Source organism: Arcobacter sp. LA11 (genome assembly GCF_001895145.1).
GTDB lineage: Bacteria > Campylobacterota > Campylobacteria > Campylobacterales > Arcobacteraceae > Halarcobacter.
In genome coordinates, this window is sequence record NZ_BDIR01000011.1 from 1 (window position 1) to 57,671 (window position 57,671).

60 protein-coding genes and 1 pseudogene (1 of these 61 running past the window's edge) are annotated in these 57,671 nt (G+C 29.0%); 50 read left to right on the plus strand and 11 right to left on the minus strand.

Annotated elements, in window-relative coordinates:
* The 4 genes and pseudogenes from BT997_RS15450 to BT997_RS11735 form a co-directional block, all read right to left on the minus strand.
* Positions 1–111, minus strand: a pseudogene (locus BT997_RS15450) (isocitrate/isopropylmalate family dehydrogenase); the annotation flags it as partial.
* Positions 112–133: 22 nt separating this feature from the next.
* Positions 134–928 carry an SDR family NAD(P)-dependent oxidoreductase gene (locus tag BT997_RS11725; protein WP_072682094.1) on the minus strand — a complete coding sequence of 265 codons (795 nt, stop codon included), beginning with the start codon at positions 926–928 and terminating at the stop codon, positions 134–136.
* Between the two features lie 114 nt (positions 929–1,042).
* Positions 1,043–1,801 (minus strand): response regulator, encoded by a 759-nt coding sequence (locus BT997_RS11730; RefSeq protein WP_072682095.1) that lies wholly within the window; start codon positions 1,799–1,801, stop codon positions 1,043–1,045.
* The gene (locus BT997_RS11735; RefSeq protein WP_072682096.1) at positions 1,794–3,095 is read right to left on the minus strand and encodes a sensor histidine kinase; all 1,302 of its coding nucleotides are present in this window, start codon (positions 3,093–3,095) and stop codon (positions 1,794–1,796) included. Before BT997_RS11735 ends, BT997_RS11730 begins: the two co-directional genes overlap by 8 nt.
* 168 nt (positions 3,096–3,263) lie before the next feature.
* Here BT997_RS11735 and BT997_RS11740 point away from each other — a divergent pair, with 168 nt between their 5' ends.
* The 17 genes from BT997_RS11740 to BT997_RS11820 all read left to right on the plus strand — a co-directional run bounded on the left by BT997_RS11740 (position 3,264) and on the right by BT997_RS11820 (position 16,606).
* Entirely contained in the window at positions 3,264–3,530 is a 267-nt protein-coding gene (locus tag BT997_RS11740; protein WP_072682097.1) for a phenol hydroxylase subunit, read from the plus strand.
* Positions 3,530–4,525, plus strand: a complete 996-nt coding sequence (locus tag BT997_RS11745) for a hypothetical protein (protein ID WP_072682098.1) — start codon at positions 3,530–3,532, stop codon at positions 4,523–4,525. Before BT997_RS11740 ends, BT997_RS11745 begins: the two co-directional genes overlap by 1 nt.
* Positions 4,526–4,533: 8 nt before the next feature.
* Complete coding sequence (locus BT997_RS11750; protein WP_072682099.1) at positions 4,534–4,809, plus strand: MmoB/DmpM family protein; 276 nt, start codon at positions 4,534–4,536, stop codon at positions 4,807–4,809.
* 9 nt (positions 4,810–4,818) lie between these two features.
* Positions 4,819–6,339: an aromatic/alkene/methane monooxygenase hydroxylase/oxygenase subunit alpha gene (locus BT997_RS11755; RefSeq protein ID WP_258239482.1), complete on the plus strand. Its 1,521-nt coding sequence runs from the start codon at positions 4,819–4,821 to the stop codon at positions 6,337–6,339.
* A 9-nt stretch (positions 6,340–6,348) separates the two neighbouring features.
* Positions 6,349–6,711 (plus strand): phenol hydroxylase subunit P4, encoded by a 363-nt coding sequence (locus BT997_RS11760; protein WP_072682100.1) that lies wholly within the window; start codon positions 6,349–6,351, stop codon positions 6,709–6,711.
* 1 nt (position 6,712) lies between these two features.
* Entirely contained in the window at positions 6,713–7,771 is a 1,059-nt protein-coding gene (locus BT997_RS11765; protein ID WP_072682101.1) for an NADH:ubiquinone reductase (Na(+)-transporting) subunit F, read from the plus strand.
* An 8-nt stretch (positions 7,772–7,779) separates the two neighbouring features.
* A complete protein-coding gene (locus BT997_RS11770) occupies positions 7,780–8,112 on the plus strand; it encodes a 2Fe-2S iron-sulfur cluster-binding protein (protein WP_072682102.1) in 333 nt (110 codons plus the stop codon).
* 11 nt (positions 8,113–8,123) lie between these two features.
* Complete coding sequence (locus BT997_RS11775) at positions 8,124–9,068, plus strand: catechol 2,3-dioxygenase (RefSeq protein ID WP_072682103.1); 945 nt, start codon at positions 8,124–8,126, stop codon at positions 9,066–9,068.
* A gap of 8 nt (positions 9,069–9,076) precedes the next feature.
* Positions 9,077–9,493, plus strand: coding sequence for a heme-binding protein (locus tag BT997_RS11780; protein ID WP_072682104.1), 417 nt, complete (start codon positions 9,077–9,079; stop codon positions 9,491–9,493).
* Between the two features lie 19 nt (positions 9,494–9,512).
* Positions 9,513–10,970, plus strand: coding sequence for a 2-hydroxymuconic semialdehyde dehydrogenase (locus BT997_RS11785; RefSeq protein WP_072682105.1), 1,458 nt, complete (start codon positions 9,513–9,515; stop codon positions 10,968–10,970).
* Positions 10,971–10,980: 10 nt separating this feature from the next.
* Entirely contained in the window at positions 10,981–11,769 is a 789-nt protein-coding gene (gene dmpE / locus BT997_RS11790) for a 2-oxopent-4-enoate hydratase (protein ID WP_072682106.1), read from the plus strand.
* Between the two features lie 130 nt (positions 11,770–11,899).
* A complete protein-coding gene (locus tag BT997_RS11795; protein WP_072682107.1) occupies positions 11,900–12,784 on the plus strand; it encodes an acetaldehyde dehydrogenase (acetylating) in 885 nt (294 codons plus the stop codon).
* A 2-nt stretch (positions 12,785–12,786) separates the two neighbouring features.
* The gene (dmpG, locus tag BT997_RS11800) at positions 12,787–13,815 is read left to right on the plus strand and encodes a 4-hydroxy-2-oxovalerate aldolase (protein WP_072682108.1); all 1,029 of its coding nucleotides are present in this window, start codon (positions 12,787–12,789) and stop codon (positions 13,813–13,815) included.
* Entirely contained in the window at positions 13,815–14,603 is a 789-nt protein-coding gene (gene dmpH, locus BT997_RS11805; RefSeq protein ID WP_072682109.1) for a 2-oxo-3-hexenedioate decarboxylase, read from the plus strand. The genes dmpG and dmpH overlap by 1 nt, the downstream gene beginning before the upstream one ends.
* Before the next feature lie 9 nt (positions 14,604–14,612).
* Positions 14,613–14,804: a 2-hydroxymuconate tautomerase gene (locus BT997_RS11810; protein WP_072682110.1), complete on the plus strand. Its 192-nt coding sequence runs from the start codon at positions 14,613–14,615 to the stop codon at positions 14,802–14,804.
* Between the two features lie 40 nt (positions 14,805–14,844).
* The gene (locus BT997_RS11815; RefSeq protein WP_072682111.1) at positions 14,845–15,663 is read left to right on the plus strand and encodes an alpha/beta fold hydrolase; all 819 of its coding nucleotides are present in this window, start codon (positions 14,845–14,847) and stop codon (positions 15,661–15,663) included.
* Positions 15,664–15,667: 4 nt separating this feature from the next.
* Complete coding sequence (locus BT997_RS11820) at positions 15,668–16,606, plus strand: ketopantoate reductase family protein (RefSeq protein ID WP_072682112.1); 939 nt, start codon at positions 15,668–15,670, stop codon at positions 16,604–16,606.
* A gap of 35 nt (positions 16,607–16,641) precedes the next feature.
* Here BT997_RS11820 and BT997_RS11825 read toward each other — a convergent pair whose 3' ends face one another.
* Complete coding sequence (locus tag BT997_RS11825; RefSeq protein ID WP_072682113.1) at positions 16,642–17,829, minus strand: hypothetical protein; 1,188 nt, start codon at positions 17,827–17,829, stop codon at positions 16,642–16,644.
* 270 nt (positions 17,830–18,099) lie between these two features.
* On the opposite strand from BT997_RS11825, the gene BT997_RS11830 reads away from it, so the two are divergent.
* The 11 genes from BT997_RS11830 (at position 18,100) to BT997_RS11880 (ending at position 26,280) form a co-directional block, all read left to right on the plus strand.
* The gene (locus BT997_RS11830) at positions 18,100–18,813 is read left to right on the plus strand and encodes a DUF4198 domain-containing protein (protein ID WP_072682114.1); all 714 of its coding nucleotides are present in this window, start codon (positions 18,100–18,102) and stop codon (positions 18,811–18,813) included.
* A gap of 4 nt (positions 18,814–18,817) precedes the next feature.
* Positions 18,818–19,420 carry a cobalt transporter CbiM gene (gene cbiM / locus BT997_RS11835; RefSeq protein ID WP_072682115.1) on the plus strand — a complete coding sequence of 201 codons (603 nt, stop codon included), beginning with the start codon at positions 18,818–18,820 and terminating at the stop codon, positions 19,418–19,420.
* Positions 19,417–19,824: a carboxypeptidase-like regulatory domain-containing protein gene (locus BT997_RS11840; protein WP_072682116.1), complete on the plus strand. Its 408-nt coding sequence runs from the start codon at positions 19,417–19,419 to the stop codon at positions 19,822–19,824. Before cbiM ends, BT997_RS11840 begins: the two co-directional genes overlap by 4 nt.
* Positions 19,821–20,468, plus strand: coding sequence for an energy-coupling factor transporter transmembrane component T (locus tag BT997_RS11845; RefSeq protein WP_072682117.1), 648 nt, complete (start codon positions 19,821–19,823; stop codon positions 20,466–20,468). Before BT997_RS11840 ends, BT997_RS11845 begins: the two co-directional genes overlap by 4 nt.
* Positions 20,465–21,115, plus strand: coding sequence for an energy-coupling factor ABC transporter ATP-binding protein (locus BT997_RS11850; protein WP_072682118.1), 651 nt, complete (start codon positions 20,465–20,467; stop codon positions 21,113–21,115). The genes BT997_RS11845 and BT997_RS11850 overlap by 4 nt, the downstream gene beginning before the upstream one ends.
* Positions 21,116–21,460: 345 nt before the next feature.
* Entirely contained in the window at positions 21,461–21,904 is a 444-nt protein-coding gene (locus tag BT997_RS11855; RefSeq protein WP_072682119.1) for a cache domain-containing protein, read from the plus strand.
* 111 nt (positions 21,905–22,015) lie between these two features.
* Entirely contained in the window at positions 22,016–23,890 is a 1,875-nt protein-coding gene (locus tag BT997_RS11860) for a methyl-accepting chemotaxis protein (protein ID WP_072682120.1), read from the plus strand.
* Between the two features lie 84 nt (positions 23,891–23,974).
* On the plus strand, positions 23,975–24,541 hold the full coding sequence (locus BT997_RS11865) for a GNAT family acetyltransferase (RefSeq protein ID WP_143145196.1): 567 nt from the start codon (positions 23,975–23,977) through the stop codon (positions 24,539–24,541).
* Positions 24,538–25,233, plus strand: coding sequence for an aspartate/glutamate racemase family protein (locus BT997_RS11870; protein WP_072682121.1), 696 nt, complete (start codon positions 24,538–24,540; stop codon positions 25,231–25,233). The genes BT997_RS11865 and BT997_RS11870 overlap by 4 nt, the downstream gene beginning before the upstream one ends.
* 1 nt (position 25,234) lies before the next feature.
* Complete coding sequence (locus BT997_RS11875) at positions 25,235–25,756, plus strand: GDSL-type esterase/lipase family protein (protein WP_072682122.1); 522 nt, start codon at positions 25,235–25,237, stop codon at positions 25,754–25,756.
* Positions 25,757–25,791: 35 nt separating this feature from the next.
* Entirely contained in the window at positions 25,792–26,280 is a 489-nt protein-coding gene (locus tag BT997_RS11880; RefSeq protein WP_072682123.1) for a hypothetical protein, read from the plus strand.
* 2 nt (positions 26,281–26,282) lie between these two features.
* Here the strand turns inward: BT997_RS11880 and nosD are convergent, their stop codons facing one another.
* Entirely contained in the window at positions 26,283–27,494 is a 1,212-nt protein-coding gene (gene nosD / locus BT997_RS11885; RefSeq protein ID WP_072682124.1) for a nitrous oxide reductase family maturation protein NosD, read from the minus strand.
* A 112-nt stretch (positions 27,495–27,606) separates the two neighbouring features.
* Between nosD and BT997_RS11890 the strand changes: the two genes are divergently transcribed.
* On the plus strand, positions 27,607–27,807 hold the full coding sequence (locus tag BT997_RS11890) for a YwbE family protein (RefSeq protein WP_375537753.1): 201 nt from the start codon (positions 27,607–27,609) through the stop codon (positions 27,805–27,807).
* Complete coding sequence (locus BT997_RS11895; RefSeq protein ID WP_072682125.1) at positions 27,808–28,263, plus strand: YaiI/YqxD family protein; 456 nt, start codon at positions 27,808–27,810, stop codon at positions 28,261–28,263.
* A gap of 1 nt (position 28,264) precedes the next feature.
* Here BT997_RS11895 and BT997_RS11900 read toward each other — a convergent pair whose 3' ends face one another.
* The 3 genes from BT997_RS11900 to BT997_RS11910 form a co-directional block, all read right to left on the minus strand.
* Positions 28,265–29,269: an endonuclease/exonuclease/phosphatase family protein gene (locus tag BT997_RS11900; protein ID WP_072682126.1), complete on the minus strand. Its 1,005-nt coding sequence runs from the start codon at positions 29,267–29,269 to the stop codon at positions 28,265–28,267.
* A gap of 270 nt (positions 29,270–29,539) precedes the next feature.
* A complete protein-coding gene (locus tag BT997_RS11905; protein ID WP_072682127.1) occupies positions 29,540–30,844 on the minus strand; it encodes a hypothetical protein in 1,305 nt (434 codons plus the stop codon).
* Between the two features lie 192 nt (positions 30,845–31,036).
* Positions 31,037–32,398, minus strand: coding sequence for a chloride channel protein (locus BT997_RS11910; protein ID WP_072682128.1), 1,362 nt, complete (start codon positions 32,396–32,398; stop codon positions 31,037–31,039).
* Between the two features lie 69 nt (positions 32,399–32,467).
* Here BT997_RS11910 and BT997_RS11915 point away from each other — a divergent pair, with 69 nt between their 5' ends.
* The 4 genes from BT997_RS11915 (at position 32,468) to BT997_RS11930 (ending at position 37,131) form a co-directional block, all read left to right on the plus strand.
* Complete coding sequence (locus tag BT997_RS11915) at positions 32,468–33,388, plus strand: DUF234 domain-containing protein (RefSeq protein WP_258239483.1); 921 nt, start codon at positions 32,468–32,470, stop codon at positions 33,386–33,388.
* A 206-nt stretch (positions 33,389–33,594) separates the two neighbouring features.
* A complete protein-coding gene (locus BT997_RS11920) occupies positions 33,595–34,248 on the plus strand; it encodes a methyltransferase (protein WP_072682129.1) in 654 nt (217 codons plus the stop codon).
* A gap of 49 nt (positions 34,249–34,297) precedes the next feature.
* Complete coding sequence (locus tag BT997_RS11925; protein ID WP_072682130.1) at positions 34,298–35,374, plus strand: FkbM family methyltransferase; 1,077 nt, start codon at positions 34,298–34,300, stop codon at positions 35,372–35,374.
* A gap of 92 nt (positions 35,375–35,466) precedes the next feature.
* Positions 35,467–37,131 carry a S41 family peptidase gene (locus BT997_RS11930; RefSeq protein WP_072682131.1) on the plus strand — a complete coding sequence of 555 codons (1,665 nt, stop codon included), beginning with the start codon at positions 35,467–35,469 and terminating at the stop codon, positions 37,129–37,131.
* Positions 37,132–37,169: 38 nt separating this feature from the next.
* Here BT997_RS11930 and BT997_RS11935 read toward each other — a convergent pair whose 3' ends face one another.
* Positions 37,170–37,475 (minus strand): NIPSNAP family protein, encoded by a 306-nt coding sequence (locus BT997_RS11935; RefSeq protein ID WP_072682132.1) that lies wholly within the window; start codon positions 37,473–37,475, stop codon positions 37,170–37,172.
* Between the two features lie 281 nt (positions 37,476–37,756).
* Between BT997_RS11935 and rpsL the strand changes: the two genes are divergently transcribed.
* The 6 genes from rpsL to BT997_RS11965 all read left to right on the plus strand — a co-directional run bounded on the left by rpsL (position 37,757) and on the right by BT997_RS11965 (position 45,338).
* On the plus strand, positions 37,757–38,131 hold the full coding sequence (gene rpsL, locus BT997_RS11940; protein ID WP_072682133.1) for a 30S ribosomal protein S12: 375 nt from the start codon (positions 37,757–37,759) through the stop codon (positions 38,129–38,131).
* 16 nt (positions 38,132–38,147) lie between these two features.
* Complete coding sequence (gene rpsG, locus BT997_RS11945; protein ID WP_072682134.1) at positions 38,148–38,615, plus strand: 30S ribosomal protein S7; 468 nt, start codon at positions 38,148–38,150, stop codon at positions 38,613–38,615.
* A gap of 15 nt (positions 38,616–38,630) precedes the next feature.
* Positions 38,631–40,739, plus strand: coding sequence for an elongation factor G (gene fusA / locus BT997_RS11950; RefSeq protein WP_072682135.1), 2,109 nt, complete (start codon positions 38,631–38,633; stop codon positions 40,737–40,739).
* Between the two features lie 263 nt (positions 40,740–41,002).
* Positions 41,003–42,907 (plus strand): hypothetical protein, encoded by a 1,905-nt coding sequence (locus BT997_RS11955; protein ID WP_072682136.1) that lies wholly within the window; start codon positions 41,003–41,005, stop codon positions 42,905–42,907.
* A 17-nt stretch (positions 42,908–42,924) separates the two neighbouring features.
* Complete coding sequence (locus tag BT997_RS11960) at positions 42,925–43,791, plus strand: NAD(+)/NADH kinase (RefSeq protein WP_072682137.1); 867 nt, start codon at positions 42,925–42,927, stop codon at positions 43,789–43,791.
* Between the two features lie 5 nt (positions 43,792–43,796).
* The gene (locus BT997_RS11965; RefSeq protein WP_072682138.1) at positions 43,797–45,338 is read left to right on the plus strand and encodes an AAA family ATPase; all 1,542 of its coding nucleotides are present in this window, start codon (positions 43,797–43,799) and stop codon (positions 45,336–45,338) included.
* Here the strand turns inward: BT997_RS11965 and BT997_RS11970 are convergent.
* Positions 45,335–47,266, minus strand: a complete 1,932-nt coding sequence (locus tag BT997_RS11970; protein WP_072682139.1) for an ankyrin repeat domain-containing protein — start codon at positions 47,264–47,266, stop codon at positions 45,335–45,337. The genes BT997_RS11965 and BT997_RS11970 overlap by 4 nt on opposite strands.
* A 139-nt stretch (positions 47,267–47,405) precedes the next feature.
* On the opposite strand from BT997_RS11970, the gene BT997_RS11975 reads away from it, so the two are divergent.
* From BT997_RS11975 to BT997_RS12020, 10 genes are all read left to right on the plus strand, one after another.
* Complete coding sequence (locus BT997_RS11975; protein ID WP_072682140.1) at positions 47,406–50,384, plus strand: cache domain-containing protein; 2,979 nt, start codon at positions 47,406–47,408, stop codon at positions 50,382–50,384.
* A gap of 135 nt (positions 50,385–50,519) precedes the next feature.
* Entirely contained in the window at positions 50,520–51,833 is a 1,314-nt protein-coding gene (locus BT997_RS11980; protein ID WP_072682141.1) for a peptidase U32 family protein, read from the plus strand.
* Positions 51,834–53,138, plus strand: a complete 1,305-nt coding sequence (locus BT997_RS11985) for a hypothetical protein (protein ID WP_072682142.1) — start codon at positions 51,834–51,836, stop codon at positions 53,136–53,138.
* Between the two features lie 38 nt (positions 53,139–53,176).
* Positions 53,177–53,671, plus strand: coding sequence for a 5-(carboxyamino)imidazole ribonucleotide mutase (gene purE, locus BT997_RS11990; RefSeq protein WP_072682143.1), 495 nt, complete (start codon positions 53,177–53,179; stop codon positions 53,669–53,671).
* Positions 53,671–53,904 (plus strand): glutaredoxin domain-containing protein, encoded by a 234-nt coding sequence (locus tag BT997_RS11995; protein ID WP_072682144.1) that lies wholly within the window; start codon positions 53,671–53,673, stop codon positions 53,902–53,904. The genes purE and BT997_RS11995 overlap by 1 nt, the downstream gene beginning before the upstream one ends.
* Positions 53,905–54,789 carry a glycine--tRNA ligase subunit alpha gene (gene glyQ, locus BT997_RS12000; protein ID WP_072682145.1) on the plus strand — a complete coding sequence of 295 codons (885 nt, stop codon included), beginning with the start codon at positions 53,905–53,907 and terminating at the stop codon, positions 54,787–54,789.
* A 4-nt stretch (positions 54,790–54,793) separates the two neighbouring features.
* Complete coding sequence (locus BT997_RS12005; RefSeq protein WP_072682146.1) at positions 54,794–55,549, plus strand: Nif3-like dinuclear metal center hexameric protein; 756 nt, start codon at positions 54,794–54,796, stop codon at positions 55,547–55,549.
* On the plus strand, positions 55,542–56,261 hold the full coding sequence (locus BT997_RS12010; RefSeq protein ID WP_072682148.1) for a zinc ribbon domain-containing protein: 720 nt from the start codon (positions 55,542–55,544) through the stop codon (positions 56,259–56,261). Before BT997_RS12005 ends, BT997_RS12010 begins: the two co-directional genes overlap by 8 nt.
* 2 nt (positions 56,262–56,263) lie before the next feature.
* Complete coding sequence (gene waaA, locus BT997_RS12015; protein WP_072682149.1) at positions 56,264–57,409, plus strand: lipid IV(A) 3-deoxy-D-manno-octulosonic acid transferase; 1,146 nt, start codon at positions 56,264–56,266, stop codon at positions 57,407–57,409.
* Positions 57,396–57,671 carry the beginning of an RNA pseudouridine synthase gene (locus tag BT997_RS12020; RefSeq protein ID WP_072682150.1) on the plus strand. The gene runs 474 nt beyond the window's last position, so the window shows 276 of its 750 coding nt (coding positions 1–276); it begins with the start codon at positions 57,396–57,398; the stop codon falls past the right edge of the window. Before waaA ends, BT997_RS12020 begins: the two co-directional genes overlap by 14 nt.

Sequence of the window (57,671 nt, forward strand, 5' to 3'; positions counted from 1 at the left end):
TAAAGAGAATCCACAAGAATAAGAAACTGCATCTAATACTTTGATTGCTTCATCTACTATCTCTGGTCCTATTCCATCACCTTTGATTATTGATATATTGTATTTTTTCATCTTTTACTTTTCTCCTTAATTTTTAAACTGCGGATTGTATAACACCTGCATCAGCTCTTAATGCAGCACCATTTGTAGCAGATGATAAAGAACTTGCAGTATATACAATCATATTTGATACTTCTTCTACATTTGTAAATCTTTGAAGTAAAGATGTTGGTCTTATTTCCTCAAAAAATTCTTTTTCAATCTCTTTAAAGGATTTATTTTGAGAGTTAGCAAGTTCTTCCATAAATTCAGAAACGCCTTCTGAGTTAGATGGTCCAACAATAATTGAATTAGAAGTAACATTTGTACCTTTTGTAAGTTCTGCAATTCCTCTTGCAACGGAAATTTGAGCAGTTTTAGTCATACCATAATGTATCATTTCTTTTGGAATTTGTAAGGCAGATTCACTAGAAATAAATATAATTCTTCCCCAGTTCTGATTTACCATTTTTGATAAATAATGTTGTGAGAGTCTTACTCCACTCATAACATTTATATTGAACATATCAATCCACTCTTTTTCCGTGATGTCTTTAAATTCTTTTGGTTCAAATACTCCTAGATTATTTATTAGAATATCAATATGAGGAATTTTTGATATAAGATGATTACAACCTTCTAAGCTTTTTAAATCTGCAACAATACCTTCTATTTTAGCCTCTGGAAATTTCTTTTTAATTTTTAAAATAGCTTTTTTTAATTTTTCTTTATTTTTACCATTAATAACTACCTTTGCACCTTCTTCACAAAGTTTCATTGCCGTTGCTAGTCCAATTCCCTGCGTGGAACCTGTAATTAATGCAATTTTATTTTTTATTTTTAAATCCATATATTCTCCTTTAAAAAAATATAATAGTAAAAAAGAATCGTGATTAAATCGCATTTTATTTTATAAAATTAATTAAAGGATAAAAGATTTCTTTTTAGTATATACTAGATTGAACTATAAAAGTTCAATCTTATAACCTGTATTATTTTGATTTACAATTAAATCTTTATGTATTTTTCCTCTTAGTCTAAATAACAGTGATCTAAAAGCAGCATATCCAGCAGGCTCGTCTTGCCATATTGCGTATTCTAATTGTTCTTGTGAAATGTTATGTCCAGGTGAGCTACATAATAGTTTTATAATTTTAATCTCTTTGGATGTTAGTTTTACAGGTTCATCTCCATAATAGAGAACTTCTTTCTCTTTATCAAATAGGTACCCAAATTTCAATCTTACTGTTCTTGATTTTTCTTCTGTATTTATAGATAGTTTATGTTCTAAAGTTTTATTGATATTTTGTACAGCGTCTAGTTTTTGAGTTTTTGATTTATCCTCTTCGGCTTTTTTTAAAGCTACTTCAATTGCAGCTTGTAATATATTTTTTTTGTAAGGTTTTAATATGTATCCGTATGGAAAAGTTTCTGATGCCTCTTTAATTGTTGAGAGTTCAGAATTTGCAGTTAGAAATATTATAGGAGTATTAGGAATAATTGTTTTTAACTCTTTTGCTAAAACTATACCTGTTGTAGGACCTTTTAAATAAATATCCATTAAAATCAAATCAGGAACTACTCCTTTTTCTAAAATTTTTAATGTTTTACATTTATTAGGAGCTATGCCACAGGGTTCGTAACCTAGCTCAATTAGTGTTTCTTTTAAATTTAAAGCAATTATTGATTCATCTTCTACAATCAAAATTTTTATTTTATTCATAGCTATTCTCCTTTTGAGGAAATTTAATATTACACTCTAGTCCTTTATTATTACAAAATTCAATTTCTCCATCAAGTTGATCTTCTACAATGGAATGTATTAATTGCATTCCAATTGATTCACTCTTATATAAAGAATTTATCTTTTTCATACCATCTCCATTATCTCTTATTTTTAATAATATAAAATCATCAATTATATTCATATGAATACATAAAAGATTATCTCTATTTTCACTAAAGGCATACTTAAAAGCATTTACACAAAGTTCGTGCAATACCATTCCTAATTGAATACATCTATTAGTTGAAAAAATAAGTTTGTCAATATGTAAATCAACGGTTAGTTTTGTATTTTGAGATATGTATAAATCTTTTATATCTTCAACTAGTTTGGTAATATAATCAGGTAAGTTAATATATGCTAAGTTTTCCCCTAAATATAAAAATTCATGAACTAGTGCCATTGTATGGATTCTACTTCTACTTTGTTTCATTGCATCTTTTAACTCATTATCGTTACTTCTTCTTTCTTGCATATTTAATAAAGAAGAGATTATTTCCATATTATTTTTAACTCTATGATGAATTTCTTTTAAAAGAATCTCTTTTTCATCAATAGACTTTTGAAGTTCTCTATTCATTGTTGTTATACTATTTCTATATTCTAGTCTTTGTGTCATATCTCTTCCAAATGCACATATATAATCTTTCCCTCCATATATAAATCCGTGCCCTGATACTTCAATTGGAATAATAGTTCCATCTTTTTTTCTTTGTGTTGTTTCAAGTCTCCAGTTTTTTGTATTTTTAATTTCTAACATACATACTTGTGCGGAGTTCCTATCAAAATTTGGATCCATATCTTCTAAGTCCATATCTAACATCTCTTCTTTTGTATATCCTAGTATGTTACAAGCTGCTTGATTTACATAAACAAATTTTGCATCAAGAGTGAACCAATATATTTGGTCAACTGAATTATCTAAAGCAAATTCATAAGGGGCTAATCTATCTTTATCTTTTTGTTTTAGTTCATTGTATGATTTTTCTATTTTAGTGATTACTTTTTGCATATGATTAATCATTATATATAAAATTATCCCAGTAGATATCATAAATAGTATTACAAATGTAATGGGACCTTGATTTGTTATGTCATTATTTTCAAAAAATATTTTAATTAATTTATCTAAAAGAAGAACGCCTAAAATACCAGTAAAAATAAAAGTCAGAGAGAATCTTCTTGCAATTTTTTTATTATTAAAAAAACGAGTTTTAAATTTATATTTCAAACCAAGACCTTTTTTATCATTATTTCTAAAATTATATCATAAAGAAAAAAATGAAATTTATACTGCGATTAATTCGCGAATATTTTTTATTAAACTGATTTTGAAAGTTTGAAATACTCAAAATACTAAAACATATTTTATGTTTTAGGTTTCTTAGAAAGGGCTAGTATGAGTAATGAGTTGATTACAGATTTTGATAAGTATGTTCATATTACAAATCAAACTAAAGCTGGATTAATAGAGTTTGATTTTTCTGTTGGAGATCCAACAATGTATCTTGAACTTGCTTTACCAGTAAGACAATTTGAAAATTTTTGTAATAAAAATGGTGTTAAGTATTTAACTAAACAACAAGAGATTGATGTGGAAAATGACAGACATAAGTGGAAGTATGGCGAAGTTGGAACATTAAAATATGAAAAGGAGCAAGAGTAATGACATTAGATATAAAAAGTATTGATATACAGCCTAAAAGGGAGACCTTTGGTCATGTTGCAAGGCGTATTGGAGAAGGTAAGGCTGCAACTAGATATGAAGAAGCTACATATGACTTACAAGCAACGCATAACTTTCATTATAGACCAACATATAACCCTAAGTATGAGTTATATGATACTGATAAAACAGCTATTAAGATGGAAGATTGGTATAAGTTTTTAGATCCAAGACAATATTACTATTCAAACTATGTAATGACAAGAGCAAAACAGCAAGAAGTAGCAGAGCAAAACTTTACTTTTATAGAAAAAAGAGATCTTTTATCTGTAATGCCTCAAGATGTAAAAAATGAGATTTTAAATCATGTTTTACCTTTAAGACACTATGAATGGGGAGCTAATATGAACAATCTTCAATTAGTTTCTGAAAGTTATGGGGCGGCTTTTGCTAGTGCTTCTATGTTCCATGCTGAAGATAGATTAGGTAATGCTCAATATATTACTAGAATTGGTTTAATGATCTCTGAAAATGAGACAGATGTTTTAGATAATTCAAAAGAAGCATGGTTAAATGATGCTTCATGGCAACCATTAAGAAAAGCACTTGAAGATTCATTTGTTTTAGAAGATTGGTTTGAGTTACATATGGTTCAAAATATAATTATGGATGGATTTATTCAACCACTATTTTTTAATGTGTATGAACAAGAATTAAATGCAAGAGGTGGAAGTGCACAAGGAATGATGAGTGAATTTATTACAACTTGGTATGAAGAATCATCTAAGTGGACTGATAAAACTATTGAGGTTGCATCATCTGAGTCAGAAGAAAATGCTCAGTTATTATCTTCTTGGGCAATAAAATATATTGAAATCATGGAAGAAGCAACTTTAGCCTTAGCAAAAAATATTGTTGAAAATCCTACTTCTACAGTTGCAACAATTAAAGAAAATTTAATTAACCGTTTAAATAAAAACGGTCTAAAAGTATAGGAGATACTATGTCACAAAATAATGTAATGTTAGTTCTTCAAGCAAATGAAGAAGCACGTCCTATGGTTGAAGCAATACAAAAAGACAACCAAGATGCAATTGTTGAAAATCAGCCTGCAATGATAAAAATAACATCTCCTGGAAAGTTAGTCATAAAAGCTGAAACTATGGAAGAAATTATTGGACGAGAATGGGATCCTCAAGAACTTCAACTTGTTTTGATTTCACTTGCAGGTAATGTTGATGAAGATTATGATCATTTTACAATCTATTGGGATAACTAGGAGCAAACAATGACTATGAACACTAAAAATAGAAAAAAACGTTTAAATATGAAAGAAAAATATAAACATATGACAAGACTTGGTTGGGAAACTAGCTACCAAGATATGGATAAAGTTTTTCCTTATGATAATTATGAAGGTATTAAAATTCATGATTGGGAAGCTTGGGAAGACCCATTTAGAATGACAATGGATTCTTACTGGAAATATCAAGGTGAAAAAGATAAAAAGTTATATGCAATTATTGATGCTTTTGCTCAAAATAATGCTCAAAAAAATATTACGGATGCAAGATATGTATCTGCATTAAAATTGTTTTTAACTGGTGTTTCACCATTAGAATATCAAGCTCATAGAGGTTTTGCACATGTTGCAAGAAATTTTAGAGGTGATGGTCCAAGAGTAGCGTGTCAAATGCAAGCAATTGATGAACTAAGACATGTTCAAACTCAAATTCATACTTTAAGCCATTATAACAAACACTTTAACGGATTTTCTGAGTTTGCACATTGGCATGATAGAGTTTGGTATCTTTCTGTTCCTAAATCATTCTTTGATGATGCAAGAACTGCTGGACCATTTGAATTTATGATTGCAATTGGATTTTCATTTGAGTATGTATTAACAAACCTTTTATTTGTACCATTTATGAGTGGAGCTGCTTATAATGGAGATATGGCAACTGTTACATTTGGATTCTCTGCACAATCTGATGAAGCTAGACATATGACATTAGGTCTTCAAGCTATTAAATTTATGTTAGAGCAAGATCCAGCAAATGTTCCAATCGTACAAGGTTGGATTGATAAGTGGACATGGAGAGGTTATAAAGTTTTAGGGCTTGTATCAATGATGATGGATTATATGTTACCTGAATCTCCACAGTCATGGAAAGAAGCATGGGAATTATATTTTGAAGAAAATACTGTTGCACTATTTAAAGATTTAGAAAGATATGGAATCAAAGTTCCTGATTGTGCAGGAACAGTTGCAGCTGAAAAAGATCATTTATCTCATCAAATTTGGATGACATTTTATACTCATGGAGCAGCAGCACCTTTCCATACTTGGTTACCTGATGAAAAGAAAATGGATTGGTTAAGTGAAAAATATCCAGATACATTTGATAAATATTATAGACCAGTATATGAACATTGGGCAAAATTAGAGAAAGAGGGTAAGAGATATTATTCAGAAATGTTACCCCAACTTTGTCAGACTTGTCAGATACCAATGCTTTATACAGAGATTGAAAAAGGTGAACCAACACAAATTGCCCATAGACATACTATCTTCAATGGTGAGAGATTTCATTTTTGTTCTGATCATTGTAAAGACATTTTTGAGAATGAACCTGAAAAATATACCCATGCGTGGATGCCTGTACAACAAATATTCCAAGGAAATTGTGGTGGGGCAACACTTCCAGAAGTTTTAGATTGGTATAAAGTTAAGTTTGGTACAGACAATTTAGATTATGTAGGGTCTGAAGATGAAGCTACATGGAAACAGTGGCATGGGCAAGAATAAGGAGATATTATGGCAGTTAAATCAATAGGAAAATATGAAGCGAAAATGATGGATGCAGTTGAAAACTTTCATGGGAATCAACTTGTTTATATAGGATGGGATAAACATAGGCTGATTAATTCAGCTATGGCTTTCCCTTTACCTCCACAAATGCCATTTGGGGCACTGTTAAGTGATGTAATGCCGATGTGTTATAAAGATCATCCAGATTTTGAACAGGTTGTTTGGGATGATTCTATTATTTGGAATTTAAATGGAGAATTATTTGTTCCAGATGTTGAAAAATCTTTACAAGATAATGGAATAGATCATAAATCAATTTTGAGATTTGAAACACCAAATCTTACAGGACTTAATGGCGTAGGAATGTAATATGAGTTATCAAGTAGAGATAGAGCCAACTGGTGATGTAATTGAGGTTCAAGATGGACAAACTATTCTTGATGCCGCATTAAGACAAGGTGTCTATATCCCACATGCTTGTTCTCATGGTTTATGTGGAACTTGTAAGGTTGAAGTTCTAGAAGGAGAAGTAGATTATGGTGCTGCTTCACCTTTTGCATTGATGGATATAGAGAAAGATGAAGGGAAATGTCTAGCTTGTACTGCAACGCCAATGGAAGATTGTGCGATTGAAGCTGATATTGACGAAGAACCAGATGCTAGAACAATTCCTGTACAGGATTTTATGGGAACAGTTGTTGAGGTAAAAGATTTAACGCCAAGAATTAAAGGAATTTTTATTGAATTAGATGAAGAGATTGATTTTCAAGCAGGACAGTATATTCAATATTATGTTCCTGGATTTGAAGAACCAAGAGCGTTTTCTTTGTGTAATTCATCAAATAATAAAAAAATTATTGAGTTAAATATTGCATTAGTTCCTGATGGTGAAGCAACACCTTGGATACATAAAAATGTAAAAGTAGGTGCAAGAAGGAAAATTGCTGGACCATATGGAAGATTTTTTGTACGAGAATCTGCAAATAAACCAATGATTTTCTTTGCAGGTGGTTCTGGACTTTCAAGTCCAAAATCAATGATTTTAGAACAACTTGAAAATGGAAGTACTCAACAAATACATCTATTTCATGGAGCAAGAAATCAAGAAGAACTTTATTATTCTGATATGTTTGAAAAATTGGCTGAAGAATATGAAAACTTTACATACGTTCCTGTGTTATCAGATAATGATTTAGAGAATTGGAATGGAAGAACAGGTTTTGTAAATGATGCAGCAAATGAGATATTTGAAAATGATTTTTCTGGTTCAAAGGCATATTTATGTGGCCCTCCACCAATGATTGATGCGTGTATTACAACTTTAATGAGAGGAAGACTTTTTGATAGAGATATATATACTGAAAAGTTTTTTTCTAAAGCGGATTTAAATAGTACAAGTGTTCAAAGTCCTCTTTTTAAATCAATCTAGGTTTTGAAATGGGCGAAAAAATATTCTTAATGACAATGGAAGGTTCTAATAAAGAGATTATTGGAACAAAAGATAAACACATCTTAGATGCTATGTTAGCTGTTGGAATTGATAAAGCTCCAAAAGGTTGCCATGGCGGAGGATGTGGTGTTTGTAAAATTAAGATAATAAAAGGAGAAGTTACTACTTTAACTCAAAGTAGAAAGTTCTTATCAGTAGAAGAAGAGAAAGATGGTCATGTACTTGCATGTAGAGCATTCCCTCTTTCAGACTTAGAGTTTGAATTTATTGGAAAACCTAAATGTAAAGTTAATGAAAAGAAAAAATACGGATTTGTATAAAAGGAAAAACTATGGGAATTATGAGAATAGGACATATAGATATTAATGTAATTGATATTGAAGTATCAAAAGCATATTACACAAAAGTAATGGATATGAGAATCACTCATGAGGCTGCAGATGGAAAAGTCTATTTAAAATGCTGGGATGAGTGGGATAAATATTCTGTTGTTTTAACGCCAAATGATAGTGCAGGAATGAATAATATTGCATACAAAGTTGAAAAAGATTCTGATTTAGATGATTTAAAAACAAAGTTAGAAGCTTATGGCATTTCAGTAAATGATAGACCTGCTAATGAAGTAATTTTTTGTGGAAGAACATTAACTTTTAATCTTCCTTCTGGACATGAAATGATTCTTTATTCACAAAAAGATTTCATTGGTAAAGATGTTGGAACTCAAAATCCAGAACCATGGCCTGATGGAATGACTGGAGTAGGTGCTCATTGGTTAGATCATGCTTTATTAATGTGTGAACTTGATCCTGAAAATGGAGTAAATAAAGTTACTGAAAATACAAAATTAATGGAAGAAGTTTTTGATATGAAACTTGCAGAACAAGTTATGGTTGGTCCAAATGGTGATGTTCAGTTAGCAACTTGGCTAAGTGCTGGAAATACTCCCCATGATATTGCATTTGTTGGAGGTCCTGAAATGGGATTACATCATTTTGCATTTTTCTTAGATGATTGGGCAGATATTTTAAAAGCTGCAGATGTCTTATCTAAAAATGATGTAAAAGTAGATGTTACTCCACAAAGACATGGAATTACAAGAGGAAATACAATTTATTTCTTTGATCCATCAGGAAATAGAAATGAGACATTTGCTGGACTTGGTTATGCAGTTTATCCTGATATGCCAACAATTACTTGGACAGAAGATAAATTATGGAAAGGTATTTTCTATCATACTGCACAACCTGTTGAGTCTTTTACAACAGTATATACATAGGATTTGAAGTGAAAACATTTAATCACAATGATATATCTATGCAAGCAGCTTTTGCTGCTTGTAATGAAGCTGTGAAAAAAGCAGAAGAACTTAAGATAAAAATTAATGTAAGTATTTGTGATAGTGCTGGATTAGAACTAGCTTTTTTAAGAATGAATGGTTCATATATTCACTCAATTAATATTGCAAAAGATAAAGCATATACTAGTGCAAGTTTTGGGTTTAGTACTGCTACTTGGACAGATATTTTTAAGGAAGCTTCACACTTAGAACAAGGATTTTCTAATAGAGATAGACTAATACCTTTTGGTGGAGGTCTACCTATTATGAATGAAAATGAACTTATAGGTGCAATTGGAGTTTCTGGAGGAACAGAGGAAGAAGATATTATTTGTGCGCAAGCAGGAATAAATAAAATAGTATAAATAAAATTTAGGAATACATATGAAAAAAGTACAACATTATATAAATGGACAATTTGTAGATTCACAATGTGGTGAATTTTTTGATAACTATAACCCAGCAACAAATGAGTTGATTTCAAAAGTAGCTTTAGGACGGGAATATGAAGTAAATGCGGCAGTTGAAGCTGCAAGAAAAGCATTAACTGGGGAATGGGGGCAAATGAAGTTAAATGACAGAATTGCTTTAATGTATGAAATTGCAAATGAAATGGATAAAAGATTTGATGATTTCTTAGAAGCTGAAACTCTTGATACAGGTAAACCATACTCTATTGCCAGACATATTGATATTCCAAGAGGAGCTGCAAACTTCAAAGTATTTGCTGATACCATGAAATCAGTTGCAGATGAAGCATATAGAATGGATACACCAGATGGCAAAACTGCAATGAACTATTCAATGAGACAGCCAAAAGGTGTTATTTCTGTTATTTCTCCTTGGAATTTACCACTTCTTTTAATGACTTGGAAAGTTGGCCCCGCTCTAGCTTGTGGTAATACAGTTATTGTAAAACCTTCTCAAGTAACTCCTACAACAACATCACTTTTAGGTGAAGTAATGTCTAAAGTTGGAATTCCTGATGGAGTTTATAATGTAGTACAAGGAAAAGGGTCTATTACTGGGAATTTAATTACTGCTCATAAAGATATTGATGCTATTACTTTTACAGGTGAAACTGTAACAGGTGAAAAAATTATGAAAGAGTGTTCTGTTGGTGTTAGGGATGTTTCTTTGGAACTTGGTGGTAAAAACCCTGCAATTATCTTTGAAGATTGTGATATGGATAAAGCAATTACTGAAACAACAAGATCAGCCTTTGCAAATTCTGGACAAGTGTGTTTAGGTACAGAAAGAGTTTATGTACAAAGACCAATTTTTGATAAATTTGTCAAAAGATTAAAAGAGTCTGCTCAAAATTTAAAACTTGGAGTTCAAAATGATGAATCATCAGATATGGGTCCATTAGTAAGTGCAGCACATAGAGATAAAGTTTTATCATATTATGAAACAGCAGTTGCTGAAGGTGCAAATGTAGTTTTAGGTGGAGGGACTCCTACAATGACAGGTAACTTAAAAGATGGTTATTGGGTTGAACCAACAATTTGGACAGGCTTAAGTGAAGATGCAACGGTTGTAAAAGAGGAAGTATTTGGACCTTGTTGTCATGTTCAACCATTTGATACAGAAGAAGAAGTTATAAAAATGGCAAATAATTCTCCATATGGTTTAGCTTCTACAGTATTTACTGAAAATCTAGATAAAGCTCATAGAGTTGCAGGACAGATTGATTCAGGAATTGTATGGATTAACTCATGGTTTTTAAGAGATTTAAGAACACCATTTGGTGGGATGAAAGGTTCTGGAATTGGACGTGAGGGTGGTCATCACTCTTTAGAATTCTATACAGAGCTAAAAAATGTATGTATAAAGATGTAAGGACAAAATGATGGAAAAAGCAAAAATTGAAAAATATGGTAATGAATTATATGAAGCTTTAAAATCTAACACAATGATTGAACCTATTACTTCAAGAGAATCAGATATTACAATTGAAGATGCCTACGCAATTCAAGACGTGTTTATCAAAAGAAGAATAAAAGATGATGGTGTAAAAGTTATTGGTAAAAAAATTGGTGTTACATCAAAAGTTGTAATGGATATGTTAGGTGTTCATCAGCCAGATTTTGGATATCTTTTATCTGATATGATTTATTCTGATGGTGATGAAATAGATGTTACAAATAAAATGATTCAACCAAAAGCAGAGGGTGAAATTGCCTTTGTTCTAAAAGAAGATTTAATGGGACCAGGGGTTACAACGGCTGATGTTTTAAGAGCAACAAAATTTGTGATGCCTTGTTTTGAAATTGTTGATTCTAGAATTAAAGATTGGAAAATAAAAGTACAAGATACAGTTGCAGATAATGCTTCTTGTGGATATATAGTATTTGGAGGACAAGGTGTTAATCCTAGAGATGTTGATTTGACAACTTGCGGTTTAACATTAGAAGCGAATGGAGAATTATTACATACAGGAGCAGGTGCCGCTGCTCTAGGAAGTCCTGTAAATGCAGTTGCCTGGCTTGCAAATACTTTAGGCTCTTTTGGAGTTGGTCTAAAAGCTGGTGAGGTAATACTTTCAGGAGCTTTATGTGCGATGGTTACGATTAAACCAAATGATAATATGACTATTAATGTAGGTGGAATTGGTTCTGCTTCTTGTAGATTTGTGTAAATAGTGCAAAGGATAACTTGTTATCCTCTTTAGGATTTGTTTATTTAGGTGAAATTTATTTTCACCGTTAAAAGAAATAAAAAGAATAAAAGGTCCCTTCAAAATAGGGACTATTTTTAAGGAATTAAGTATGAAAATTAACTGCGCATTAATTGGATCTGGAAATATAGGAACAGATTTAATGTATAAACTTCAAAGAAGTGAGATTTTAAACCCATTATGGATGGTAGGAATTGATCCAGAATCTGATGGATTATTAAAAGCAAAAGAAGCTGGAATGAAAATTACTTCTGATGGTGTAGATGGATTATTAGAATATATTGAAGATGATGGAGTAATGATTGCTTTTGATGCAACATCAGCTTATGTTCATGGTGAGAATAATAGAAAACTAAAAGAAAAAGGTGTAATGGTTATAGATTTAACACCTGCTGCAATTGGGCCATTTTGTGTTCCTTCTGTAAATATGAAAGAGTTACTTTCTAAAAATGAACAAAATGTAAATATGGTTACTTGTGGAGGGCAAGCTACTATTCCAATGGTAGCGGCTGTATCTGCTGTTCAAGCTGTTGAATATGGCGAGATTGTTGCAACAGTTGCTTCAAAATCAGCAGGTCCAGGAACAAGGGCAAATATTGATGAGTTTACAGAGACTACTAAACTAGGTATAGAAAAAGTTGGTGGTGCAAAACTTGGTAAAGCAATTATAATTTTAAATCCTGCTGAGCCACCTTTAATGATGAGAGATACTGTTCACTGTTTAACAGTTGATGACCCAGATGAAGAAGCTATTACAAAATCTGTAAATGAGATGATAAGTGAAGTTCAAAAGTTTGTACCAGGCTATAAATTAAAAAATGGTCCAGTATTTGATGGAAAAAAAGTATCTATCTTTTTAGAAGTTGAAGGTTTAGGAGATTACTTACCAAAGTATGCGGGTAATCTAGACATTATTACAGCTGCCGCAACAAATATTGCAGAGCAAATGGCTGAACAAATAAAAGCAGGAGCATAATTATGGATTTAAGAGGAAAAAAAGTAACTCTTCATGATATGTCATTAAGAGATGGAATGCACTCTATTAGACATCAGTTTACATTAGAACAAATGACAAAAATGTCAATGGCTATGGATGAAGCGGGTGTTCCTATGATTGAGGTGACTCATGGAGATGGCTTAGGAGGAACTTCACTTAATTATGGTTTTGGTTTACATAGTGATGAAGAGTGGTTAGATGCTGTTGTTCCTAATGTAAAACAAACAAAAGTATCTGCTCTTTTACTTCCTGGTATTGGAATTGTAAAAGATTTAGAACGAGCAGTAGAACATGGAATTTCAACTGTTAGGGTTGCAACACATTGTACTGAAGCTGATTGTTCTCAACAACATATCACAAAAGCTAAAGAGATGGGCTTAGATACAGTTGGTTTTTTAATGATGGCACATATGGTTGACGAAAAAAGAATTGTTGAAGAAGCTAGAAAGATGGTTTCATATGGTGCAAATTGTATTTATGCAACAGATTCTGCTGGATATATGTTACCAGATATGGTTAGTGCAAGAATAGGGGCTTTGAAAAAAGAGTTTGGAGATGAAATTGAAATTGGATTTCACGGTCATAATAATATGTCTATGGGTGTTGCTAATTCTCTGGCTGCAATCGAATCAGGGGCAACTAGAATTGATGCTTCACTAGCAGGATTTGGAGCAGGTTCTGGAAATACAGCAATGGAAGTTTTAGTAGCTGTTTTAAATAGAATGGGTGTTGAAACTGGAATTGATTTAAATAAAATTGAAGATGCAGCTGAAGATATCGCTTTACCAATTATGGGGAAACCTACAAGAATTTCTAGAGATTCTTTAACTCTTGGATATGCAGGTGTTTACTCTTCTTTTTTACTTTTTGCACGTCGTGCTGAAGCAAAATATGGAATAGATACAAGAACTATTTTAGAAGAACTAGGTCGAAGAGGAACTGTTGGTGGTCAAGAAGATATGATTGAAGATTTAGCATTAGATATGGCAAAAGAGCAAGGATTAATATAATGGCATTAGATAAAGCAACAATAGAAAAGCTAGCTAAGCATTGTGAAGATGCTGAGGTTCAGGCTTATGAGATTACAAAGATAACTGATGATTATCCTCAAATGACATATGAGGATGCATATGATATCCAATGGAAAGCAAGAGCTAATAAAGAAGCTAGAGGTACAAAAATAGTTGGTATGAAAATGGGTCTAACTTCTCAAGCTAAGATGAAACAAATGGGAGTTGAAAATCCTTGTTATGGATATTTAGCAGATTATTTTGCTTATGGTGATGGAGCAGAAATTAAGATTGATGAGTTAATTCATCCTAAAGTAGAAGCTGAAATTGCTTTTATTTTAAAAGATGATTTATCAGGCCCTGGGTGTCATATTGGAGATGTTTTAGCTGCAACTGATTTTGTTATGCCTGCAGTTGAAATTATTGATTCTAGATATAAAGATTTTAAATTTGATTTAAAATCAGTTATTGCTGATAACTCTTCGTCTTCTAGATATGTAACTGGTGGAAGAATGAGAGATATAAAAGACTTAGATTTAAAAACTCTAGGTGTTGTTATGGAAATAAATGGTGAAGTAGTTCAGCTTGGAGCTGGAGCTGCTGTTCTTGGTCATCCTGCAACATCAATTGCTATGTTAGCAAATATGATGGGTGAAAGAGGTGAAGTTTTAAAAGCTGGTACTTATATTCTTTCAGGTGCAATTACTGCTGCAGTGGGAGTAAAAAAAGGTGATAATGTAACTGTGAAATTTCAAGATCTTGGTTGTTTAACAATGAAGTTTGTATAAAGGAATCCTATGCCAATTGCAACAATAAATATAATTGAAGGAAGATCTGATGAAAAAAAAGAGGATCTTATTATAAAAGTAACTCAAGCTATTCATGAATCAATTGATGCTCCTATTGAATCAATAAGAGTGATATTAAACGAGATGCCAAAACAACATTTTGGAATAGCTGGTAAAAGTATAAAAAAGTTAGGTAAATAGTATATTAAAACTAAATATATTTGATGAAAAAAGGAATAAGATGGAAAACCCAGAAATAGCACATAGTATAAAAACTGGAAACTTTAAAACAAATTATCATGATATGGGAAGTGGCGAAACAGTAATATTTATTCATGGCTCAGGACCAGGTGTTTCTGCTTTTGCAAACTGGAGATTATGTATGCCAGATTTATCTGAAAACTTTAGAGTACTTGCCCCTGATATGGCTGGTTTTGGTTTTACTGAAAGGCTAGAAAATTCAAGTTATAATATGGATGTTTGGGTTAAACAAATAATCGATTTAATGGATGCCTTAGATATCAAAAAAACAAATCTTGTTGGAAACTCATTTGGTGGTGCTTTAGCATTATCTTTAACGATTAAATATCCTGAAAGGTTTAAAAAAATTGTACTTATGGGATCAATGGGTGTTGAATTTGAATTAACAGCAGGACTTGATCAAGCTTGGGGTTATACTCCAAGTTTAGAAAACATGAAATCTTTACTTGATACTTTTGCATATAGTAGAGTTTTAGTAACAAATGAGTTAGCAAAGTTAAGATATGATGCAAGTATACGTCCAGGTTTTCAAGAGTCATTTTCTTCAATGTTTCCAGCTCCTAGACAAAATTCGGTTAGAGATATGGCAAGTAAAGAAGAAGATATAAAGAAAATTGATAAAGATGTATTGATTATTCATGGAAGAGATGATAAAGTTATTCCTTTTGAAAACTCTATAAGGTTACATAGTTTAATCCAAAAATCTCAATTACATGGATTTGGGGAGTGTGGACATTGGAGTCAAATTGAACACAAAGATAGATTTAATAAAATAGTAAAAGATTTTTTTATGGAGTAAAGATATGAATTACATTATTCTAGGTGCTGGTGGAATTGGGTCTTATTATGGTGCAAAACTATTAGAAACAGGACATAATGTAATTTTTATTGCAAGGGGCAAACATTTAAAGGCATTAAAAGAAAATGGTTTAAATTTGTCCCATCCAACTTTTAAGTTTAATAAAAAAGTTTTGGCTTTTAGTTTGGATGAAATAAAACTAAATAATCTTCCTCAAATAGATGCAATAATTTTAACTACAAAATCAACTACAACTAATAATGTTGCAAAAGATTTATCCAAAATTTTTAATGATAATCAAAAATGTCCCTTTATTGTTTCTTTACAAAATGGTGTTGAAAATGAAGATATTTTATGTAACTATTTTCCAAAAGATAAAATAATAGGAGCACTTAGTAGAAAAATAGGAGCTCATATTGTAAAACCTGGTTATATTGAAGCTACAGGTATTGTAGAGACAATAATTGGTACTTTAGAAAAAACTTCTAGTAATAAAATATTTTTACAGAACTTTTCATCAGAAATTAAAAAATCAGGTATTTTATGTGAAGTTACAGATAATATAAAATTAGAGTTGTGGAAGAAATTGATTATTAACAATGGTGTAAATGCTATATGCGCTTTATTAGAAATAAAAACTGGTGTTTTAATGCATAATAAAAAGTTATCTCAAATTGTATATGGATTGATGGAAGAAACAGCAAGTGCTGCAAAGGCTGTAAATATAGTTATTGAGAAAGAGGATATTAATCTAATGTTTGAATTAATAAGAAATTTTGATTCGATTAAACCTTCAATGTTAATAGATAAAGAATTCAAAAGGCCTCTTGAAATTGATGAGATATGTGGAGTTGTTATAAAATATAATGAAATGCAAGGATTTGATTCTCCATATACAAGAACAGTAGCTAGTATATTAGAATTTACTTATAATCTAAAATAGTGAGAATAAAAGAAGAGCTGAAAAGCTCCTCTTTATTAGAATTTATAACTTAAATAAATTCTTGTTGTATCTGTGTCTTCTTTAAAAACTTTCTCTGTTTCTACGTGTTCATAATTTACTTTTAACAGAAAATTTTTATAAAATGGGTATATTATCATAGCTCCAACAGCATCTACATCTCCTAAAGCATGAGTTTTTGAGGCAGAATGTCCTGCATAGGCAATAACTGTTGAATTTGCAATTGGCGCAATAATACCTCCTACAATAGTATCTGTATCAGCTCTAACAGGTACTCCTCCTCCATGAACTGGCATGGCTGTAAATGGAGTATCAGATGTCCCTGCTCCTGCACCTGTATATACAGGTGCATGTTTATCCGTGCTTGAAGTATATGCAGCTATATATGCAAGTTTTCCAATTCCTAATGGACCCATTGCTTTTAATCCAAATAATTTACCATCTTGTGCATCAGAAGCCTGTGTTTTATCTGTTGAAGTTAAAACTTGCGCTGAGATATTGTGACCAGCAATTACATAATCGGCTTGTAGATATAATGCCTCTTTATCAGAAGCTGATGTTTGACCATTTTCTTTTAAATATTGGGCTTGTAATGTAAGGTCTTTAATAGAAGTATTTTTAGCATAAATAGTATATGCTCCATCTTGAAATTTATCAAAATCTCCAGTGTCTCCTATAGAATTAGTTTTTCCTTGATATTTATTTATATAACCTGCAACTAAAGTTGTATCAGGAATATCTGTGTTTGTTAAAACATAAGCTTCAAAAGAATCTTTTAAAATTGATTCAGAAGATTTTCCATCTATTGCCGTACTTACCAGAGGTGTATAGATATATTGCCTACCAGCTTTTAAACTTGTTTTTGAAATTGTATAATCAATATATGCTTCTGATAAAACTGCACCAGATGCATCTAAATCATTTGCAAAAACATTACTATTATTTTTATCATCTATAATAGAAGATGTCTGAAAAGTAGCCCCTGCTTTAAAACCATAAAAATCACCTGTTATGATACCTAAACTACCACCAACAGCCGTAATATTATCTGATTTCTTATTTCCTAGGAAATTTGAGTTTGAGTATTCTGCTTTAATCTCACCTTTTACTTTTGAGTTTGAAAAAGCTTCTGACAAGTTCTGTGCATTTACTGAGCTTATTAGAGCTAGAGAAGTAACTAAACTTAACTTTACAATTTTTTTCATTTTATTCCCTTAATTATGTGATTTTCAAAAGAAATCTCTTCTTCAATAGAAATTCGCAAAATATCAAAGAAGAAATCTATTTAGAGTTTTCATATATAAATATAATTAAATGAAATCGCATTTTAATCGCGAATTGAATAAAATAACTTAAATGGCTTATCTTTAATATATGATTAATTATTTAGTTCTAAAAATACACAAGAAAAATACTAATTTATTATTATATAAAAACTATAGTTTTATAATTATAAAAATTTAAAAAGGATACTTTTGAAAACTTTTTTACTTCACATTCTCTTTTCTATATATGCAAGTGCACATTTCTTAGCATTTATTCCAACAACGGATAATATAAAGGATGATTCTCCTAAAATAAACTTTGACATGATGTTTATGCATCCTTTTGAGCAAACTGGTATGACAATGGAAAAACCAATAGGTCTCTTTTTGGATAAGAAAGAGCTTCCTTTAACTTCTGTAAATAAATATAATCATAAGGCATGGAGTAGTAGTTATACTTTTAAAAAGCCAGGTGTTTACCAATTTTATGTAAAACCTACTCTTTATTTTGAACCTAGTGAAGAGAAGTATATCTCTCATGTTCCAAAGGTAATAATAAGTGCTTTTGGAAGAGAAGATGGTTGGGATGAACCTGTAGGTTTAAAGTATGAGATTATTCCCTTAGTTAAACCTTTTGGAGTTTACAAAGGAAATCTCTTTCAAGGTAAAGTTTTACATAATGGAAAACCTGCTTCAAATGTAGAAGTAGAAGTTGAATTATATAATACTTTTGGATTAAAAACCCCTAGTGATGCACATATAACACAAGTTGTTAAAACTGATGATAATGGCATTTTTTCTTTTGTTATGAATCATAAAGGTTGGTGGGGATTTGCTGCACTGATAGAAGAGGGTGAAGAAGAGTATAAAGGTAAAAAATATCCTATTGAAAATGGTGCGTTACTTTGGATAAAGGCTTACTAACATAATGCATATTTCGGACGGGATTTTATCAAGTGAAGTTGTTATTACTTCATCTGTTATTGCTATTGGGTTTGTTTTATATTCATTAAAAACAATTAAGAATAATAATATTGCTATTATAGCAGCAATGGGGGCTATATTTTTTATAGCTTCCTTTATTCATATCCCTTTAGGTCCTACTCAAATTCATTTGGTTCTTTTAGGTGTGATTGGAATAGTACTAGGCTCTTCAGTATTTTTAAGTATTTTAATAGCTTTATTATTACAAGCTACACTTTTAGGTTATGGTGGATTAACTTCTCTTGGTTCAAATTTATTGATAATGGCTCTACCTGCTTTTTTAATATATTTAATTACAAAAAATGGTTTATTAAATTTTTTAAGTCAAAAAATGAAATATTTTTCGATAGGTTTTTTAGCCGTATTTTTATCTACAATTTTTTTAGCACTTATTTTAGCTTTATCAAAAGATGAATATTTATATGCTTCATATACGATAATATTTGCAAACATTCCAGCTATGATAATAGAAGGTTTAATTACTCTATTTTTAATTAATTATTTGAAAAAATCTATGCCTACTCTTTTAGATGAAGTAAATTTATGAGAATAGTATTTCTGTCTTTTCTTTTAGTAAATATTTTATTTGCCCATAAATTAAACCTATTTTTATTTGAAGAAAATAATGAAATACGTATTAGTTCTTATTTTGCTTCAGGAACACCATGTAAAAATTGTAAGGTAGATATATTTAATGAAAAAAAAGAACTCTTAAGTAGTGTTAAAACTGATAAAAATGGTGAATATATTATAAAAAATGTTGAACCAAAACTATTTATAAAAGTTGAAGCAGTTGGTGGTCATGCTGTTGAGAAAAAGTTTGAACTTAAAAATATAAAATCTAAGCAAGATATAGAAGATATTAAACCAGAAAATAGTTTTTTACAATCTATTTTTGCAATTTTATTGATTGCAATAATTTTTTTAGTATTAAAAAGAATAAAAAAATGAGTAAATTTAATTCTTCAGTTCTTTTAGTATCAGCTTTTTTATATTCAATTTTTATTAGTTTTAATAAGATTGAAATTTTATATTTCTTTCCTATAATCTTTGTTGCTTTTTGTGAATATAAAATTATCTTAGAAGTATTAAAAAAATTATTGTTTTTAAATTTATTTATTTTAATGATTTTTGTAGTTCTTTTAATACAAAGTTCACTAGAAGAGGCTCTAAATATATATATTAGAACAAATATGATTATTTTGTTTAATCTGTTTTTATTTTCCCATTCGAGTGGTTATGATATTGTTAGAGCATTAAATGAACTTAGGTTTCCTAAAAAGTTTGTAAGTTCAGTATATTTTACATTAAAGATGATACAAACATTGACTGATGAGTTAAAAAAAATACGACAAACTTTACAAGCTAGAGGTTTTAAATCTTCTACCTCTCTTTTTACTTATGAGACATATGGAAATCTATTTGGTCATATTTTTGTAAAATCTATTAAAAAAGCAAATGCAATGCAAGATTCTTTTGCTCTTAGAGGTTTTCATGGAAGAATTTATTTAATCAATAATTCAAAATTGTCTCTTTATGATTTGACTTTGATATTTTTGGTTTGTATGTTATTTGTAAAAAAGGCAGTAGTATGAGTTGTTCAATTAATTTAAAAGAGGTCTCTTATGAAACAAATAAAGAGATTTTTAAAAATGTAACACTAAATGTTTCCCATGAAGAGAAAGTAGCAATTGTAGGAGCAAATGGAAGTGGTAAGAGTTCTTTATTAAAAATTGTTGCAGGTCTTATGAAACAAAAAGATGGAGAAATTTTTTTATTTCATAATGAAATGAAGAAATTAAATGATTTTAAAGAGTTTAGAAGTGATATTGGATATCTTCCTCAAGATGTTAGTGATCATTTTTTATGTCCAACTGTTATTGAAGATGTGATGTTTGCTCTTCGTGCAAAAGGTATAAAAAAAGATGAAGCATATACTAAATCTTGTGCTATTTTAGATGAACTTGGAATTCTACACTTAGAAAATAGAAATATATATGATTTAAGTGGTGGAGAGCAAAAAATTATTGCACTTGCTGGTATTTTGATTACTCAACCAAGAATTTTACTTTTAGATGAACCTACTAATGCACTTGATGAAGATGCTGAAGAAAAAATTATTAAGATATTAAATTCTATAAAAAAATCTATGATAATAGTTTCTCATCATAAGACATTTATAGATAGATTAGCTCCTACAATTTATAAACTTTCTGCAAGAGGTTTAGATAAAATTAATTAAAGTTTAACTTTAAACTTAGAGTTATTTTAATTGATTTTGGCATTATAATAATATTTAAAGATGCTTATAATAAGTCTTTCAAGAGATAAAAGATAAAAAATAAATAATTTTTATAAGATTATTTCAGTATAAAAAAGATAGTTTAAAATTATTAAATAACTTCAATTAATCCACAATATTTATACGATTTAATTGTATAAAATAGCACTAGAATAGCATTTTAGAGTTAATTTTGAAATTCATTAGATTTTCTTAAAATTAGCTAAAAATAATTAAAAGTTTTAAGATTATTTTAATTATTTTTATGTAAACATATTCTAGAACAATAACTTTAAGGAGTAACTGATGGGAAAATTAATGAAACTAGGGGCAGCTTTATTACTTGGTGGAGCAACTTATGCATTTGCACTTACAGCTGATGAAGTAAAAGCACATGTAATGGCAGGAAAAGCTTATTGTGACGAAGTGGGTGTTGCAAAATGTGTTGAAGAAATCGGTAAAAAAGGTGGAAAATTTGATAAAGGTGAGCTATACATTTGGGCAAATGATTTTGACGGTGTAATTACAGGTCATCCAAAAAAACCTATTGCTGGGAAAAATTTATATAGATATAAAGATAAAGCTGGTAATCAATTATTTAAAAACTTTATTGATGTAGTAAAGGCTGATGGTCAAGGTTGGAGTGATTATGTATGGGCTCATCCTGTAACTAAAAAACAAGCGCCTAAATCATCATTTGTAATTGGAATTGGTGAAAATCAATTAATTGGTGCAGGTTATTATAAATAAAAATCTCAAATAAATCCTTGATGAATTAATCAAGGGTTTATTAAAATTATATTGGCTAAAATAAGTATATTACGTGTATTTATTTTATTTAATATCTAGATAGGATCCCACATGTTAGCTTTAAACAATATGAAAATAGGTAAAAAACTTATAATAGCTCCCGCTATTGCTGTTTTATTCTTGATAGTCTTAGCAATCTTTTCAAATAATGCTTTAAAATCAGATAGAGAAACTTTAAATGAAATTGTTGAGATAAAGTTTGAACTATATAAGGCAAGTAGTAGATTACTTATTGATGTTGATTTATATAATTCTGTAATGTATAAAGTATTTAGTTTTGCAACAGGTGGATATGAACAATCACAAATTGATGAACAACTTGTATTGTTAGATAAAGTTGGAAAGCAGATGGAGAAAGATTTAAAAATCTTATTATCTGCAAAAGGTACGGATGCTAAAGTTAAAAAGATTTTAAAACAAGTTGAAAAAAATGAAAAAGAATACCTAGGTGCGGTAGCAGATGCCCTTGATATGCTAACAGTTGATGTAGGTATGGCAACTCCAATGCTTTCAGTTACAGATGAGGTATTTTCATTATTAAATAAAGATTTAAAAAATATTAATAAAATTGCTGATGATGAAAATAAAATGAGTTATCAAAAAGCATTAAATAAAATTGATAGTACTTTAAATACACTTTATGTTTTAATGGCTGTTGCTTTTATATTATGTTTTGTAATTATTACAGCTGTTACAAATTCTATAAAAACACCTTTAAATAAATTCCAAAATGGCTTACTAGAATTTTTTAAATATATGAATAAAGAGACTTCAGAAGCAAAACTTCTTGATCTTGGTACAAAAGATGAATTAGGAGAAATGGCAGAAGCTGTAAATAATTCTATCTTGGCTATTAAAGATGGAATAGAAAAAGATAGAAGCTTAGTTGATAGTGCAATTTCTTGTGCTAATGAAGCAAAAAAAGGATTCTTAAATGCAAGAATAGAAGGTAATACATCTAATCCTTCTTTAAATGAACTAAAAGATGTTATTAATGAAATGCTAGTAGAAATCGAATCTAATATTAAAAATGCAATGAGCGTATTATCACGATATACTCAATATGATTATAGACCAGAAGCTTGCTTAGAAGGTTTAGATGGTGATTTAAGAGCGCTGTGTTCAGATGTGAATAATGTTGGACAAGCAATTACTAGTATGTTAGTTGAAAATAAACAAATAGGATTAATATTATCATCAAATTCTGATAAACTATCAAGTAATGTAGATAATTTAACAAGTTCTGCAAACAGTCAAGCCGCATCACTTGAAGAGACTGCTGCTGCGATTGAAGAGATTACTGCAAATATGCAAAATAGCTCGCAAAACATTGCTCAGATGACCAATTATGCAAATGATGTATCAAATTCAGTTTCAATTGGACAAGATCTTGCTTCTAAAACTGCTTCATCAATGGATGAAATTAATGAGCAAACGCAAGCAATTGCAGATTCAATTACTGTAATTGATCAAATTGCTTTCCAGACAAATATTCTTTCTTTAAATGCTGCAGTTGAAGCTGCAACTGCAGGTGAAGCAGGAAAAGGATTTGCAGTTGTTGCACAAGAAGTTAGAAATCTAGCTGCACGTTCAGCGGAAGCTGCAAAAGAGATTAAAGATTTAGTTGAAAATGCGACAGAAAAAGCAAATGGTGGAAAATCAATTTCTACTGATATGATTGCAGGTTACGATAAACTAAATAACAATATCCATAATACTTTAGAATTAATTAATAGTGTTTCTGAATCTTCAAAAGAACAATTTGATGCTATGGAACAAATCAATGATACGGTTAATAACCTTGATCAAGTTACTCAACAAAATGCACAATCTGCTGGCGAAGCAAATAAAGTTGCAAGAGAAGTAAATGAAATTGCAGTACAAGTAGTACAAAAAACTGATGAGAAAGAGTTTGAAGGTAAATAAAATTCTAAATTTTTTAGAATTTGACTAAATTTAACTTCAAAGAAAATTTTTTTTATTATAATCTATTCTTAGAAAGGATGGATTATGATAAATTATAAAAAAGCTACAAAAGAAAACATTCCTTCAATATTAGATTTACAAGCAAAAAATTTAGTTACAAACTTAAAAGAGAATGAAAAAGAGGATGGTTTTGTAACTACTCCTTTTACAGTAGAGCAACTTGAAAACTTAATAGCTCTTGATGGAGTATTTATAGCTATAAAAGATGAAAAAGTTGTCTCATATGTTATGTGTGCTTCTTGGCAGTATTGGGTTGCTTGGCCTATGTTTGAATACATGGCTAGTTTTTTAGATACTTTAGAATATAAAAATCAAAAACTTACTATGGATAATTCATATCAATATGGACCAATTTGTGTTTCTAAGGATTGTAGAGGAAGTGGAGTATTTGAAAATATTTTTGAATTTGCAAGATTTGAGATGAGTAAGAAATATCCTATTCTTGTGACATTTATAAATAAAATAAATACAAGGTCGTATGAAGCTCATGTTAGAAAACTGGGACTTGAAGTTATAACAGAGTTTGAATTTAACAATAACAATTTTTATGAATTGGTTTATGACACATCAAAAAAACTGGAAATAAAATGAAAAAAATAGGAATGTTAGGTGGAATGTCTTGGGAATCAACATCTACATATTATAAGCTTTTAAATGAAGAAGTAAAAAATAGATTGGGTGGATTACATAGTGCAAAGATAATTCTTTCAAGTGTGGATTTTGAAGAGATTGAAAAATTTCAACATAGTGCACTTTGGGATGAAACTGCAGAAATATTGTCAAATGAAGCAAAAGCAGTTGAATTGGCAAATGCAGATTTTTTAATAATTTGTACAAATACAATGCATAAAGTAGCACCTCAAATAGAAAAGAATATAAATATTCCAATAGTTCATATTGCTGATGCTACTGGGGAAGCTTTGGTAAAAGATAGTATTAAAAAAGTTGCACTTTTAGGTACTAAGTTTACTATGACAGAAGCTTTTTATAAAGATAGAATAAAGCAGAAATTTGGGATAGAGGTAGTTATTCCAAATGAAAAAGAACAAGATATTATTCATGATGTTATTTATAAAGAGTTATGTTTAGGAAAATGTAATAAAAAATCTAGAGATGAATATATAAAGATTATTAAAAGATTAGAAAAAGAGCATGAGGCAGAAGGTGTTATTTTAGGTTGTACTGAAATTTCGATGCTTATTAAACAAGGTTATGTTGAAATACCAATTTATGATACTACAAAATTGCATGTATTAAGTGCTGTGGATTTTGCTTTAAAATAAGATGAAAAAAAATATTGATATTGTGATGTTAGGTGATTCAATTATTGGACGAGGAGAGTGGGATAAACTTTTATCAAAAGAACATCTTTTAAATTTGGGTATTGATGGAGATACAACTTTAGGAATATTAAATAGAATAGATTCTGTTGTAGAAGTTCTACCTCGAAGTGTTTTTTTCATGGCAGGAATAAATGATTTGTGTTCATCTATTCCTCTTGAAAAAGTTTTCAGAAACTATAAAAAGATATTAGAAACTTTAAAATCAAAAAATATCAATATTTTAGTTCAATTAACGCTTTTTACTGAAATGACAGCAATAAATAAAAAAGTAAAAGAATTTAACTTTTTAGTAAAAGAGTATTGTGAAAAAGAAGATTTAAGATATATAGATTTAAATCCAATTTTATGTGAAAGGGAGATATTAAAGGATTCATATTCTACTGATGGTCTTCATTTAAATTTTATTGCATATCATGTCTGGGCTAAAGAGATAAAAGATAATTCTTTTTTTCAATCAATTTAGCTATACTTCGGAAAATAAAAACATTTTGGAGAATTATGGATTTTAATAAATTAGATAATAACTTAAAAGAAGAGATACACTTTGAGATTTTGGCATTTGCAAATGCAATGGGTGGGAAAAACTTCTTTCTTAAGATGATTGAAGAAATTAGAGCTGAGAAACCAAATCCTTTATTAAATAAAACTGGAACATTTCATACTTCAAAAGCTAAAATAACGCTAAGTAAATCAATGTATAAAGATACTTTCTCTGTACTTTTTGATGCAATAAGAAGAGAAGATAGAAGTGGTGATATGCTTAATGGTATTGCACCTAAAGAGTATAAAGCTACTATGAATATGATGAGAGCTTTAGCTAAAGTAACTATTACTGCTGAATCTAAAGAAGAGACGGGTGGAACTTATGATTTTACTATTTTAGATACAAGTGAAGAGAAAAAAACAAAAGTAACATTTGTATTTAAAGCAATTTTCTTTTATCACCTTGATGAAGCAAAAAAAGCATTAGCTTTTAAAAGTGAGTAGTTTTATTTTAATTCAACAATAGGTTTTGTATCCTCTAATAAAACAACTGGTTCTATAAATGGTGCAAGGCTTAATATAAAATTTAAAATAGATATAATTGGTGTTGCATAAAAAAACTTCACTTTGTTATTGTAATGCCATAATCTATCCGCATATTGAAGTATCCTATAGCTAGTATCTCCAATATTATCATTGTTTTTATCAAAACCTGAATAATGATCCCAATAGTTTTCTTCTACGATATTTTTTGAAGTAGCATTTCCTCTAACACTTTTTACTACATCATCTATATTTCCAATTATGGTATTTCTTTTTATTAAATTTTGTTTTATGGCACCATGAAAATGAAAAGCTTCCATATTGTAACTTATTTCATTGTCTGTGATAAATCTTTTAATTGAAGTTTCATTATGTTTTGCATCTATATAAAAAGCTTTACTGTTGAACGTTACTACATTATCTTTAAATACAAAGTTTGAGACACCTTTAATTAAAATTCCAATACCAGCTTTTCCTATACTACTTTTTATCATATTATTTTTTACTGTGGTATCTTTTGCTCCACCAAATATTAGTCCTACAGAGTTAAACTGGAAATGATTATTATCGATTATATTGTTATTACTTTTTAGAAAATGTAAACCAAATCTAGATTTTTCTATATGATTTTGTGTGATTAAATTATTGTGTGAATAGGAAAATATAACATCTTTAGTATTATAGATTTCATTGTTTCTAATGATATTATTGTTGCTATAGTATAGTTTTAAAGCATTTCCTCTAAGACTGATTTCTAAGTCTTTTGATGTAATATAATTGTTTTCAATAATAGAATTTGTAACCATTCCCATATCTATGCCGTATAAAGAGTCTTTGATTGTACAGTTTAGAATTTTACTATTATTTGAATTAGATATTTTTATTCCGGCATCTCTTGCATCTAATCTGTTTCCACTTCCTTGAATAAGCAGATTTTTTAATATTACATTTGATGAGGTGATTTCTATCACACTGTTTTTATTTTCACCTTGAATAATTACATTTTTACCTTTTGCAATAATTGTAAGAGGTTTATTTATTTTAATATTTCCGTGATAAATACCATTTGGTAGTTTTAAAATAGAGTTTACTTCTGCATTATTTATTGCTTCTTGTAGAATATTAGCATTTGAAAAAGATATAAAAAAGGTAAATAACAGTAGTAATCTTCTCATATAATGTTCCAGAAAAATATTAATATTTTAACATTTTTATTTAGTTAAAAAATTGTCTTATGACAAGAATCAAAAATTTTTGCTATACTTTCAAAAAATAATAGGATATAAATTGATACGAGATCATAGAGAAAGAGATGATATAACTCCTGGATTAAAAGTGAAAATTGTATTGAAAAAAGACCAAAGAACTTCAAAACGTACTTTAGGTGTAGTAAAAAAACTTTTGACAAGTTCTAAATATCATCCAAGAGGAATTAAGGTGATGCTTGAAGATGGACAAGTTGGACGAGTTCAGGAAATAGTAGTATAAATGACACTTTATGTTGATGGTGATGCTTTTCCAAATCTTTTAAAACCAATTTTATTTAGAGCAATTGAAAGATTAAATCTAAAAACAATTGTAATCGCTAATAAAAAAATAAATATAGGACAATCTTCTTTTATAACTTATATGGTTGTAGAACAGGGAGCTGATGAAGCTGATAATAAAATTGTAGAACTACTAGAAGAAAATGATTTAGTGATAACTGCTGATATTCCGTTAGCTGATAGAACTATTTGTAAAAATGCACATGCAATAGATCATCGTGGAGAACTTTACACTCAAGATAATATAAAACAATATCTAGCAATGAGAAACCTTATGCAAGAAATACGTGATAGTGGAGAAGTTACAAAAGGTCCCGCTCCATTTTCACAAAAAGATGCACAAAGTTTTGCAAATCAATTAAATAAATTTTTGCAAAAATTTCAGAAAATTAAATAAATCAACTTTTTTTGAATTCTACTTCACAAACAACTTGTGCATGGTCACTTTGTAAGATTGAACCATCATGATTTTTTTGAAGATGTTCATCAAATATTTCATAGGAGATTATTTTAGCAATAAATTCTTTCTCTTTTTTGTTAAACTCTTTTGATACAAAAATATAGTCAATTACATTTCCATATCCTTGATAATAACTCGTAGCAGTTCTTTTTTTTTCTTTTTGTTCAGGATGAGGATTGTATATTTTTTTATTGAACAAATAATTTGCATCAAATAATATATGAGAATCTTTTTTAATCTTTTGATGATAGGCTTTATTTGTTAGGGCATCTATCGTAAGAGAAAATTCTTTATCATTTAAATCACATAAAAATATACTAGGTGTTTTTGTCTTTTTTATATCTTGAAATAAAGATGAAGCTTCACATAATCTTTGCTTTAATGCCATAGAATAATTTTTTTCTAAAGCTTCTTTTACTTTTTCTTTCTTTTGTTTTAATGTATGAGTTTTATTAAATAAGTACTCGTATTCATTTAATCTATTTGATTTTAGATGGCTTACATATACTGTTATTTGTTTTTTATTTGGAAGTTCTATTAAAGCTTTTATAGGTATTCTTGAAAATTTGAAATGACCTTCAATTTTATGATTTAGGATACTTCTGCCATGCACTGGAACTTTAAATGTTTCAATTATTGGGTGTTTTGAAGCTAGAGCAACAGCTGTGCTTACAAAAACTGTAGGGTTTTGTTTTGCAGTCTTAGCATTTTGTGCCATATAAAAATAGTCAAAGCCTAATTCTTTTACTAATTTTTCTAGCGCATCTTTTGAAAAAACTTCTTGAAAACCAATAATATCACAATCCATTTTTTGAATTTGATTTTTTAACCAAGTAGTTTTTTCTTCCCATTCAGTAGGTTTAAAAGTATCTTTTCTTGTATACCAAGAGAATGGAGGTTCTACGAACTGAAATAAGTTAAATGTGCCAAATCGAATAATCATAGTTTATTATAACAAAAGTTATTTTATTTTCAATAGTTTATTTAATGTGAGTATTCTTAACTTTTCTAGGCTTTCTATATAAAGCTTGTTTATTAAAAACAAGCTTTATATTTTGATTAAATAGCGCAAATTCTCTATTTTGTAATAAACTTACTATTTTTATTAGTGGCAATTTTGACTATACAAATATCACCTTGATTATTTTTTATAGTAACGAATTACTAAGAAAAAATAAATTAGGATCTACCTTCAAAAGTTTTGTTGATAATTTTATTCTGTCCCAATAGTTCCATCCCAAGTTACAATTGTACCATCATTTTTGTATGCGAGGAAAAAGTTTTCTGTAGAATATATTTTATTATATCCTAAATCTGTAGGTTCTTCCATTCCACCATATGCACCATCTCCCCAAGCAGAGATAGAACCATCTGCTTTTATTGCAGCAAAAGCTCCAACTGTTGAATAAACTTTTGTATATCCTAAATCACTAGGTGTATCGGTTCCTCCAAATATATTATTCCCCCAAGCAGAGATAGAACCATCTGCTTTTATTGCAGCAAAAGCACTATGATTAGAATAAACTTTTGTATACCCTAAATCACTAGGTGCATCAGTTCCTCCATATGCACTATCTCCCCAAACAGAAATAGAACCATCCGCTTTTAAGGCTGCAAAAGCACCAACTGTAGAATAAATATCTGTATAACCAGAATCAGTAGGCGCGCCAGTTCCTCCATTTATACTATTCCCCCAAGTAGAAATAGAACCATCTGCTCTCATTGCACTAAAAGCGCTATGATTAGAATAAACTTTTGTATACCCTGAATCAGTAGGAGCATTAGTTCCTCCATAAGAATTATGTCCCCAAACAGAAATAGAACCATCTGCTTTTATTGCTGCAAAAGCAGCTCTCGTTGAATAAATATTTGTATAACCAGAATCAGTAGGTGCGCCAATTCCACCATAAGAACTATTTCCCCAAACAGAAATAGAACCATCAGTTTTTATTGCAGCAAAAGCAGCTCTATTAGAATAAATTTTAGTATAACCAGAATCAGTAGGTGCGCCAATTCCACCATAAGAATTATGTCCCCAAGTAGAAATAGAACCATCTTCTTTTAATGCTGCAAAAGCAGTATATGTTGAATAAATTTTGGTGTAACCAGAATCAGTAGGCGCTCCAATCCCTCCAAAGTCAACATTTCCCCAAGTAGAAATAGAACCATCATTTTTTAACGCTGTGAATGCGAATCCATTAGAATATATTTTAATATATCCTGTATCATTAGGAGCTATTATTTCTCCATAATCAACATTCCCCCAAGTAGTTATTGAACCATCTTCGTTTAGGGCTGCCATAGTATTACGATTTGGAATCGTAGGTGAATTATAAAATCCTTGGTAATTGTTCTGTGCAGAGTTATAATCAACTTCCACAAAAGGATATTGACTTTCATTAAGAGTATTGGCTTTTAAAGCAACTAGGTTAGAAAAAATAAAAAGAATAAAAAATATGACTATTAAATAATTAGACAGATTAATTCTTTTTTTATTTTGTATATTTGTTAATAACATGAGTTTCCTTTTTCAAAATTTAATAAAATATTACCATATTTATTATAAAAATTAAAGAACTATTAAAATAATAAATTACATAATTTATTTTAAAATATTAAGGAAAATTGAAAAGTTGTATTTTTGTAGAAGTATTAAAATAAGATTTTAGAAACTGAAATAAGTTAAATGTGCCAAAACGTAATTTCATTATTATTTTTCTGCTCTCCAGTCCATTCTTCTTTTAAAGCTTGCTACTTTGGCTTTACTTTTGACACTTAGGTCTATATTGCTCTGGGTTATATCTTCTCCAAATTCAATATTTAGCATATCTGATTTTGACATCTTTAAAACTTGAGATTGGAAAACACTTCTATGTCCAGTAATCAAAAATGTAATTACTGCGCTAACTGCTGCATAATGAGCGATATCTATTCCAAAAAGTTCAACTGCCATAATTGTTGCAGCAATTGGTGAGTTTGTTGTTCCTGCTAGTACACTTACAAGTCCAAGTGCAGCAAAAAGTGAAATGTTTTCGCCTATGAAAGTACCAAACATATGTCCACTTGTTGCACCTACATAAAATATTGGGGTAATAACTCCCCCACTACCGCCAGCTCCAAGAGTTATGGAGGTGTAAATAGTCTTAGCTATAAAGGCATACCATGGTACATCTTCTGATAATGCTGGATCACTATAAAAAAGTGTTGATATTGTATCAAGACCTAATCCAAAGTATTGGTCTCCTACTACAAATGATAATAAAACTAAAAATGTACCACCTAAAAAAGCTTTTAGATAGATATTAATATTTATTCTTTTTATTCCCATCTCTGTTCTTCTTAATACTGTAATTAAAAAATCTGAAACAATACCAAAAAACAGACCTGCAAGAATTACTTGTAAAATTAGAGTAGGGTTAAAACTTATTGAGTTAAATTCCATTATATAATAGCTATAATGAACTCCTAAATATTTTGCAGTCGTATATGCTGCAAAACCTGCTATAAAAGAAGGAAGAAGAACATCATACATGATGATACCTACAATTAAAACTTCAACACCAAAAATAGCACCTGAAATGGGTGTTCCAAATACAGAAGCAAATCCTGCACTTATACCACATATTACAAGCTTCTTTCTATCTTTTTCTGAAAATTTAAAAAGTTGAGATATTGCAGATGCCGCTCCAGCACCTATTTGTGCGCCAGGCCCTTCTTTCCCTACTGAACCACCTGTAAACATTGTTACAATAGTAGTTACTAATTTTATAGGAATTACTGCAAAATCAATTTTTCCATTTTTTCTGTGGACTGCTTCAATTACTTTTTCAGTTCCATGTCCAGTTGCATTTGGTGCAAATTTTCTAACTAAAAAAACTGTTATTACAAGTCCTAATGGTAATAAATAATAAGATTGAAAAGGTAAAAAGGATTGAGCTTCTTCTGATTTATGAATTGCATTTAAAAAAAATGTAACTATTGCACCGATTACTACACCAATTGCAGATGATAAAAGTACCCACTTTGTAACGCTAAAAAAGATAAGAGATTGTTCAATAAAATGTTTTTTCATAAAAAAGTCTTAGGTGGAAGATATGTTTTAAAATTGTATCGAAAATATATTGAAATTATTATGCTATAATTGCACAATTTAAAGAAAATAATAAAAGGCTTTCCCATTATTTCAAATAACCAACCACTATTAGAACAATTTCAAAGATTTTGTGAAAAAAATAATCCAAAGGATTTAGAATCTGCAGTAAACTATTTTGCAGTTTTTGGAGGATTAGATGTTAAGATTGATATGACTAAACCGCTTAGAAGTTTAATCATAAGACATATTTTAAATGATTACTATGATATTCAAGAATATATAGGAAAACTTACAAAAAATTCTGCACCATTTCATAAAGTATTAACTGGCATTGCATTAGGTGATAGAAGAACTAATTCTGCATTTAAAAGAGCTGATATTGAATATGATGAAGGAATAAAAGCTATTTATGAACTTGAAGAATTGGAGATAATCTCAACTGAAACTGCTATGGACCATCTTACAAATAATTTTGAAGAAAATGATGTTTCAGATAAACTTCTTTTTACTACACCATTTTTAAGATTTTGGTTTGCTTTTGTGTCTCCTTTATATAGAGGTATAAAAAGAGAAGAGTATGACGAATGTTTTGAAAGATTTAATAACTATCAAGCAGAATTCATGGGTCTTATTTTTGAACAGCTTTGTCATGAATATATTAAAGAAACTTTTAAAGATGATGCAATTGAAGAAATCGGAAGATATTGGGATGAAGATAAAAATGAACTTGACCTAATAGCTCAAACAGAATCTGGAAAAATCATAATTGGAAGTTGTAAATATAGTAATAATAAAGTTAAGAAAAATGAATTAAATAGGTTAAAAAATATTTGTGAGAAACTTGACCTTGTACCTGATTATGTAACACTATTTTCAAAAAAAGGTTTTACAAATGAACTTAAAAGCGAAAAAGGTCAAAGTCTAAAACTATGTACTGCAAAAAGTTTAAAAGCACTATATATAAGCTAGATTTGTTTTTTAAGGTTTAATTTTATAAATTCTTCTATACTAAGTATAGAAACAAAATTTACTAATTAATAATCAAACAATATTTGGTTAGCACCCTTAAATTTTTTCTTATTGAACTCAATTTGATATAAAATAGTAAGGTTTATTTATTGATTAAACCAATAAACTATAAAGTCTTTATAGTCCAACCTTTACTAAGGAACTTTATGTCAACGGTTCGATTTTTATATCAGACTATAGAATTTGATAATATGGATATTCATCTGAAAACTCTTCGAGATAAACAACAATATGATGAAAAATATGATAAAAAAAATATTGAAGGTTTGTCTTCTGCAAATTGGTCTATATTTGGTGTATTGTGGCCATCTAGCAAGGTATTAGCAAATTTGATGCAAGATTATGATTTAGAAAACAAGCGAATACTAGAAGTAGGAGGAGGAATTGCTCTTTCAAGTTTGATTTTAAATCATAGAAATGCGGATATTACTGTAACAGATTTTAATCCAGAAGTTAAAAAATTTCTTGACGTAAATAGTAAATTAAATGATGATAGAGATATCCCTTTTATATGTGCAAATTGGATTGATAGTGATGATGAACTTGGACTCTTTGATTTAATCATTGGAAGTGATATTTTATATGAACAGTTTCATTTAGAAGACTTATCAAGATTTTTAGATGATCATACAGCTGAAAAATGTAAGATAATAGTAGTTGATCCTGGACGAGGCAATCATTCAAAATTTAGTAAAATGATGGTTTCTTTAGGCTATAAACATACTCAATATAAACCTCAAAATACAGAAGAGTATTTAGATACACCCTTTAAAGGTGAAGTTATTGAGTATCATAAATAGAGCTTTTGAATTTATTTGTTACAATGCGTTATAAAAATAAAGGTGTGCTTTGGATTTAATAAATATTGATTATATCAATGAAAAAGATTATAAACTAGTTGAAGAATTTATAAATTCAACTACAAGAAAAAAATTTATTTTAGGAATAAATAAACTTACAAAATCTGTTCAAAAATATGTAAATGTAGATGGAATAATAGATGACTTTACAAGAGTACATAGTTCAAGAAAAAAATCAATTTATAAAATAGAAGATGTTCCAAATGATGCTTTGATACTTTCAACTTCTTCGGGAAGTCCTTTAGAAGTAAAAGAAAGTCTTGATGCTAGAGGATTTGAAAATATTAATTATTTGGCATTTTATAAATATTCAAACTATGATTTAGCTAAACCACCTTTTATTACAGACTTTAAAGAAGATTATAAAAAAAATAAAGAAAAGTATTTAAAAGTTTATAATTTACTAGATGATAAAAAATCAAGAGAGGTTTTTACTAAAGTAATTAATTTTAAGATAAGTTTTGACTTGGATTTTATGCAAGGTTTTACAAATAGCCATGAAGAACAATATTTTGATAAAGAGCTGATTCCTTCAATTAAAAATATTGTATTTGTTGATGGTGGGGCATATATTGGAGATACTATACCTAATATTATAAAAAACTTTCCAGATTTTAAAAAAATATATTGTATAGAACCAAATGATTTGCATATTAGCATCGCAAAAAAGAATTTCCATCTTCAAGAAAATATAGAGTTTATAAATTGTGGTTTAGGAAATAAAAAGCAAGAATCTAATCAAGTACAAGAATTCCAAGATAACTGTGAACATGATTATCAAGCGGAAAATATTGATACGATTGATAATTTAATAAAAGAAAAAATAGATTTCATAAAATTAGATATAGAAGGTGCAGAACAAGATGCTCTTCTAGGCGCAAAAAATACAATAGAAAAATATCATCCATTTCTTGCAATTTGTATTTATCATAAAGCAGAAGATTGGTATAAAATACCCCAAATAGTGTTAGATATAAATTCTGAGTATTATATTTATTTAAGACATTATATGGAAGGAATTTATGAAACTGTGATGTATTTTATCCCTCAAAAACATGTTATATAATTAGTTATAATATATAATTTAAAAAGGTAAGTAATTAAATTATATATTATATATAATGTTATATAATACTTTAAATTTTTTTAGGATGATAAATGAAAACATTTAATGTATTTAGAACTATATTTTACACAATATTAATAAGTTTTTTTATAACTGCTTGTGGTGGGGGAGGTGGTGGTAGCTCTTCTTTTACCAGAACTAATGTAGGAGTCTTTGTTGATGATGTAGTTGAAGGTATATATTACAAAAGTGGAACAACTAGCGGATATACGAATGAAAAAGGTTATTTCCCTTTTAATAATGAGAAGGTAGAGTTTTTTATAGGTGATATAAAAATTGGAGAAATAAGTTTTTTACCTACTGATAAGCTTGTGTTTATTCAAGATATCTTAGGTTTAGATAGATCTAATATTACAGACGATAGAGTTATTAATATTGCTACTTTTTTACAATCTTTAGATTCTGATTCTTCAACAGATAAAATAGAAATTATGAGAGATGATTTTGAAAAATTTAAAGATATTAGCGGAAATATTGATACTATAGATATAAATACTGTTTTATCTAACAAAGGATTTACTAAAAAAAGTAAAGATGAAGTACAGCTTCATTTAAGTACAACTTTTGCTAAATATAATAAAGTTTCTTTTGATCAAAAAGAAAAAGATTTTTTATACAGCCAATTGTATACTGATTATTTTTGGGCAGACTATGTTGCAAATAAATCATATAATAAATATACCGATCCTAATCAAATGATTACGGATTTTAAATATAAAGCATTGGATAAATGGAGTTACGCAGAAACTTTAGATGATTATATAAAAGGTTCAGAACAAGAAGATACTGGCTTTGGATGTTATTTTATGGGAACATCATATATAAATTTTATTGAAATTAATTCTCCTTGTGAAAAAGCAGGCTTAAAAAGAGGAGATGAATTAATCCAAATAAATTATATAAATGTTACTAATGAAAACTTTAGAAAGGCAGAAGTTAGTGGACGACCTGTAATTTTTTCAATTGTTAGAAATGGTGTAACTATGGATATAAATATTACTCCTATAGTTTATAACTATAAAGCTTCAAAAAGATATGTTTATAATTCTCAAGATAATAAAAAAGTAGGCTATTTTATTTATAATGGATTTACTTCAAAAAGCTCCGATGAGATTGAAGAAGCTTTTTCTTATTTTAAAGATAATGCGATAGAAGAGTTAATTATTGACTTACGATATAATGGTGGTGGATCTCTTGCTGTCTCTTCAATATTATTAGACAAAATTGCAGGATTTAATAATGAAGATAGTTTACAGTTCTATTTATTAGATAATTTAAGTGTTAAAGAAAATAGTTACTTTATGAAAGATGATAATAGTCTTGATTTATCGAGAGTATTTTTTATTACAAGTGAATATACTGCTTCAGCTAGTGAACTTATTATAAATGCATTAACTCCATATCTTGATGTAAGATTAATTGGAGATACTACTCATGGTAAGCCAGTAGGAATGACAGGTAAATACATATCTAGTAAGTATATTTATTGGCTAATTAATTTTGCTATTTATAATGCAAATGATGTAGGTAATTATTATAGTGGATTAAATCCTGATTGCTTAGTGAGTGACCCTGTTTCAGAACAAAGAGGAAGTTTAGATGAAAAATTACTTAACGAAGTATTATATTATATAGAAAATAACAATTGTGCTTCTGGTAGTAGTCTACCAAATAATTTTTATACCCTTATTAATTAAGTCTGATATAAATATACACTTATCTCTAAGTGTATATTTTATTGGAATACAGGTCTAAAAAAACTTCTTTCATATGAAATAATACAATCAGTTTCTTCTGCATATTCAAAAGCTTTGATACATTCTTCATCTTTAAAAGAAGCATTTCTATATTCTTCATATTTTGATAAAGAAGAAAAAGTAAATAGCGCAAGAGCTACATTGTTTGTTCCTTCACTTGGTAAAAAATATCCATGGTGTGTTCCACCAAATTTATCTACAAGTGGAATCCAAAGTTTTGCATAGTGTTCGAATTCTTTTATTTTTTTAGGTTCTATCTTATAGTTTAAATAACATGTAATCATTCTTGTTCCTTTTTGTCATTTTATCAAACTTTTATTTAACCTTAACCAAAGATTAAGACACACTTCAGTATAATCCGTAACTTTTTTAGAAAACACTCAACGTTTCTCTAGAATGGTAGTATCGTTTTGATTATGATTCTTATCATATGTCATGGCACTGTGAAAGTGTAACGAGAAGCATGAGCCTGCTTAATAGCTCAAACCAATAAATAGAGAATCTTTAATCGATTCACATTAGTAAATTATATTACAGATTACTCTAAATAAAACAAAGGGAAAGAATGCCTACAATCAATCAGCTTGTAAGAAAAGAGCGAAAAAGAGTGATTAAAAAATCAAAATCACCAGCTTTAGACAAATGTCCACAAAGAAGAGGAGTATGTACAAGAGTATATACAACTACTCCAAAGAAACCTAACTCGGCTTTAAGAAAAGTTGCAAAAGTTAGATTAACAACTGGGTTCGAAGTTATTTCGTACATCGGTGGTGAGGGTCACAACCTTCAAGAACACTCTATCGTATTAGTTAGAGGGGGAAGAGTTAAAGATTTACCTGGTGTTAAATATCACATCGTTAGAGGTGCTTTAGATACTGCTGGTGTTGCAAACAGAACTGTTGCAAGATCTAAATATGGTACTAAAAAGCCTAAGAAATAAGTAGAAGGATAAGATAATGAGAAGAAGAAAAGCTCCCGTAAGAGAAGTAATGGCTGATCCTATCTACAATAGTAAAGTGATCACTAAATTTATTAATACTGTAATGTTAGATGGTAGAAAATCTGCTGCACAAAAAATTATGTATGGTGCGATTGCAAACTTAGATGCAAGAGGTGAAGAAGCTGGTATCGAAGTATTTGAAAAAGCAATTGAAAATGTTAAACCACTTTTAGAAGTAAAATCTAGAAGAGTAGGTGGAGCAACTTACCAAGTTCCTGTTGAAGTTAGACCTGTAAGAAGACAAACTTTAGCATTAAGATGGATTGTTGACGCTGCTAGAAAAAGAAACGAAAGAACTATGGTTGAGAGATTAGCTAATGAGTTATTCGAAGCTTCAACTGATAGAGGTGCTTCATTCAAGAAGAAAGAAGACATGCATAGAATGGCAGAAGCTAATAAAGCATTTGCACACTATAGATGGTAATAGGAAACTAATATAATGGCAAGAAAAACACCACTTAATAGATTAAGAAATATTGGTATTGCTGCACATATTGATGCAGGTAAAACAACAACAACTGAAAGAATTTTATTCTACACAGGTGTTGAGCATAAAATTGGTGAGGTTCATGATGGTGCTGCTACTATGGACTGGATGGAACAAGAGCAAGAAAGAGGTATTACAATTACTTCTGCTGCAACTACTTGTAACTGGACTCACCCAAAAACAAACGAAGAATTACAAATAAACATCATTGACACTCCAGGTCACGTTGACTTCACTATTGAAGTTGAGAGATCTATGAGAGTTCTTGATGGTGCTGTAGCTGTATTCTGTTCAGTTGGTGGGGTTCAACCACAATCTGAAACTGTTTGGAGACAAGCAAACAAATATAGAGTTCCAAGAATGATTTTCGTTAACAAAATGGATAGAACTGGTGCAGATTTCTTTATGGTTGAAGAACAAGTAGGTTCTAGACTTAAAGCTAATCCTGTTCCAATTCAAATTCCTATTGGTGCTGAAGAAAACTTCGCTGGTGTTGTTGATTTAGTATCTATGAAAGCAATCGTTTGGGATCAAGATGCTGCAATGGGTTCAAATTACCATGTTGAAGATATTCCTGCTGAGTTACAAGACCAAGCTGAAGAATATAGAGAAAAAATGGTTGAGTCTGCTGCTGAGCAAGACGAAGAGTTAATGGAAAAATACCTTGAAGGTGAAGAATTAACTGAAGAAGAAATCGTTGCTGGTCTTAAAAAAGGTTGTTTAGCAATGGAAATTACTCCAATGACTTGTGGTACTGCATTTAAAAACAAAGGTGTTCAAACTTTACTTGACGCTGTTGCTATGTATATGCCTTCTCCATTAGAAGTTGAAGATATCAAAGGCGAAACACAAGACGGTGAAGCTGTTGTTGTTGAATCTACTGATGAAGGTGAAGTTGCTGGTCTTGCATTCAAGATTATGACTGACCCATTTGTTGGACAATTAACTTTCACAAGAATCTATAGAGGTATTTTACAATCAGGTACTTACGTACTTAACTCTACAAAGATGAAAAAAGAAAGAATCGGAAGACTTCTTAAGATGCATGCTATCAAAAGAGAAGAAGTTAACGAATTATACGCTGGTGAAATTGGTGCAGTTGTTGGTCTTAAGACTACAATCACTGGTGATACATTAGCATCTGAAAAAGATCCAGTAATCTTAGAAAGAATGGACTTCCCAGATCCAGTTATTTCTGTTGCAGTTGAGCCAAAAACTAAAGCTGACCAAGAAAAAATGGGTGTAGCATTAGGAAAATTAGCACAAGAAGATCCATCATTTAGAGTTGCAACTGATGAAGAATCTGGTCAAACTATTATTTCAGGAATGGGTGAATTACACCTTGAAATTCTTGTTGATAGAATGAAAAGAGAATTTAAAGTTGAAGCTGAAGTTGGTGCTCCTCAAGTTGCATACAGAGAGACTATTAAGAATCCTGTTAAACAAGAGTACAAATACGCTAAGCAATCTGGTGGTAAAGGTCAATATGGTCATGTATACTTAGACATTAACCCATTACCTTCTGATTCAGAAATTAACTATGAATTCCATAATGCTATTAAAGGTGGGGCTGTTCCTAAAGAATATATCCCTGCAGTTGATAAAGGTTGTCAAGAAGCAATGGCTGGTGGTATTTTAGCTGGTTATCCAATGGTAAACATCGAAGTTACACTTTATGATGGTTCTTTCCACGACGTTGATTCATCTGAAATGGCATTTAAACTTGCTGCTTCTATGGGATTCAAAAAAGGTTGTAGATCAGATGCTGCTCAACCAGTTATCTTAGAACCAATGATGAAAGTTGAAATTGAAACTCCTGAAGATTATATGGGAGATGTTATCGGTGACGTTAACAAAAGAAGAGGACAAGTAAATTCTATGGATGATAGAGCTGGTGTTAAATTAGTTGTAGCAATGATTCCATTATCTGAAATGTTCGGATACTCTACAGACTTAAGATCTATGTCTCAAGGTAGAGCTACTTATTCTATGATTTTCGATAACTATTCTGAAGTTCCAAAAAATGTTTCTGAAGAAATTATCAAAAAGAGAAATGGTTAAAATCGTTTAAAAGAGTGGATCGTTTGACTCTTTTAGATTTTCTCACAGAGAGTGTATAGCACAAGAACGAGCTTTTGAATATGTAATAGAAATCTTTGATTTCGTAATTATATCAAAAGGTCTGAGTAGAACAATTGTAATACTTAGTTTCATAAAAAGCCTCGACATATGTCGGGGCTTTTTTTATGCCTATTAAATTTTAAATCCTATTTTAAATTATCTTTAGATAAAATCTCTAATATATCTACTTTTAAGAGAAATCAATGTTGAATATCAGAAATCTTTTTATTTTATTTTTTATTGTTATAAACTTAAATGCATCAATGCAAAAAGATGTTATATATGTGGAAAATTTTGATGGCGATGAAATAAGTATAAAAGATGAGTTTTTTAATAAAGAAACTGACCTGTATACTATAAGTATAGGTACGCTTACTTTAGATAGACATGATCCAATTGATTTTTTTAAAACATATAAAATGAAAAATGCACTTGCTTATAAATATGGTGAAAATAAAGAGTTTGCAAGGGTGATTTCAGGGGTTTATAAAACAGGAACAGAAGCTACTGAACATATAAAGAATTTAGATCCAAGATTACAAAAAAATAAACCATATTCTGCAAAACTAAAAAGACATCAAGTTTTATATACTGAAGAGTTAAAAGTAAATAAATCTAAAATTGCAAAAAACTCTACTAAAACAAAAAAAAACACAAAGTTAAATGAAGTTAAAAATTCTATTTATACAACTGAGTCTCAAGATGCACAAGAACTAAAAAAAGAGTTTTTAACTAATGGCTCAAAGTACTACTCTATTGCTTTAGGAAGTATATCCTTATCAAAAAACTCAATACAAAACTTTTTTAATACTTATGATGTTGGAGATAAAGCTTTAGCTCATATTTATGGAAAAAATAAAGATAAAGCAAGAATAATATATGGACTATACAGAACTTCAAAAGAAGCAAGAGAAGCTTTAGAAAATTTTAATAGTAGATTAAAAAAGAATAAGCCTTTTTCAATGAGAATGAAAAAATTTCAAAGTTTCTATAATAAAAATTTTCCAAATGGTATAGAAAGCAATAATATAGTTGAGTTAAAAATTAATGATAAAAAGGAAAAAGAAAAAGCAATAAAACCAAAACTTAGTGATGAAATAAAAATAGTAAAAAAGAATGAAGTACCAAAAAAAGTTTTAGAAAAAAAGATAAAACCAAAAGTCACTAAGCCTAAGATTGTTAAACCAAAAATTGCTTCTAAACCTAAAATAAAACAAAAACCGAAGAAGAAAGTAGTAAAAAAAATAAAGCCTAAAAAGCTTATGAAGGAAGATCTCAATAAAAGTAGATTTGTTAAATATTCTGAACTAGAAGATGTATATTTTATTGAGAGTAATGGAAGTTTCAATATTTTAAATGAAGTTTTTCTAAATGATGGAAGCTCTTTTTATACAGTAGATTTAGGTGAATTAAAATTAAATCAAATATCTATTGAACAGTTTTTTCTAAAAAACAATATGGAAGATGATGCTTTAGCTTATAAGTATGGTGATAATGATGAATATGCACGGGCAATTTATGGAGCTTATGAAACAAAAGAAGCTGCAAGTAAAGCAATTAAGAGTTTAAACGTATCCCAAAAAGATTTAAGAGTTAGTAATATAAAAAATCATCAAAAACTTTATAAAGAGTATCATAAAGATGTATATAATAAAAATACAAAAAAACAAGCATATGAAGAAAAAAAGATTGTAAATAGCAGTTTTTCATATGATGGTTCAAACGATAATATTGTTTATGTAGAAACAAATGGTCAGAAAAATTTATTAAAAAATGAATTTTTTAATAAAGAATCATCTTTATATACTATTACATTAATAACATTTTTAAAAGAAAATATGAGTATAGAAAAGTTTTTAAATGCAAATGGAATAAAAAATGATGCCCTTGGATATTCTATAGGTTCAGTAAATAATTATTACAGAGTAATTTATGGCTTGTATGAAACTTCAACAGAAGCAAAAGAAGCAATACAAAATTTAAATTATGAATTAAGAAAAAATATTCCATATGTTTCGCGAATTATTACAAATCAAAAGAAATTTGAAAGCTATAATAATAGAATCTTAGAAGATGAAATAAATAACATAAAGAAATTAGAATTTTAAAGAATAGGAAATAATACTTGAAAGTAACAAGAAGTTCAGAGAAACTAAAAGTCTCAAATATTGCAGGTGTTGTATTAAAACCTGATTCGCCAGAAATTAAAAAAGAATTTTTAGAAATAAAAAAATGCCTTAAAAATCATGGAATAGAAGTATTTTTAGAAAAATGTAGTGCTACTATGATAGGTGAAGAAGGTTTATCATTAGATGAACTTTGTGAAAAGGTAGATTTTTTAGTATCTGTAGGTGGTGATGGGACTCTTTTATCTGTAGTTAGAAAATCATTTAATTATAACATTCCTGTTCTTGGTATTCATATGGGAACATTAGGTTTTTTAACAGATATTATTTATGAAGAGTTTCCAAATTTTTTAAGAGATTTTAAATCTGATAATTATCGGATTGATAATAGAATGCTAGTTGAGTGTTGCGTAAATGACAAATGTTTTGTAGCTTTCAATGATATTGTAATTTCAAGAAAAACTGTATCTTCGATGATTACAATAAAAGCTAAGATTGATGGAAATTCTTTTAATTCTTATTATGGGGATGGAGTTATTATCTCTACACCTACTGGTTCAACTGCATACAATCTTTCAGTTGGAGGCCCTGTTGTTTACCCTTTAACTGAAGCATTTATTATAACTCCTGTTGCTCCTCATAGTTTAACTCAAAGACCTTTAGTAATGCCAGCAGATATAGTTATTGAGTTTAAAATCACAGATGAACAAGGTGCCGTATTGTTAATAGATGGACAAGATACTTATGAAGTAGAAAATAATGCAGTTATTAAAGTTACGATTGCACAAAATAAAGCAAAATTAATTCATAGAACAAAGAGAAACTTTTTTGAAGTTCTAAATGAGAAATTAGGGTGGGGTAACTAAATTTAATGATTAATAGAATTTATCTTAAAGATTTCCTCTCATTTAATGAAGTGGATATGGAACTAAACTCAGGTTTAGTTTTATTTACAGGTCCAAGTGGTGCTGGAAAATCAGTTTTAATGCAATCTATTTTATCTTTATTTGCAATTGGTGAAAGTAAAGCAAGTTTAGGCGAAGTAAGTTTAAATGGTTTAAATATTGAAAATGAAGCTTATGATATATCATTTGATGATGATATTGTTATAAAAGAGATAAAAAAAGATAAAGTAAGGTATTTTTTAAATTCTCAAACAATATCAAAAAAGAATTTAAACCAATTTTCAAAAAGTTTAATAAAACATCTTCATCTAAAAGATACAAGTGATTTTGATAGCGATAAGTTACTTGATTTTTTAGATTCTCTTTGTATCAAAGAATCTTCAGAATTTAAAATAGTAAAAGAGAATTATGATACTACTTTTAAAAAACTACAAGAGATAAAAAAAGAGCTTTCAAAGATAAAAGAAGATGAATCGAAGCTAGAAGATTTAAAAGAATTTGCTAAATTTGAGATTGAAAAAATAAAATCTGTAAATCCTCAAGTAGGGGAATATGAAGAATTAAACGATATAAAAAAGAAACTATCAAAAAAAGAAAAAATTCAAGAGGCTATGGAAAAAGCGAATCCTCTTTTTTCTTATACTACAGCTGCAAATTCAGCTTTAGAATTGTTAGATGAGGATTCTGCTTTTTTTGATGATGCAATAAATGAACTAAATAATATTTTTGAAAAATTCAATGACTCTCTTTTAGAAATGGAAGAACTTGATATAGAAAATGTACTTGATAGAATTGAAAAACTATCTGCTTTGCAAAAAAGGTTTGGTTCTATTGATGAATCTTTAGAGTATAAAAAACAAAAAGAAGAAGAGCTTGAATCTTATGAAAATATATCTTTTGAAAAAGTAATATTAGAAAAGAATTTGACTAAAACTTCAAAAGAGATTGAGTCTTTAGCAAAAGAATTATCTTTATATAGAAAAGAAGCCTCAAAAACTTTAGAAGAGAAAATAAACTACTATTTAAAATATTTATATCTTTCAAATGCAAAAATAAACTTTGTAGAGAAAGAGTTAGATAGAAATGGTATAGATGAAATAGTTTTTGAATTAAATGGTGTTAATTTAGAGACGATTAGTAGTGGTGAGTTTAATCGTTTAAGACTTGCATTATTAACTTCAATCAGTGAGTTTGATATTATTGAAAATGGAATTCTTTTTTTAGATGAGATTGATGCAAATTTAAGTGGGAAAGAAAGCTCTGCTATAGCAACAGTTTTAAATAAGTTATCAAAATCATATCAAATATTTGCAATTTCTCATCAGCCTCAATTAACTTCAACAGCACAGCAACATTTCTTAGTTGATAAAAAAGATGGAGTATCAAGTGTTAAAAAACTTGATGAAACTTCTAGAATAGATGAAATAGCAAGAATGATTAGTGGTGAAAATATAACTGATGATGCATATACTTTTGCAAAAAATTTATTAAATGAAAGAAAGAGCTAGTTTTCTATATTGAACTCTTCTTTCATATTATCTATTAAATTTTTTATTTTTGCTTTTTGAGCTTTTGTTCTAGCTTCATCTTTTAGAGGTTTTATATTTTTATGGAATTTTTTTAAGAAGTTTAAAATATATTTATTTTTTTTATAGGGATTATTTATGTATGCTCCTAATTCAATTAATTCTAAAACCAAAGTTGTATAACCTAAAAATGCTGCATAATTTATTGCTAAAACTCCAAACTTATCTGGTTCATTCAATAAGGTTTTGTTGTATGAGTATATAAGTTTAAATACTTTAATATCATTTTTCCAAATTGAATTATGAACGATATTTCTTCCTTTATTATCAATAGCATGCATATCAGCACCTGAATGTAAAAGAAGTTTTATTGTGGGCATATTACAATCTAAAATAGCTTTATGAAGTGTTATCCCTCCATAAGAATCCTTTGCATTTACATTTGCTCCCATCATGATAATTGTTTGTAAGTTATTATGATATTCTTTTTGTTGGCTATCTTTTTTGAAAGTTTTATTCTCTTCCATATATTTATAGATGATATTATTACTATCTATATCTGTTTGATTTATATCGGCGCCATGTTTAACTAGAACTTTTAATAAATCTATATTTCCATATCTTAGTGTTTCAAAAATATAAGGCTCTTCTTTTGAGTTTAATAGAGATAAGTTTACGTCAGTATTATATAAAACAGTTTCTAATACAGTTGCATAATCTGTATTAAAATCAAGGTTTCTTTTTAGAGAGTTTTTTGCCTTTTTACCATTTTTTACAATTAATATTGCATCAATTAACTTTTCAATAACTGTTTGTCCATTTTTATCTTTTATATTTGCACTTGCACCATAATCTAATAGTAAATAGATAACTTCTGAATATTTTGTACCTTTTGTTATGACAGTACTTAAAGCAGTCTCTTTATCTCTATTTTGAATATCAATATGTACTTCATATTCAAATAAGATATTTAATATATCAAGGTTATTAGCTTTCGCAGGTAAAGATAATATAGTGTCATTTTTGTTATTGCAAATAAAAGTGTTAGTATTTCTCTCTAAAATAACAGGAATAAAATTTATAAGATTTGCAATTTCATTTTTATGTCTTATTAAATCTTCAGGCTCTTCTTCAAAAAATATTTCTTCTTTTTTTAAAATATAGTTAATCAAATGAAGGAGTATATTATTTCCTTTTTTATCGATACAATCAATATCTAATTCTCTATTTATTAAAGAATTAAAAATATCTTCACATTCAGAACCATTTTGAACTACATAAAAAAGAATATTTCTTTCCATTGAATCTTTTATATTTAGATTATCAAACTTACTTAGAATTTTATTTAACATAGTTTTGTTTATATAAGAGTATTGATAAAACAGTAATTCATTGTTAATATCAAAATTTGGATCAGAAAATATATCATCTATAACTTTATAGTTTTCAGCTTTTATTGCTAGATGTAAGATTGTTTGATTTTCTTTGTTTCTTTTATTGATATTGTGAATACGAGGTTTGAGTTTTTTATATGCACCGAAATGATTATTTAATATTGCAAAATCTATAGCTGTGTATCTATTATGGTCTTCATAGTCAACATTAATATCATCTCTTTTTAATAAAGCCGTAATCGTATCTGTATATCCATACTTTGATGCTAGTATTATTGCTGTATCTCCAAAGATATCTACGGCATTGTAGTTTATATTATTGTTTAAAAGCCATTTTACGGATTCAATGTGATTTTGGGTAATAATCAAATGCAAAAAAGTTTGCAAATTTTGATTTTTGTGATTGATATTTATATGTTCTAGCATTGATTTAATTTTACTCTCTTTGATAGAGGGTTTAGCAAGTTCTTCTAAAACGTCATCTGCAGTTATTTTTTTGAATAAGTTCCTAATCATTAATGGTCCTTCTATAAAGTGAAATTTTATCATAAAAACTTAAAATAAGAAAATAATTATATCTTACTTGTGTTTTCTGTTGACTTTTTAAACAGAGAAGAGATATAATTTATAAAAATAACAAAATGTGGAGTTTTCTATGTTCTCAAATTTATCTATAAAAGCAAAATTATTAATTATCTCTTTAGTTGCAATTGTATTGGTTGCTATACTAATAGCTGCAGAGTCAATTTACTCAGTAAAAAACCTCTCTAAGTCCAATATTTCAAACTTTAAAAAAGAAGCCTATGCTAATAAAGAGTCGGAGTTAAAAAATTATGTTTCTTTAGCTATGAAAACAGTAGAGTCTTATCACAAAAGAACAGCAATTGAACAAGTAAAAATTGAAGTTCAAGAGGATTTGAAATCACAAGCAAAATTTATTTTCTCAATTGTAGATTCGGAATATAAAAAATATAAAGACCTTCTTCCTGAAGATGAATTAAAAGAAAGAATCAGAGGTATTGTAGAAGGTACAAGATATGGAAATAATGGTTATTTCTGGATTAATGATACTGGTGTAAAAATGATTATGCATCCTATAAAACCTTCTTTAAATGGTAAAAACTTATCACAATTAAAAGATAAAAGTGGTAAAAAATTCTTCCAAGAATTTGTAGATGTAGTAAATGCAAAAGGTGAAGGTTTCGTTGATTATTTATGGCCTAAACCAGGATTTGATGACCCTCAAGAAAAAGTTTCATTTGTAAAATTATTTAAACCATACAACTGGGTGATTGGTACAGGTGAATATGTTTCAGATGTATCTGCATTTTTAAAAAAAGAGGCTTTAACATCTATTGCAAATATGAAATATGGGAAAAGTGGATATTTTTGGATTAATGACTCAAATCATGTGATAAAAACACACGGAGCAAATCCCAAATTAATAGGTAAAAATGTTGCTGAAATAAAAGATCCAAATGGGGTTTATCTTTTTAAAGATATTGTTATTGCTGGAAATAAATCACCAAAAGGTGGTTTAGTAAAATATATGTGGGGGAAACCAGGTAAACCAGAACCACAACCTAAATTCTCTTATGTACAAAGATTTGCTCCATGGGATTGGATTATTGGAACAGGAGCATATGTAGATGATATTGAAGATAGTATTAAGAAAATGGAAGAACAAACAGCAGAAGAGATTAATGAAATTATTATGTTCATTTCAATTTTCACAATTATTTGTATTATTATAATCTATTTAATTTATTCATTCTTAATTAGAAGAACAATTATTACTCCCCTTGATCATTTAATTGATGCAATTAATGATGTTGCGGGAGATAACTCTACTAATAAAACTATTAATAAAAAATCTGATGATGAAATTGGTAAAGTAGTAGATACTTTTAATGCATATATTCAAAAACTTGAAGATAGATATGCTGAAGATGCAAAAGTTATTGCAGAAGTTGAAGATGTTATTCAAAAAGTAAACAATGGTTTTTATGTTTACAAAGTTGAGCAAAACTCTTCAAATCCGCTTGTTCAGAAATTAAGAGATTCAATTAATTCGATGATTTCTGGTACAAATGAGAAATTAATAGAAATAAATAAAATTTTAATTGAATATGGAAATTCTAACTTTGATTATAAAACAGAAGGAAGACATAGTACTTCAAATGGTATTGTAGGTTCAATTTTTACTAGTACAAAACAGCTTGGTGGAACAGTATCAGAATTCTTATCAATGATTACAACAAGTGGAGATAAATTAAATCAAGATACAGATATTTTATCTACATCATCAAGCAAGTTGTCATCTTCTGCAAATGAGCAAGCAGCTTCTTTAGAAGAGACAGCAGCTGCTGTTGAAGAGATTACATCTATAATTAAATCAAGTAATGAAAAAGTTGATAGAATGTCAACATTAGCAAATGACTTAAATAAATCTGCTAAAGATGGTGAAGATTTAGCTTCTAAAACAACTCAAGCTATGGAAGATATTGATACTCAGGTTAATTCAATTAATGATGCAATTACAGTGATTGACCAAATTGCTTTCCAAACAAATATTTTATCACTTAACGCAGCAGTTGAAGCTGCAACAGCAGGTGAAGCTGGAAAAGGATTTGCTGTTGTTGCTCAAGAAGTAAGAAACCTAGCTTCAAGATCGGCAGAAGCAGCTAAAGAGATAAAAGATATTGTTGAAAATGCAACATCTAAAGCTAATGAAGGTAAATTAATTGCTGATAATATGATTGGTGGATATACTGATTTAAATAGTAAAATTAGTGAAACAATTGAGCTTATCACCGATGTTACTAGTGCAAGTAAAGAACAAGAAACTGGTATTGTTCAAATTAATGATGTGATTAATTCATTAGATCAAGCAACACAAGTAAATGCCTCGTCTGCCTCTCAAATCAGTAATCTAGCTAATGAAGTTTCATCATTATCAACAGATCTTTTAAGTATTGCTGATAGAGCAAGTTTTGATGAAGGTAAAAAAACAGAAATATGTGATATAGATTTAGTATTCCAAATATCAAAACTAAAAAATGATCATATTGTATTTAAAAATGATAATTTTGCAAAAGTTGGTTCAAATACAACTTGGAGTGTAACATCTTGTACTGAATGTGATTTTGGAAAATGGATTGTTAAACAAGAAAGTTCAAATAAATCATTTACAAAAACTTCAAATTGGTCTTCAATGAAAGAGTGTCATGAATTAGTTCACAAAACTGTTCAAGAATATATTAATAAAAATGCACAAAATGCTTCTAATTCTGAACTAGAAGCAATTTCTAAAAAATTAGAAGATAGCACTGCTTGCTTATTTGGTTCAATGGATAAAATAAAAGTAGAACATTGTAAAAACTATGAAGCAGAATCAAAAACTAATCTAGAAGTAAAAGATACAGTAAGTTTAGCAAAACTTGATACTCCAAAGGTTGAAAGTAGACCTAAAACAGTAACTTCTACACCTGTTAGAACAGCTCCTAAAAAAGTTGAACCAAAATCTGCACCAGTAAGACCAGCTCCAAGAAAAGTTGACCCTATTAAACCAACAGCACCTGTTAAGACTATTACTGCAAATAATAATGACGATGATGAGTGGGAAAGCTTTTAAAAGCTTTTCTTCTCCTCTTTATATAAACTAAACTATACTTATAAAATCTAACTAGATTTTCAAAAAGCCTAAAATATAAAAAAATTTGATATAATTGCGATTTTAATAGATGTGTTTTAAACACAAAGGATTATAATGAATAATGAAAAAGTAGAACTACTATCTCCAGCAGGAAACTTAGAAAAATTAAAAATTGCTTTTAAATATGGTGCAGATGCCGTATATGGTGGAGTTAGTCACTTTAGTTTAAGAATAAGAAGTGGAAAAGAATTTACCTTTGAAACTTTCAAAGAAGGAATAGATTACGCCCATGCTCATGGAAAAAAAGTATATGCAACAATCAACGGGTTTCCTTTTAATTCACAAATAGATTTACTAAAAAAACATATTTTAAAAATGGCAGAACTTAAGCCAGATGCATTGATTGTAGCTGCTCCTGGTGTTGTAAAACTTTGTAGAGAATTAGCACCACAGATTCCAATTCATTTATCAACACAAGCAAATGTAATGAATTATTTAGATGCACAAGTATACTATGATATGGGTGTTAGAAGAATAATTGCTGCAAGGGAAATTTCTTTAAGAGATGTATCAGAAATTAAAAAACATTTACCTGATATGGAAATAGAAATTTTCGTACATGGTTCAATGTGTTTTGCGTATTCAGGACGATGTTTAGTTAGTGCAGTTCAAATGGGAAGAGTTCCAAATAGAGGCTCATGTGCAAATGATTGTAGATTTGAATATACTTTATATGCGGCAAATGAAGATCATAGCTCTTTATTTAGATTAGAAGAAGAACCTGGAATTGGAACATATATTTTCAATGCAAAAGATATGAACTTAGCATCACATGTAGATGAAATTTTAGAAGCAGGAACAGTTGATTCAATTAAAATTGAAGGAAGAACAAAATCACCATATTATGCTGCTGTTACAGCATATGCTTATAGATCTGCAATAGATGATTTTTATGCGTCAAAATTTGATGCTTCTAAATATCAACATGAGTTAGCAACTACAAAAAATAGAGGTTTTACGGATGCTTATTTAATTCATAAACCTTTTGAAAAGAATGACACACAAAACCATGAATATGCTTTAAGTAAAGGAAGTTATGAAGTTAGTGGCTTAGTAACAGATGATGAAGAACATTTTTTATGTAAATATAAAACTTATCCAAATGAAGAGACTGAAATTTTCGCACCATTAAATTCTGAAATTGAAGAGTGTGAAAATGAAATTGGTAAGATTTACAAAAAAGATGATGGAAAATACTATGTAAGTTTTAAAAAGATTTTAACTGAGACAAATAAAGAGTTAGAATCAGTACATAGTGGAAATTTAAATAAAATACAATTACCAGGAAAATTGCCATATCTTACGATGTTAAGAGTAGAAAGTGAAGAGATAAGTGAATCATGTGGACAAGGATCTTGTAGTAATTAAATGGTAATTTTTAGAGTAACAGAAAATATTAATATCAAGACCACAGATGGAACTTTAGTCAAATATAATAAACTAAAAAATCCATCTAATCTTTTCAATGAGACTGTGTATGTAACAACTTTTGAAGATTATACTGATTTAAAAAGGGTATTTTCAAATGTTGGAGATAAATATCGTGCTAGAGTTATAGATGAGACAAAAATTAGATATTTAAGTCAGTTTCCTAGAGAGTTAGGAGTTTCTAATTTAAATGAGTATTCTATTACTCAAAATTTAGATTATAAATATAAAGAGTTTAATGCAAATTGTTCTGATGATGATTTGAAATCAATGTATTTAAATGAAAATAAAGTAGACTTAGATAAACAATTAGAGGGTAGTTTAAAAGAAGATATCTCTATTGTAATCATTGGAAACTTAGGACAAAGTATTTCTGAGATGATTTGTTCTTCTACTGCTTTAAGACTTTTAAATGATAAATTGAAGAAGAGATTTAGAAGTGTTAAATTAGATATTTATCTAAATGCTTCAGATAATAAATATTATTCAAGAGATAAATCTATTTTTACAAATCAAAGTTTTATAAATAAAGTTTCTGCTTTATCAATAGATGTAAAACAGATGTGCCAATATGATTTTTTTATAGATGCAAGTTCAGTTTCTAAAAGAAGTTATTATTCACAACTTTCACATATTGATGCATGGCTTTATAAATTTGGAATAGATTATACAAAAATTGATGAAAGAGAAAAATACAATACAATTAATATATCTTTATATCATCCTAAAAAAGAGTTAAAAGAAAAAATAAATAATATAAAACTAAAGGGTAAAACTTTACTTTTTCATCCATACTCTGCAAATATAACTAAGTCAATTCCTAAAGAAATAGCTATAAAACTTTTAAAAGAATTACTTTTAAAACTACCTGATTATACTATTGTTTCAGTATTAAAATTAGAGTCAAAATTTGATAGTGATAGATATGTAGATTTATCATCATATTCTAACGGTTTTTTAGACTATTGTTTTATTGTTTCAAATATGGATAAGATAATTACAGTTAATACTGCAACATATCACATTGCAGATGCTTTTTTTATACCAACTCTTACTATTCTTACTGATTCAAATCTTAATGAAAAAATTCAACATTATACAAATTCTAAAGCAATATATGTAGAAGATAAATCAAAAAATTTTAGTAACTTTGTCTTTCAGACAGATTCTCTTATTTTATACAAGTTTGAAGGTTGGTCAAAACTTAAATCTTCTAGGATTATAAAGTTATTAGAAACATTTTGATATAATACTGCCATTTTAAAAAAAAATCAGGGGTTAAAATGAATTTTGTATCTATTATTATGGGAAGTAAGTCTGACTATGAAATTATGAAGCATTGTGCTGACACTTTCGAAAAGTTTGATGTTAAATATGAGATTGTTATTTCTTCAGCTCACAGAAGTCCAGAAAGAACTAAAAATTATATTAAAGAAGCAGAAGAAAAAGGTGCTGTATCTTTTATTGCTGCTGCTGGTATGGCTGCACATTTAGCTGGTGCTTTAGCTGCTGGTACAACTAAACCAGTTATTGGTGTACCTATGAAAGGTGGAGCAATGGATGGAATGGATGCTATGCTTTCAACTGTTCAAATGCCTGCTGGTATGCCTGTTGGTACTGTTGCTTTAGGTAGATCTGGTGCAGTTAATGCAGCATATTTTGCTATGCAAATTATGGCTATTACTGATAAAGAATTAGCTATTAAATTAAAAGAAGATAGAGTAGTTCAAGCTAAAAAAGTTGAAACTGATTCTAAAAGTATCGAAGTAATACTTTAATGAAGCAAGTTGCACTATTTACACAGCCTAGTTGTAAATGGTGCAATGAAGCAAAAGCTTATTTCAAAGCAAAAAAGATTAGGTATAATCTTATAGATCTTTCCACAAACAAAAAAGCTTTAAACGATTGTAAGAAACATGGCTGCAAAGGTGCACCTGTAGTTTTAATAGAGAATCATTGGATTTGTGGTTTTGACAAAAATAAAATTAATAAAGCATTAGGAATTAAATAGATGGTTACATTTTCGGAAATTCTATTAAAATTACAACAATTTTGGGCACAGCAAGGATGTAATATTGTACAACCATATGATATTCCTGCTGGAGCTGGTACTTTTCACCCTGCTACTCTTTTAAGAAGTTTAGATTCTACTCCTTGGTCAACTGCGTATGTAGCACCGAGTAGAAGGCCAACTGATGGAAGATATGGAGAAAATCCAAATAGACTTGGAGCTTATTATCAGTTTCAAGCGCTAATCAAACCAAGTCCTGATAATATTCAAGATTTATACTTACAATCTTTAGAGTATTTAGGCTTAGATATTTCTAAACATGATATTAGATTTGTAGAAGATAACTGGGAATCTCCAACTCTAGGAGCATGGGGTCTTGGTTGGGAAGTATGGCTTGATGGTATGGAAGTAACACAGTTTACTTACTTCCAACAAGTTGGAGGTCTTCCTTGTGATCCCGTTGCAGTTGAGATTACATATGGAACTGAAAGACTTGCTATGTATCTTCAAGGTGTTGATTCTGTATTTGATATTGTTTGGAATGAGAATGAGTATGGAAAAACTACATATGCAGATGTTCACAAAGAGAGTGAGTATCAGTTCTCTACTTACAACTTTGAAGTAGCAGATGTTGACATGTTGTTTAGACATTTTGATGATGCTTTTAAAGAGTGTAAAGTTTGTTTAGAAAAAGGTTTACCTTTACCTGCATATGATCAATGTATGATTGCTTCTCATGCTTTTAATACGCTTGATGCAAGAAAAGCTATTTCTGTAACGGAAAGACAAAACTATATTCTAAAGGTGCGAGAATTAGCCCAAGGTTGTGCTGTTTTATATAAAGAACAAGAACCTGAAAGATTAAAAAGAATAGGTAGAGCATAATCTTATGAAACTACAAGAAATTTATCAATTTTTAAATGAATTGTCACCTTTTGAACTGCAAGAAAAATGGGATAACTCAGGCTTAATAGTTGGAAGTTTCGAAGATGAAATAGAAAAAGTTTATATTTCTATAGATTTAGATGAAGAAATTTTAGAAACAATTGATGAAAATTCTTTAGTAATAACTCATCATCCTTTAATTTTTTCGCCTTTAAAAAGAGTTAATTTTGATTCATATAGTACTAAACTACTTAGAACTTTGATTCAAAAAAATATTTCTCTTATTTCTATGCATACAAATATTGATACTACACATTTAAACAAATATGTAGCACGAGAAATTCTTGATTTAGATGTTATTGATAGTGAAGGTTATATTTGTTACGCAAATGTAAACGATAGTTTTTCTTCCTTTGCTAATAAAATATCATCTAAATTAGGTTTAGAGTATTTAAAGTATGTTAAGTGTAGTGAAAAAGTAGAGAAAGTTGCGCTTGTAACTGGTGCTGGTATGTCAATGATTGGTGATATTGATGCAGATTGTTTTATTACAGGTGATATAAAATATCATGATGCAATGGAAGCAAAAGCTAGAGGTATTTCATTAATTGACATAAGACACTATGAAAGTGAAAAGCACTTTAGCCCCTTATTAGAGGGACTATTAAGTGAATATTTGAAAAAAAATAAATTAAAAGCTATAATAACAGCTTCAAAAAATCCATTTAAGTTTTGTACCCAAGGAGAAACGGTTGAATAAATATTTACAAGATTTAGTAAAATTATCAAAATTCGATAGTGCTATTAGTATGTTTGAACCAAAGATTGAGAATGAAAAAGCAAAATTATCTACATTTGTAGAGATTGCAGAAACAATTAAATCTCAAATCAATGAAACATATGCACAAATTGATGATGTAAAATCAAAAAGAACAAAGAATAATATCCATTTAGCAGAATTAAAAACTAAATTAGAAGATATTTCAAAAAAGAACAATGAAGTTCAAAATGAAAAAGAGTTAAAAGCTCTACAACTTGAAGAAGAAATTGCTAAAGAGCAGATTTCATTTGCAAATGAAGAGATTATAAGACTTGATGAAATTGCAGCTTCAAAAGAAGAAGAGTTAAAAGAGTTGCAAGGTAAATTATCTGAAGAAGAAGAGTCTATTAAAGAGATTCAAATTTCTGTAGATAATGCTATTGAAGAAATTAACAAAGAAAGAAATGTTGTTTCTCAATCAAGAGGTGAATTATTAGAAAAATTTGATAATAAAATTTTAACTTTTTACCAAAAAATTAGAAGATGGGCTAAAGACTCAGCGGTTGTTCCTGTAATTGACCAAGCGTGTTACGGATGTTACATGAAAATAAATGACAAAACTTATTCGGAAGTTATCAAATCAGAAGAGATTATTAACTGTCCTCATTGTGGAAGAATTTTATATAAAGAAGTAGAAACTGAAGAGGCTTAATATTGAGCCTTTTTAGTATCCTTTATTATATCTTTGCAACGTTAATCTACATACTTGCAATACCCTATCTAATATTAAAATCCAAAAATCCAAAATATAAAGTAGCTATTCCTTCAAAGTTCTTTTTGTCAAATAATGATAGTTTTGAAAAAGAAGGTATTTGGTTTCATTGCTGTTCAATGGGTGAAACAAAAGCTATAAAACCTTTAGTTGATGAATTTGAAGACATTAATATTTCGGTTATTACAAATACTGGGTATGATGAGGCAAAAAACCTGACAAGAAATGTAAGATATTTACCTTTTGAGATTTTTTTACCATTTTGGGTGAAGAAACAAAAAGCACTTGTAGTTATGGAAGCAGAACTTTGGTATATGCTTTTTTTATCTGCAAAAGTAAAAGGTGCAAAAACTTTTTTAATTAATGCAAGAATTTCTGATAAATCATATGATTCATATAAGAGATTTTCATTTTTTTACAAAAGAGTTTTTAATAAAATTGATAAAGTTTTTGCACAAACAGATATTGATAAAAAACGATTACTTGAGCTTGGAGCAAAAGATGTTGAAGTTATAGGAAATATAAAATTAGCACAACTTCCAAAAGTAACAAGAGAATTTGAAAAGCAAGATGAAATTTTAATAACAGCTGGAAGTACTCATAAAAATGAGGAAGAGCTAATATTAAAAGCATATGATAGGAAGTTTGGAAAACTAGTAATAGTTCCTAGACATCCTGAAAGATTTGAACAAGTTGACTTCTTTATAAATGATTTTATAAAAGATAAAAAACTAAGTTATCATAAGTTTTCACAAAAAGAAGATTTTTCTAGTGATATTGTACTAGTTGATAAATTAGGAGAATTGAATAATATTTATTCAATTTCTGATGTGGTTATACTTGGAGGAGCATTTGAAAATATTGGTGGACACAATCCAGTTGAGCCAGCATTTTTTAATTGCAAAATAATTAGTGGTGAAAATATATTTAATCAAAAGTCACTTTTTGAATGTGTGAATAATTACACTATAATAAAAAATAATGAACTAAAAGAAACTTTAGAAAATATAGAAAAATTAGAAAAATCAACTCTTGTTCAAGAGGGTGATTTACAACCTATTTTAAAGGAATTACATGGGTTACGATAAAGCATATAAAGTATTAGCAAAGCAAGAGGGTATCTCAAACTCAAAAGCAAAAGAATTGATTGATAAAGGACTTGTAAGAGCTGCAGGTAAGAAAGTAATGATTGCACGTGGAGAAATTGATGAAGATACAGTTTTTTCTGTAAAAGAGATTGCTAGTATTAAAATGATATTTCAAGATGATAATATTCTTGCTGTTGATAAACCTGCTTTTTTAACAAGTGATGAAGTTGCAAGAAAATTTCCAGACTATATGATGCTAAAT

Bases quoted from the DNA above. Each gene is read 5' to 3' on its own strand.
- BT997_RS11725 (WP_072682094.1), bottom strand. From the start codon at position 928: ATGGATTTAAAAATAAAAAATAAAATTGCATTAATTACAGGTTCCACG.
- BT997_RS11730 (WP_072682095.1), bottom strand. From the start codon at position 1,801: ATGAATAAAATAAAAATTTTGATTGTAGAAGATGAATCAATAATTGCT.
- BT997_RS11740 (WP_072682097.1), top strand. From the start codon at position 3,264: ATGAGTAATGAGTTGATTACAGATTTTGATAAGTATGTTCATATTACA.
- BT997_RS11745 (WP_072682098.1), top strand. From the start codon at position 3,530: ATGACATTAGATATAAAAAGTATTGATATACAGCCTAAAAGGGAGACC.
- BT997_RS11750 (WP_072682099.1), top strand. From the start codon at position 4,534: ATGTCACAAAATAATGTAATGTTAGTTCTTCAAGCAAATGAAGAAGCA.
- BT997_RS11755 (WP_258239482.1), top strand. From the start codon at position 4,819: ATGACTATGAACACTAAAAATAGAAAAAAACGTTTAAATATGAAAGAA.
- BT997_RS11760 (WP_072682100.1), top strand. From the start codon at position 6,349: ATGGCAGTTAAATCAATAGGAAAATATGAAGCGAAAATGATGGATGCA.
- BT997_RS11765 (WP_072682101.1), top strand. From the start codon at position 6,713: ATGAGTTATCAAGTAGAGATAGAGCCAACTGGTGATGTAATTGAGGTT.
- BT997_RS11770 (WP_072682102.1), top strand. From the start codon at position 7,780: ATGGGCGAAAAAATATTCTTAATGACAATGGAAGGTTCTAATAAAGAG.
- BT997_RS11775 (WP_072682103.1), top strand. From the start codon at position 8,124: ATGGGAATTATGAGAATAGGACATATAGATATTAATGTAATTGATATT.
- BT997_RS11785 (WP_072682105.1), top strand. From the start codon at position 9,513: ATGAAAAAAGTACAACATTATATAAATGGACAATTTGTAGATTCACAA.
- dmpE (WP_072682106.1), top strand. From the start codon at position 10,981: ATGGAAAAAGCAAAAATTGAAAAATATGGTAATGAATTATATGAAGCT.
- BT997_RS11795 (WP_072682107.1), top strand. From the start codon at position 11,900: ATGAAAATTAACTGCGCATTAATTGGATCTGGAAATATAGGAACAGAT.
- dmpG (WP_072682108.1), top strand. From the start codon at position 12,787: ATGGATTTAAGAGGAAAAAAAGTAACTCTTCATGATATGTCATTAAGA.
- dmpH (WP_072682109.1), top strand. From the start codon at position 13,815: ATGGCATTAGATAAAGCAACAATAGAAAAGCTAGCTAAGCATTGTGAA.
- BT997_RS11810 (WP_072682110.1), top strand. From the start codon at position 14,613: ATGCCAATTGCAACAATAAATATAATTGAAGGAAGATCTGATGAAAAA.
- BT997_RS11815 (WP_072682111.1), top strand. From the start codon at position 14,845: ATGGAAAACCCAGAAATAGCACATAGTATAAAAACTGGAAACTTTAAA.
- BT997_RS11820 (WP_072682112.1), top strand. From the start codon at position 15,668: ATGAATTACATTATTCTAGGTGCTGGTGGAATTGGGTCTTATTATGGT.
- BT997_RS11825 (WP_072682113.1), bottom strand. From the start codon at position 17,829: ATGAAAAAAATTGTAAAGTTAAGTTTAGTTACTTCTCTAGCTCTAATA.
- cbiM (WP_072682115.1), top strand. From the start codon at position 18,818: ATGCATATTTCGGACGGGATTTTATCAAGTGAAGTTGTTATTACTTCA.
- BT997_RS11840 (WP_072682116.1), top strand. From the start codon at position 19,417: ATGAGAATAGTATTTCTGTCTTTTCTTTTAGTAAATATTTTATTTGCC.
- BT997_RS11845 (WP_072682117.1), top strand. From the start codon at position 19,821: ATGAGTAAATTTAATTCTTCAGTTCTTTTAGTATCAGCTTTTTTATAT.
- BT997_RS11850 (WP_072682118.1), top strand. From the start codon at position 20,465: ATGAGTTGTTCAATTAATTTAAAAGAGGTCTCTTATGAAACAAATAAA.
- BT997_RS11855 (WP_072682119.1), top strand. From the start codon at position 21,461: ATGGGAAAATTAATGAAACTAGGGGCAGCTTTATTACTTGGTGGAGCA.
- BT997_RS11860 (WP_072682120.1), top strand. From the start codon at position 22,016: ATGTTAGCTTTAAACAATATGAAAATAGGTAAAAAACTTATAATAGCT.
- BT997_RS11865 (WP_143145196.1), top strand. From the start codon at position 23,975: ATGATAAATTATAAAAAAGCTACAAAAGAAAACATTCCTTCAATATTA.
- BT997_RS11870 (WP_072682121.1), top strand. From the start codon at position 24,538: ATGAAAAAAATAGGAATGTTAGGTGGAATGTCTTGGGAATCAACATCT.
- BT997_RS11875 (WP_072682122.1), top strand. From the start codon at position 25,235: ATGAAAAAAAATATTGATATTGTGATGTTAGGTGATTCAATTATTGGA.
- BT997_RS11880 (WP_072682123.1), top strand. From the start codon at position 25,792: ATGGATTTTAATAAATTAGATAATAACTTAAAAGAAGAGATACACTTT.
- nosD (WP_072682124.1), bottom strand. From the start codon at position 27,494: ATGAGAAGATTACTACTGTTATTTACCTTTTTTATATCTTTTTCAAAT.
- BT997_RS11895 (WP_072682125.1), top strand. From the start codon at position 27,808: ATGACACTTTATGTTGATGGTGATGCTTTTCCAAATCTTTTAAAACCA.
- BT997_RS11900 (WP_072682126.1), bottom strand. From the start codon at position 29,269: ATGATTATTCGATTTGGCACATTTAACTTATTTCAGTTCGTAGAACCT.
- BT997_RS11905 (WP_072682127.1), bottom strand. From the start codon at position 30,844: ATGTTATTAACAAATATACAAAATAAAAAAAGAATTAATCTGTCTAAT.
- BT997_RS11910 (WP_072682128.1), bottom strand. From the start codon at position 32,398: ATGAAAAAACATTTTATTGAACAATCTCTTATCTTTTTTAGCGTTACA.
- BT997_RS11920 (WP_072682129.1), top strand. From the start codon at position 33,595: ATGTCAACGGTTCGATTTTTATATCAGACTATAGAATTTGATAATATG.
- BT997_RS11930 (WP_072682131.1), top strand. From the start codon at position 35,467: ATGAAAACATTTAATGTATTTAGAACTATATTTTACACAATATTAATA.
- BT997_RS11935 (WP_072682132.1), bottom strand. From the start codon at position 37,475: ATGATTACATGTTATTTAAACTATAAGATAGAACCTAAAAAAATAAAA.
- rpsL (WP_072682133.1), top strand. From the start codon at position 37,757: ATGCCTACAATCAATCAGCTTGTAAGAAAAGAGCGAAAAAGAGTGATT.
- rpsG (WP_072682134.1), top strand. From the start codon at position 38,148: ATGAGAAGAAGAAAAGCTCCCGTAAGAGAAGTAATGGCTGATCCTATC.
- fusA (WP_072682135.1), top strand. From the start codon at position 38,631: ATGGCAAGAAAAACACCACTTAATAGATTAAGAAATATTGGTATTGCT.
- BT997_RS11955 (WP_072682136.1), top strand. From the start codon at position 41,003: ATGTTGAATATCAGAAATCTTTTTATTTTATTTTTTATTGTTATAAAC.
- BT997_RS11965 (WP_072682138.1), top strand. From the start codon at position 43,797: ATGATTAATAGAATTTATCTTAAAGATTTCCTCTCATTTAATGAAGTG.
- BT997_RS11970 (WP_072682139.1), bottom strand. From the start codon at position 47,266: ATGATTAGGAACTTATTCAAAAAAATAACTGCAGATGACGTTTTAGAA.
- BT997_RS11975 (WP_072682140.1), top strand. From the start codon at position 47,406: ATGTTCTCAAATTTATCTATAAAAGCAAAATTATTAATTATCTCTTTA.
- BT997_RS11980 (WP_072682141.1), top strand. From the start codon at position 50,520: ATGAATAATGAAAAAGTAGAACTACTATCTCCAGCAGGAAACTTAGAA.
- BT997_RS11985 (WP_072682142.1), top strand. From the start codon at position 51,834: ATGGTAATTTTTAGAGTAACAGAAAATATTAATATCAAGACCACAGAT.
- purE (WP_072682143.1), top strand. From the start codon at position 53,177: ATGAATTTTGTATCTATTATTATGGGAAGTAAGTCTGACTATGAAATT.
- BT997_RS11995 (WP_072682144.1), top strand. From the start codon at position 53,671: ATGAAGCAAGTTGCACTATTTACACAGCCTAGTTGTAAATGGTGCAAT.
- glyQ (WP_072682145.1), top strand. From the start codon at position 53,905: ATGGTTACATTTTCGGAAATTCTATTAAAATTACAACAATTTTGGGCA.
- BT997_RS12005 (WP_072682146.1), top strand. From the start codon at position 54,794: ATGAAACTACAAGAAATTTATCAATTTTTAAATGAATTGTCACCTTTT.